The sequence below is a fragment of the Flavobacteriales bacterium genome (assembly GCA_025210805.1).
In the GTDB taxonomy this organism is placed as follows: Bacteria; Bacteroidota; Bacteroidia; order Flavobacteriales; family CAJXXR01; genus JAOAQX01.
In genome coordinates this window covers 1-57,671 of sequence record JAOAQX010000012.1, presented here as the reverse complement: position 1 = coordinate 57,671, position 57,671 = coordinate 1, and the positions used below count along the sequence as shown (strand labels likewise).

Here is a 57,671-nt window from a genome sequence, read left to right as displayed (position 1 = left end):
CGTGATAAACCAATGTGTTATGGTCAACTTTTGACATTCCTTTTAAGAGTGTGATGGCTTTTAATTCGCTCTCCAAATATTCTCCTTGATGATAAAAGTATAGGTTATTTCTAACTATCGATCCATCCAAAGAAATGGTTAGATACTTGGCATTAGATTTTTCTTCTTGAGCGATATGGGTATGTTCTACAATAGAGACTTCTGATTGATCTTGAATTTTCACCCATTCTAGGTGTGCTTCTTTTTCTACCTTTACCTCAGATAAGCTATGATGTAAATATCTTTTACCTGCTATATTAAAGTAACGTTCGGTAATCTTCAATTCGGCTCGATTACCCAATTTAGTAATAAATCTTAGAGAAGAAGCTCCTTCCTCATGGGTAAAATAGTGATGGATTTCTACTCTGTTTTCTATAATTTCTTTATCAGAAAGTTCTATTAGGTATAATTGTTCGTTTTGTGAACGATGGTAATTAACTACTCCATCATTTTTGGGAGCAATAAAGTCTATATCTCCTAAATCATTTTCACTTGTCCAAGGGCTGATATTACTAAAAGTATCCGATAAATCTACTCGGTAAATTCCGTCTATAAATACGAGCCTTACAGCTTTCTCACAAATGGTATCCTCAAGAGAAATATCCGTCAATGAAGCCGTGTTTCTATCCCATTTTTGCTCAAAAATTTTTGCAATATCTGTATAGCGATAATTCTCATCTTTCCTTGTGGGAAATCCTGTTTTATCAAACTCTTTTTTCCATGCTTTTCGGTAGTCAGACCAATGGTCGTTTGCCGATGTATTTTCTTTTGTTGAAAATGTATCCATCTTAATTCCCATTATTTGATCCAGTCGTATCCTTTTTCTTCTAATTCAAGAGCCAATTCCTTTCCTCCTGATTTCACTATCTTACCATCTGCCAAGACATGTACAAAATCTGGCACGATATAATCCAATAGTCTTTGGTAATGGGTAATTAATAAAACGGCATTATTTTCGTTTTTCATTTTATTCACACCATTTGCCACAATCCTAAGTGCATCAATGTCTAGTCCTGAATCTGTCTCATCAAGTATCGATAATTTAGGTTTGAGCATTGCCATTTGGAAAATCTCATTTCTCTTTTTTTCACCACCCGAGAATCCTTCATTCATAGAACGAGACAAGAACTTTGGATCCATTTCCAAAAGTTTTTGATTTTCTCTCATTTCTTTAAGCAATTCCTTTGCCGACATTGGCTCTAAGCCTTGCCCTTTTCTTGTTTCATTTATCGATGTTTTGATAAAATTTGAAACACTTACTCCTGGTATTTCAACAGGGTATTGAAAAGACATAAACACTCCGGCATGGGCTCTTTCTGTAGGATCAAGTTCCAAAAGGTCTTCTTCATCAAAATTGATCGTTCCTTCTGTTACTTCATACTCTTCTCTTCCTGCGATAACGGATGAAAGCGTGGATTTCCCAGCTCCGTTGGGTCCCATTATGGCATGAACTTCACCTGGTTTTATTTCGAGATTAATTCCTTTTAGGATTTCAGTCTCTTCTATCTTGGCGTGTAAATTATTAATGACTAACATGGTTCTTTCTTTTCTGTGTTTTTGATGATTGTATTATCATCGATAATTATCCTACTGATCCTTCTAATGAAATGCTCAGTAATTTTCTTGCCTCTACGGCAAATTCCATTGGTAACTGATCTAGGACTTCTTTACAATATCCGTTGACAATAAGTCCAATTGCTTCATCCTCTCCAATTCCTCTTTGGTTACAATAAAACACTTGCTCCTCTCCAATTTTTGAAGTTGTGGCTTCGTGTTCTATCATGGCTGTTTTATTATCTACTTCTATGTATGGAAAAGTGTGTGAACCACATTTATCTCCCATCAAAAGTGAATCACATTCTGAAAAATTTCTGGCATTTTCCGCTGATTTAGCTATTTTAACTAATCCTCGGTAACTGGCATTTGAATGTCCTGCCGAAATTCCTTTAGAAATAATTGTTGATTTGGTGTTTTTCCCTACGTGAATCATCTTGGTACCCGTGTCGGCTTGTTGATGATTATTGGTTACCGCAACAGAGAAAAACTCTCCTATGGCATTATCACCTCTTAGAATACACGATGGATATTTCCATGTAACAGCAGAACCTGTTTCTACTTGTGTCCAAGATATCTTGGAGTTTTTATAACAAATTCCTCTTTTGGTTACAAAATTAAATACGCCTCCTTTTCCTTTTTCGTCACCAGGATACCAGTTTTGAACAGTAGAATATTTGATTTCAGCATCGTCCAAGGCAATTAATTCTACAACAGCTGCATGAAGTTGATTCTCGTCTCTTTGTGGTGCTGTACATCCTTCAAGATATGAAACATAAGCTCCTTCATCACAAACTAGAAGTGTTCTTTCAAACTGTCCTGTTCCTGCTTGGTTGATTCTAAAATAGGTGGATAGTTCCATTGGGCATCTCACCCCTTTTGGTATATAACAAAAAGATCCGTCTGTAAATACTGCCGAATTTAAGGCGGCATAATAGTTATCGGCTGGCGGAACTACGGTTCCTAAATACTTACGAACCAATTCTGGGTGTTCATGTATTGCTTCAGAAATAGAACAAAAAATAATCCCTAATTCTCCTAGTTTTTCCTTAAAAGAAGTTCCTACGGAAACAGAATCTACTACAATATCAACAGCCACTCCTGAAAGTCTTTTTTGTTCTTCTAGTGAGATTCCAAGTTTTTCAAAAGTTTCCAAAAGCTTTGGATCTACTTCATCCAAACTTTCTAGTTCTTTTTTCTGTTTTGGGGCAGAATAATAGGAAATATCTTGAAGATTCGGCTTTTCATACTCTACGTTTGCCCATTGTTTTTCTTCCATTTTTTGGAAGATTTTAAATGATTTCAATCTCCAATCCAGCAACCATTGTGGTTCATTTTTCTTTTCAGAAATCAAACGAATAACCTCTTCATTCAATCCTTTGGGAATCGTATCCGATTCTATATCTGTATAAAAACCATATTTGTATTCAGAAGTGGTTACCTCGTGAAGTAATTTGTCTTCTTCAGACATATTTTGGTTTTGCGTATTTTCTTCGTTCATGCTAATTTTTCTAAGGTGGTTTTCGGACTTTTTTTATCTAATTAAAGCGAAAAACTCTCACCACATCCACAAGTGCGGGATGCATTTGGGTTTTCGAAAACAAATCCTTTTCCATTCAATCCTCCTGAATAGTTTAATGAGGTACCTGCAAGATAGAGTACCGATTTTTTATCAACAACTATTTTGATACCTTCTACTTCTATCAAATGGTCATTCTCTTTTTTTTCTCTATCAAAATCAAGCTGATAAGATAATCCTGAGCAACCGCCTGTAGTGACACCTACACGAACAAAATGCTCTTGAAGATTCATATCATCCTCTTGCATCAAATTAATTAGCCTACTTTTAGCTTTTTCGGTTATGGTTATCATAGTTTCTTTTGGCTGGTGTTCAATCTGCAAATTTAACAAATAATGCTGTGAAATATGATATAAATCATAAAATAAATTTAGAGAATTTACAGTTGTCAAACATAGGTGATTTATAGCGATAATGACTAGTGATTTATTCTTTTTTGTAAGTTGCACCTCATTATAAATCTCAAACCAAAATTGAGATTAAAATTTACACAATTAAAGTGATAAGATCTAAAGAGAAATTGGTTAAAGAAACGGTTTAAAAAAGTCGTTCTCGATACAATTTTTGACTCCATTACATTCCACCAAAAATCACTCGAATTGTCAAAAACAAACTTTCCAAACACTTTAAAAACAAAAAAGAGCCTCAAAATTGAGGCTCTTTTAGCGTACAAAAATATCTCAGTAATAAAACTACTGAATTACAAATCTCAATGCTTTTACCGAAAGACTGTTTCCTATAAAGAACACCCCTTTTGGTAGTCCTTCGGTGGTGATTTCTACTTCGTTGATTCCTTTTTCGTGAGCAAAATCTAAGGTTTTGTGCTCACGACCTAAGGCATCGGTGATTTGGAATGTTGTTATTCCTGTTTCTTTGGTTCTTAGCAATGCTTCAAAAGTTTCACCTGATTTTAAAACGGTGTTTCCTAAAGTCACAAGTTCATTATCAAACTCGGTGTATGCTACTTCCAACTGCTGTTGTGGTCCCATTAGTTTTGGAATATTTCCATTTCCTGCTTCCACGTTGAGTTTATAGTCTTCTACTTCTCCGTAATAGAAATTATAACAAGGTAGGGTATAGTTTGCCCAAGAGGCGATGACTCGCACACCATAACATCCAGGCAAAGTAGAAACTGGTATTTGAATATTACCCGTAACTCCGTTATAACTCTTTCCATAGAAAGCCAGTTCCCCTGCATCTCCGTATGTTCCGTCTTGGTTCCAATCGATATATACTTGGTAAGCCGTTAGGAAATAATTGGCATAATATCCACTTTCTTGGATTTCCAATGGTAAGCTTTGCCCTACCGAACCTGTAATATGCTTAGTAGCATCTTCTTTATAATTATGAAAACCTAGATAATCTTGGCTACTGGCATTGGAGCTAGACCCTAAATCCACTTGGCTGATATATTCATAGAAAGATGAGTATGAAGATGAATTACAAAATATTACAGAATCTGGGCAGGTAAAACTTGGTGTCGTTGCCGAACCGTTTCTCCATAGTTCTGCTACTGAACCGTCATTAGAATACCCAGTAATTAACACATCCTGGTCATTATCCCCATCGATATCGGCAAAAGAGACTGAACCTATATAAACACCTGTAAAAGGCGTGTCGTCTACTTTTGCGAATAAACCATTTCCATCATTGGTATAAAGCTCATTTACTTGTCCTCCATTGCCATAACCCGTTATCAAAACATCTTGATCATTATCACCATCGATATCGGCAAAAGAAACTGAGCTAAAATTAACACCCGTAAAAGTGGTGCTGTCTGATTTGGTGAATTCTCCAAAACCATTATTTTCATAAAGCTCACTTATTGGCCCTCCATTACTATAACCCGTTATCAGTACATCTTGGTCATTATCTCCATCAATATCGGCAAAAGAGACTGAACCACCACTAACATCCGTAAAAGGAGTGCTTTCAGACTTGGTAAATACCCCATTTCCATTATTGGTATAAAGCTCACTTATGAGCCCTGCTTGACTATACCCCGTTATCAGTACATCTGGGTCATCATCTCCATCGATATCGGCAAAAGAGACTGAACCCGAACTGACACCCGTAAAAGGTGTATTGTTTACTTTTGTAAATACTCCATTTCCATCATTGGTATAAAGCTCACTTATTCCTTGATTATTACTATTATATCCCGTAATCAACACATCTTGGTCATTATCACCATCAATATCGGTAAAAGAAACTGAACCAATATACACATCTGTAAAAGTGGTACTATCAGACTTGGTAAATACTCCATTTCCATCATTGGTATAAAACTCACTTATTCCTTGATTATTACTATTATATCCCGTAATCAACACATCTTGATCGTAATCACCATCGATATCCGCAAAAGAGACTGAACCCGAACTGACACCCGTAAAAGGTGTATTGTTTACTTTTGCAAATACTCCATTCCCATCATTGGTATAAAGCTCACTTATTCGTTCTCCATTACTAGAACCAGTTATCAAAACATCTTGATCATTATCTCCATCGATATCAGCAAAAGAGACTGAACTACCATTAACACCTGTAAAAGATTTATTGCTTACCTTGACAAATACCCCATTACCACCATTGGTATAAAGCTCACTTATTCGTCCTATAATACTCCAACCCGTTATCAAAATATCTTGATCATTATCACCATCGATATCGGCAAAAGAAACTGAGCTTTGTGTAACGACTGTAAAAGGCGTATTGCTTACTTTGGAAAATTCTCCACTACCATTGTTGCTATAAAGCTCGCTAATTCGCTCAGCATTACTATAATCCAGCCTACCCGTTATCAGCACATCTTGATCATTATCTCCATCGATATCCGCAAAGGAGATTGAACCATTAAAAACACCTGTAAAAGGCGTATTGTTAACCTTTGTAAATACACCATTACCATCATTGGTATAGAGCTCACTTATTACTCCTCCAGCACTAATACCCGCTATCAGAACATCTTGGTCGTTATCCCCATCAATATCTGCGAAGGAGACTGAACTATTACCCACACCTGCAAATGGTGTATTGTTTACCTTAGTAAATACTCCATTTCCATCATTGGTATAAAGCTCACTTATTCGTCCTACATTACTATAACCCGTTATCAGAACATCGGGATCATTATCACCATCGATATCTACAAATGAGACTGAACCAACATTCACACTTATAAAAGGTGTATTATTTACCTTAGTAAAAACTCCATTTCCATCATTGGTATAAAGCTCACTTATTCGTACATTGCTGTTATTAGAACCTGTTATCAGCACATCTTGGTCATTATCGCCATCGATATCCGTAAAAGACACTGAACTATGATAAACACCTGTAAAAGACGTATTGTTTACCTTAGTAAATACTCCACTTCCATCATTGGTATAAAGTTCACTTATTGGTTGATTATTACTATTATTACCCGTTATCAGAACATCTTGGTCATTATCGCCATCAATATCTGCAAAAGAGACGGAACTATGGCGAACACCCGTAAAAGGCGTATTACTTACCTTAGTAAATACTCCATTTCCATCATTGCTATAAAGCTCACTTATTTGTCCTATATTACTCCAACCTGTTATCAGAACATCTTGGTCATTATCGCCATCGATATCGGTAAAATTGGTTGTTCCATACCTCACATCCGTAAAATTCTCGAATGCTGTTTGTCCAGGTGGTAATACTCTTGTAAATTCTGGTGTTTGTGCTATGGAAAAACCACCGATAAATAAACCTACTAATAGGCTAATTGTTTTTCTTTTCATTTTGTTTAGAGTTTATTTTTTTGTACTTCGACAATAATATTACAAATCATTCGTTTTATTACAAAAAAATGTTACGAAAGGTCGAAATGATGTTACGAAATGTACGACCATAAAAAAAGAGCCTCAAAATTGAGGCTCTTTTAGCGTACAAAAATATCTCAGTAATGAAACTACTGAACTACAAATCTCAATGCTTTTACCGAAAGGCTGTTTCCTATAAAGAACACCCCTTTTGGTAGTCCTTCGGTAGTGATTTCTATTTCGTTGATTCCTTTTTCGTGGGCAAAATCTAGGGTTTTGTATACACGACCTAAGGCATCGGTGATTTGGAATGTTGTCGTTCCTGATTCCATCGTTCTTAAGAATACTTCAAATGATTCACCTACTTTCAAAAGAGTGCTTCCTCTGGCTACTATTTCATTATCGTAATTTGTGTACTGGATTGTAAGTGGTTCTTGTGGCTTCATTTTAGGGAGAACGCCATTGCTACTTCTTACATTCAATTTATAATCTTCTACTTCTCCAAAATAGAAAATACTACAAGGCGAAACATAGTTTGCCCACGAGTCTATTACTCTAACCGCATAGCATCCTGGCTGAGTCGTTGTTGGTATTTGAAAACTTCCGCTTACTGCCGTATTATTCTTGGCTTGAAACATAAGTTCTCCAGAGTCTCCAAAAGTTCCATCTTGGTTCCAATCAACATAAATTTGATAAGCAGTAAGGAAATTATTTGCAAATACACCTGATTCGTCTATAGACAAATTAAGGACTGCTCCAGGAGTACTTTCTATTTGTTTTTGCTCATCTTCTTTATAATCATGATAACCTTGCATATCTTGAGTGGTAACATTTGTCATAGTACCTAATTTGAATTCTGATAAATACTCGTAATAAGTGGACATACTGGTTCCATTACAATAACTCACATTTTCTGGACAAACGAAAGGAGGTGTTAATGTCAAATTAAGAGTTACGATACTGTCACAACCATTTGAAGAAGTAAGCGTGTCTTTAAACCCTGTAACAGATTCTGTAAAAAGCGTTCCATTCCATAAGAAATCATCCGCAACTTTATTCAAGGTTTCGGTATCGTATTTAATAGGTAAAATGGTAACTACGGTACTATCTGTATTTGGACAACTCCCTCCTGAGGTATAATACACTTTATGTGTTCCTGGACTTTGATTATTACCTAAATATCCTGAAGTCCCATTAATACCTGAAAGCGTAGGCGATGAAAAACTTCCTCCAGCAACACCCGAAACTACTGGTGTTCCTATCTCCTCACCTTGACAATATTCAGCATTAGTATAAGAAAAAGAAGCATTCTCTTTTGCTGGCTGATTCAGTATAATTGTATCTCTATAAGTCTTGCTTCCTTCATCAGAGGCCAAAACAGTATATTGTCCTGCTTTTAAATTCTCTCCACTTAGCAATGTGTCTATTCCTGAGATATATTTTAGGGTAACCGCACCTACTTGCCCACTCACATTGAGTGTATCTATAGATCCGTTAGAAGCCCCAAAACATGTAGGATTGTTATCCACCAATGTCATTTCAAGACATTTTTGCCCTCCATCTGCAATTTGCCAACCTCTTGCAATTAAAGAATCTCTTTCTTCGCTGGCATGACAAAAAGTTCCTTGAATATTATAAGGCACAGCACTAGGAAGAGAATCCCTTTGAGAATAAAGGTTTTTTAATAATTTATCATAATTATCTCCTGTAATGGCAGTATTGTTTATAAACCCATCTAAATTTATTATCTGGTTAGATGAATTGAAGTTCCAATTCTCCAAGCTCTGATTAAAAGATGTGGCATTATTTAGCAAATTTGCAACCGCAATAACTCCTGCTAAATCCCAATCATTAATATTCCCATTAAAAGAACTTGCCCCCCAAAACATTCCATCCATGTATTTAGCATTTGAAAGATCCCAACTGTTCAGTGATTGATTAAAATCTGTACAGTTTTCGAACATATAGATGAAAAACTGAGCATTCCTTACATCCCAAGAATCAAGTGGCTGATTAAAAGAGCTCGCTCCAGAAAACATAAAACCTAAACCATTAGCATTACTTACATCCCAGTTATTGAGTGGTTTATTAAAAGAATTTGCACCAGCAAATGCTTCATAGAAGTCAGTTACATTACTCACATCCCAATCATTTAATGGTTGATTAAAAGATGTGGCATACCTAAAAATTCCACTCATTTTGGTCACATTAGATACGTTCCAGTTATTCAGATCTTTATTAAAATTAGTTGCTCCTCCAAAAGTACCGTACATACTTGTAACACTATCTACTTTCCAATTGCCAATATCTTGATTAAATTTTGTAGCTCCTTGAAACAAGAAATCCATATTTTTCACTCTCGATACATCCCAAGAATCTAAGGGCTGATTAAAATCTGAAGCACTTCTAAAAATACCTGTCATACTGGTTATCTTTGAAGTATTCCAAGAGTTTAAGGGTTTATTAAATTTCTTGGCTCCTTCAAACATTTTCTCCATATTGGTTACATTGGAGACATCCCAAGAATTTAAGTCCTGATTATAGGCTTCTGTATAGGCAAAGAGCTTAGACATATTCTCTACATTGGATACATCCCAAGAAGATATATCTGAATTCATTTTACGTGCACTTTCAAACATCCCAGATAAGTCCTTTACCTTAGAAAGATCTGGAGCATCTGTTGCAAGAACTTGAAGATTACTACATCCATTAAAAGCACTTTTCATTGTTTCCCATTGGTTGCTTCCCCATTGATCTACACTTACCAATGCTTCTTTATCCTGCCAGGGTAGTGAATCGTTGTCAAACAAACTGAAAGCCCCTCTTACCTTAATCGTATAAACCCCGTTTGTATTAGGATATGTGTGGGTAACTGGTGACTTTATTCCAAATTCATCAAAAAGACCATCTCCATCCCAGTCAATATCATAGCCACTGGAGTCTGTATGAGCAATAAGAGGAAGCTTAATGTCATTATTATCCATCTCTGACTTACTTAAATCCCAAGTGGTTACAAAATAAACAGTTGTATCAGGACACTCTTGTCCATAGTCATTAATATTCCAATTGAGCTGAGAAATCAAGCTATCTTTTTCACCTGCTCCGTAACAATATTTTCCATGTACATTGATCTTTACCCCAGTAGGCAGTGAAGCCCTTTGCTCAAAAAGACCCATTAATAATTTGTCATAATAATCCTTCGATATTGAAGTATAAGTAACAAAATGTTCTAAATCATGACTATCATTTATGGCATCAAAACGCCAGGTTCCAATGTTCTGGTTAAAAGCATTGGCTGACAGAAACATAAACCACATATTTTCGACCTTGGATACATTCCATTTGTCCAAAGGCTGGTTAAAGGATGTGGCATCTCTAAACATTGTAGACATATTGGTAACGCTATCAACTCTCCAACTATTTAAAGGTTGATTAAAAACTGTGGCATTATAGAACATTCCATTCATGTTCTTTACTCTTGAGACATCCCAACCACCAATAGGTTGATTAAACCTTTTGGCATGTCCAAACATACTTTGAGTATTTTCAACTTTGGATAAATTCCAACTACTGATATCTTGATTAAAAGAATCTGTTTGATAAAAAACCCCTGTCATATCCGTTACATTTCCAACATTCCAATTATTCAAATCTTGATTGAATTTTTTGGCACTAGAAAACATATACTCTAAACTTGTTACGTTCTTTACATCAAAATGACTGATTGGTTGATTGAAATCTAATGCTCCCTGAAACATTCTTTTCATACTAGTAGCACTTTGCGTATTCCAACCCAATAGCGATTGGTTAAATTTACTAGCACTTCTAAACATCTCTCTAAAATCAGTTACCTCTGAAACATTCCAACTATTTATTGGCTGATTAAATTTTTTCGCATCACTAAACATAAATGCCATATTCTCCACTTTTGAAGTTTTAAAGTGGTTTATTGGTTTATTAAACGGGGTATTACAAAACATTAATGACATATTCTTAGCAGAGGCGGTGTTCCAATTTGATAAAGATTGATCAAACTTAGTACGGTAAAAGCATCCATCAAACCGCTCAACCTTAGAAACATCCCAATTGTTTACTGGTGAATTAAATCCCGAAGCTTCATAAAAAGCACTTTCTAAACTGGTCAATTCAGAAAAATCTGGTGTATCGGTAGCGGTAATTTTCAAATTATGACACTTAGCAAAAGAAAATCTGAAACTTTTCCACTTATTATTTCCCCATTGAGCAATCTCCACTAATTCATTACGATCAACCAGATTCCCAGAAAAGAGATATCCAAAATAACGGATTTTTCCTTTTACTGCAACAGTTATGGTATCCATTGAAATAAAACTATGATTTACACCACTATGAGTACTTACTGTTTGATCAAATACCCCATCGTTATCCCAATCTATCTCAATGGATTTGTTAGTTTCTGGGTAAAAAGGAAAATTTATCGTTTGGTTTTGGCTTGTAGGCACCCACTTGGTGATAAAATAATCTGACACATTTGAAACAGGTTGCTGAGCCCTTGTTGTTTGACTTGCAAGTAAGAGCAAACCAAGAAAAACAAATAGTTTTTTCATTTTATTTTTTTTTGCAATGAGTTTTTATCATGCAAAAAGAAAGAAAAAATATAGATAAAACGGTATTTTGGGTGAAAAATAGGGAATTTTCCCTATATCAAAAGTTTATTTCAAAACACCCCATTTATAAGCTTTAGAGATTAAATCTCCTATATTAGAAACTTGCATTTTTTTAAAGATATTTTGCTTGTGATTATCTATTGTTTTGTAGCTCCGCATCATTTTTATCGCCATCATTTTAGAGGATTTCCCGTCTGCTAGATATTCAATAATTTTAATTTCTGTTTTGGTAAGTTTTAACAGCTCTGGAATGACCTCCTGCTCTTCCTTAGCTTCTGCTAAATCTTTTTTCAGTATTGCCGAATACAACGTTTCTATAGGAGCATTTTTAGAAATCATGGCTTCTACTCCTATTTTTTTGAGTGTTTGTTCAACAATAGTATCCGTTAGACTAGAATAGGCAATGATTCTCAACTTTGGATACTTTTCAAGGGTATCTTTATAAAGGTCCAAAAAATTGACCTCTGGCAGCACTATATCCATCACTAAGACCTCTGGTTTGTATTTTTGGATATATGCATCTAACTTTTGTGGATTTGATAAAGTAAATACAATCTCAAAACGAGATTCAAAATAATGATTCAACCCATTTAACACTACCTGGTGATCATCCAAAAAACCAACTTTTAACATACTTCAAATTTTACTAAAACACCTTTACTAAATGAATCATCAATCCATATTTTGGCACCATGTTTATCCAGCAACCTCGATAAAATATTTAGACCAATTCCATATCCTCCATTGCTAGTAACTTTATCCAAATCAATGGCACGGCTTAAATCAAAAATTTTCTTTGAAATTTCTGGTGAAATACTCTCTCCTGTACTCTTTACCGAAATAATTGATCTCCCCTCTTTTGATTCTTCTGTTAGAACGTTAATAGTGGAATTTTTCTCCGCATAATTTATAGCGTTTAGAATCAAATTCTTAAGTACTAAAAAAATCAACATTCTATGTCCTACTGGAATTTCTGTTGTTTTCTGTGTATAGAGAATTTTTTGTCTATTCTCAACTAATGATTCTTTATAAAGCTGCTCGATTTGTTCGATTATTTTAGAAATTTCCAACTGTTCTAAAATAACTTCTTGGTTGATTTCGCTATAAGACCAAAGCAATAAATCGTCAATAAAACTCTTAGCTTGAGAGATTTTTATTGATAATTCCTTTTTATACTGTGCAATTTCCTGCTTACCTATCCAGTTTTCATCTAGTAGAAAAATCATTGATTCTAAAGACATCATTGGACTTTTGAGGTCATGAGAAATAATGGTGAATATTTTTTTGTTGAGTGTATCAGATTCCTCTAATGCTTTGTTTTTTATGGATAATTTATTTTTCAATTTTATCACTCTAGCTATCAGTATCATAAAAACAAATAATACCAAAACAGAAACGGCTATGATCCAAGATTTAAACTTATTTTCAACCAATAATTTGGCATTTTCCTTTTCCTTTTTATGAACTTGAAAAACTTTTTCTAGTTTTTTCTCTAAAGCAATCTTTTTAGTATCAAATATTTGATAGGTATAGTCTATTTCTCTCCGCAAGGATTGCACTTGCAAAATATCATTGCCAATAGCTTGATAAATATTGGATAATTTTTGATAGATAGTGAGTTGATAAATAGGAATTTTTAAAGTATTGGATATAGAAAGTGCTTTACAAAGATTATGCTCCGCCTTTTGCCACTTTTCCATAGCCGTTAATGGTGTTGTACTGTTGATGAGCAATTGGGTCTCGATATCAATAAAATTATTTAAAAGAGCCTGTTCAATAGCTTTTGCAAAAATGTTAATAGATTTTGAGTGATTATTATTCACCTGCGACTCTAAAGTAGCGATCAGATTCCAAGAATTTAGTTCCATTTCCAAAAAGGCTCCATCAGATTCCTCAATTGATTTATACAAATATTGAAATGCTTTTTCTGTTTTTTCTACATCACAAAATGCCCATTGGTAATAAACAGCTCCTATTCTATTGTGAAAATGAACTTGATTTCTACGATTATCAATAAATTTTTGCGACTGTTTAAGATATTTTAAAGCCTTAGGAAAGTCTTCTTTTGTACGATGGATTTCACCCAAAACATTTAAAAAAAAATATGCATCAGATGGCTCTATATCTGTTCTTTCCAATTCTTTAAAAACCACCTCCATGGCTTTATCAAATTTTCCTGCTTGATAAAAAACGTTTACTTTATCTTTTTCATTCGCCCAGAGAATATTCGATGCTAAAAAAAAGAGTACTATATAGACATTATGTAACAATACTACATATTATTGAATAGGAAACAAGAAATGTAAGATCTTAAAATGTGCGATTTTCATTCTCGAAACTTAAAGATTACTCTTACAAATGTAACAATAAACATTATTAAATAGAACATCTACTGTAATTGTTAATGTACATCCTGTTTTATTGCTATAAAAAAGTGAAAATTGCATAAAAAAAGCCCATCCTTAAAAAGAATGGGCTTCAATATTTCGGTTTACGAAATCTTAAATGTTATTTAAGCTTTTGCTTTACTTCTACTTGCTCATACACTTCAATTTCATCTCCAACGATGATATCGTTATAGTTTTCGATATTCAATCCACATTCGAATCCTTTAGTTACTTCTTTTACATCGTCTTTAAAACGCTTTAGAGAACCAAGTTTTCCATCGTATTTCACGATTCCATCACGGATGAGTCTTACGCTACTATTACGTGTGATTTTACCTGTCATTACATAACAACCTGCGATCGTTCCAACTTTAGAAATCTTGAACGTTTCACGGATAACTATTTGACCAATAATTTCCTCTTTAAATTTCGGTGCAAGCATTCCTTCCATCGCTTCCTTAATCTCATTGATTGCATCATAGATGATTGAGTAAGTACGGATTTCTACATCCTCGTTTTCAGCGATCTTACGTGCCGATCCAGAAGGTCTTACTTGGAATCCTACGATAATTGCATTAGATGCTGATGCTAACAATACGTCAGAGTCTGAGATTTGTCCTACTGCTTTATGAATAATATTCACTTGGATAGATTCTGTTGAAAGTTTTTGTAAAGAGTCTGCCAATGCTTCGATAGAACCATCCACGTCTCCTTTTACAATTAAGTTCAACTCTTGGAAATCTCCAATTGCCATACGCTGAGCAAGAACTTCTAGTGTTACGTGCTTCTGTGTTCTGATGGCTTGTTCACGTTGTAATTGTGTACGTTTTGTAGCAATAGATTTTGCTTCTTTTTCGTCTGACATTACATGGAAATCATCACCTGCTTGTGGTGCTCCGTTTAATCCTAAGATACTCACAGGTACAGATGGTCCAGCGGTTTTCACAAGCTGACCTCTTTCGTCTTGCATTGCTTTTACTTTTCCATAATACTGTCCTGAAAGGATAAAGTCTCCTATTGAAAGTGTTCCGTTTTGTACTAATATATTCGTAATATAACCTTTTCCTTTATCAAGAGAAGCTTCTATAATAGCTCCTTTGGCTTTACGCTTAGGATTTGCTTTTAGTTCTAAGAGTTCTGATTCTAGAAGTACTTTTTCTAATAAATCTGATACACCAAGACCTGTTTTAGCTGATACCTCTTGAGACTGGAATTTTCCTCCCCAATCTTCAACTAAGAGATTCATTCCTGCTAATTCTTCTTTAATTTTATCAGGATTAGCGTCTGGAAGATCCACTTTGTTGATTGCAAAAATCATTGGTACTTCGGCAGCCTGTGCGTGAGCAATGGCTTCCTTAGTTTGAGGCATGATTCTGTCTGTAGCAGAGATTACAATTATTACTACATCGGTTACTTTGGCTCCACGTGCTCTCATGGCAGTAAAGGCTTCGTGACCTGGTGTATCAATAAAGGTAATCATTTTACCAGACTCTAGCTCTACGTGATAAGAACCAATATGTTGTGTTATTCCTCCTGCTTCACCCGCAATTACATTTGCCTCACGGATATGATCCAGAAGTGATGTTTTACCGTGATCTACGTGCCCCATTACGGTTACTATTGGTGCTCTTTCTAGTAAATCATCTTCGTTATCTACTTCTTCTTCGATGGCTTCTTGCACATCTGCAGATACAAATTCTACGGTAAATCCAAATTCTTCAGCAACTATTTGGAGTGTTTCTCCATCAAGTCTTTGGTTCATAGTTACCATAAGACCCAGCATCATACAAGAAGAAATTACTTCGGTAATGCTTACATCCATCATGGTTGCTAATTCGTTTACTGTAACGAATTCTGTAACCTTGATAACTTTACTTTGTGCAGCAAGTTCTTGTTGTGCTATTTCTTCTTTCTCACGTCTTTCATCACGCTTAGAACGACGATATTTAGCTCCTTTATTCTTGCTCTTATTGGTCAATCGGCTTAACGTATCCGAAATTCTCTTTTGGATTTCTGCATCTGTAGGCTCTTCAGCTTTTGCTGCAGGCTTTTTTCCTTTTCGATTGTTATTGTTTCGGTTTTGGTTATTATTACGACCTCCACCTTGGGTATTTCTGTTGTTTCTCTGGTTACGATTGTTCGGGTTCGCATTATTCTTCTGGTTGTTTTCTCCAGGTTTACTAATACGTTTACGCTTTTTCTTCTTGTTTTTATCGTCTGTTTTACCAGCTGATGAAGCAACTTTTTTCTTGGGTTTATTAAATTGACTTAGGTCAATTTTTTGTCCCGTCATCTTAGGACCAGAAAGTGTTGCCGCCTTGGCTTTGATTAATTCTGGCTCAGGGGCTTTTTCTGGGGTTTTAGCTTCTGGCTTTTCCTCAGTCTTAGGGGCTTCTTTTTTGGCAGTTTTTAGCTTAGATTGGAGCTGTTTTTTAATCAACTCTTCATCCTTTGAGCTTACTCCATTCTTTTTGTTGCTTGCATTGATTTCATCAATTGTTCCAACAGTTTTGAGACCCTGAAGTTTATTTCCTCTTGCTTTAATAAGCTCCACATCCTTTTTCACCTTAGCTGGCTTAGTGGTTTTCTTAGGAGCTTCTTTTTGCTCAGGTTTTACCTCTTCCTTTTTAGGGGCTTCTTTTTTAGCCACAGGCTCCTCCTTTTTAGGGGCAGTTTTCTTAGGCTTTTTAGGCTCAAGATCTACTTTTCCTACTTGCTTAGGCCCTTGAAGTTTTTTAGAATTACTCACCATTTCTTGCTCCTTTGGAGTTTCCTTGGTTGGCTCTTCTTTCTTTTCTTCCACTTTTGGCTCTTCCTTCTTCTCTACTACTGGTGCAGGTTTTTCTTCTACTTTAGGAGCAGGAGTTTCGGGAGTTTTTTCCTCCTTTTTTGGAGTTTCTTCAGCTGCTGGAGTTTCTGTTTTAGGAGCGGGTTCTTTCGCAACGGGTTCTTCCTTTGCTTTTTCCGATGCTTTTCTAGCATTCTTCAGAACTTCTTTCTCTTCCTTTATTTTATTAGAAACTGCCACAGATTTCTTTTTCTGGGCGAGGTCAGACTGGAATTTTTCCACGAGGATATTGTATTGCTCATCCGATATTTTTGTAGTCGGACGTGCAACAATCTCATGACCGTTTGAAGCCAGTGTTTCCGCAAGTCTGTCGATACTTACGTTAAATTCTCTTGCAGCTTTACTTAATCTGGTACTCATTAACCTTTTTTTCTTTTTCCTTTAAATTTAGAGGTATTCGCTCTGAAAATGCTTTGTGATCGGGTTTGTCAAATATACTTATTCAAATTCAGAACGTAGTATATTTTGCACCTCTATGATGGTTTCTTCCTCAAGATCTGTTCGATTTACCAAGAATTCTACTGATAATTCCAGTACACTCTTGGCAGTATCGCACCCGATTTCTTTGAATTGGTCGATAATCCATCCGTCAATCTCATCGCTAAATTCAGATAGTAATACATCTTCATCCTCGATATCTCTATAAACATCTATCTCAAAACCTGTAATGGCTGCGGCAAGTTTGATATTGCTACCACTTTTACCGATTGCCAATGATACTTGGTCTGGTTTAAGATAAATATCTACCTTTTGGTCTTCCATATTGATATTCATGGAAGTTATTTTTGCTGGGCTCAAAGCTCGTTTGATGAACAACTCTTTGTTAATAGAGTAGTTAATTACATCAATATTCTCGTTCCCAAGTTCTCTTACTATTCCGTGGATTCTAGATCCTTTCATTCCTACACAAGCTCCTACTGGGTCGATTCTTTCGTCATAAGATTCTACGGCAATTTTTGCTTTTTCTCCAGGAATTCTTTGTACTGCTTTTATGGTAATCAGTCCATCTAAGATTTCTGGAATTTCTAGTTCGAATAATTTTTCTAAGAATACACTTGATGTTCTCGAAAGAATAATTCTCGGTTTTGTTCCTGCAATCTTTACTTCTTTTACAATCGCTCGTACGGTTTCTCCTTTTCGGAAATAATCTGAACGAATTTGCTCTTCTTTTGGAAGGATTAATTCGTTGTGATCATCATCATAAATAATGATTTCTCTTCTACGGATATGGTGAACCTCTCCTGTAATGATTTCTCCTACCATATCTTTATATTGCTTAAAGAGGTTTGAGTTATCATGTTCTTGGATACGAGAAATTAGGTTTTGACGCATTGCCATAATTCCTCTTCTTCCAAAAGATTCAATTTTTACTTCTTCTGATACTTCTTCATCAATCTCAAAATCAGGCTCTATCCTAATCGCTTCGCTATAAGGAATTTCTGTATTTGGATCTTCCACCGCTCCGTCTTCTACTACTATACGGTTTCTCCATATCTCAAGGTCTCCTTTCTGAGGATTTACAATAATATCAAAGTTATCACTAGATCCATACTTTTTGATCAGCATAGAACGAAACACCTCTTCGAGGATACTCATGAGTGTTACTCGGTCAATATTTTTGTCATCTTTAAACTCTGAAAAAGAATCTATTAAAGAAGTTTTATCCATAATTTAGATTATTTGAAAGATAATACTACGTTTGCTTTATCTATATCTTCTAGAGAGATTTCTTTGGTCATCTCTACGGTTTGTTTTCCTTTTCCTATTTCTTTAGGAATTCTCGCTTTCCATTTAAGAACTATTTGATGTTCCTCCACGGCTACTAAATTCCCTTCCACAGGTTTGTTCTCGGTTTTGAGTTGTACTTTCAGTTTTCGGTTTAGGTTTTTTCTAAATTGTCTTTCTGATCGCAATGGGTAATCAATTCCTGGTGAAGAAACTAAAATAGAAATATCCCATTCGTTTTCCTCTGCATGGTTTTCTATCTTACGACTGAGTTGTTTACACTCTCCTATGGTGATTCCTTTATCAGAATCCATAAGGACTTCTATGGCATTGCTCGGACTCATTCTGAGCTCTACCAAAAACAGGTGTGGGAATAATTCCACATAGGCTTCTATAAGATTTTCTATCTGCTCTTTCTTCACGTTTGATTGCCTTATAAAAAGAGGGGACTTGCCTGTCCCCTCTTCTTGCTCATTACCAATTTTCGCTACAAAATTAGTGATTTTTATTTGGTTTCGATGATTTTCCTTAAAAAAACATTGAAAATTATACGCTTATATTTTTTCTATCTGGATTACTTCATTGGGAAATTTATCCAGTTTAAGAAAATAGGTTCCAGATGTCAAGTTCCCTAATTCGATCTGCGTTTCCATTTCATTGACTCTTCCATTTAGTCTTTGATTTCCAAAAATATCTATCAAAGTGTAATTTGTTTTTGTGAGTGCTTCAATGAATTTGAGATGAACAACACTACTTGTCACTTTAGGAAAGACTTCAAATTCTTTGATTTTATCCCCTCCATAAAGTTTTCGTTGATAACGGAGTTTTCCTTGACTATAAATTTCAAAAGTATAAGTAGTTTCTTTCTTTAAATCAATTTCAAAATCTACCGCATCCCAATCTTCATTTTCATTTGGTGTAAACGCTTCCATCAGTTGTTCTCCATCATCTGGAGAATGACTAATTAATCGGTAAATCACAGTGTGGTCGTTATTAGTTAAGGACTGAAAACTCAAATGTAGCTTTTCGCCCTCTTTTAGTAAGAGTACATCCTGTATGATAAAATCCATACGATCTAAGTATTGTACAAAACCTGAACCTTCGGAAGCTCCCAAAACTGGATTCTTTTCATTGAGTACAAAAGAAGGCGCTTCACCTGCTTCGAACTCTAAAAGTAGATGTCCTTTCTTATCAAGCTTTCCCGCTTGAAGCATTTTTCCTCCACTAGGTTTACTATAGCATCTTACGGTGGAATTAGGATGCGTACCATATACTTCTAAAAATGCTCGATCTTCTACTTGAAAACTTGCTGTCTGAAAATAATTGGTCTGAGGAATATACGCTTTTTCCTTGGCGAAATCTAATTCACTCTGAGCCAACATTGGCGTTCCAGTTAAAATAAATAGTGTGACTAATATTTTTTTCATAGTTATTTCTTTTTTGATGTGATTATAACTTGCTGACTTGCCTGAATATTTTGAGAGTTTTTTACTACTACAAAATAGGATCCAGCATTTAAAGTAGATAAGTCCAGCTGTAAGTCGTTACCTTGAAACCGCTTTCTTATCAACTCCTCCCCTAAACTATTAAACACCGATACATCATAGCTATCTTCTTCCATAAATGACAGATATAGCAATCCCTCCGTAGGATTGGGATAGATACTCAAGTTGATGTTATTTTCTAAAATTGGTACACTTAAAGGGATTTTTTTGAGTTTGGCGAAAAACATTTTAGCACCTAAAGAAAAACTGGTCTCAATATCTCCAAAAACACAAGGATTGGAGCCCACAGAACCAAAAACAATAATATTCCCCATACTATCTAAATGTATATTACCTCCAGCGTCTTTTCCGGATCCTCCCTCAGATTTACTCCAGCGGTAGTTACCCAAGGAATCGTAAGATATAACTAAAATCTCTGAGCCGTTGTTATAATCAATATGCACAATTGTATCTTTTCCGTCCAGTATTTGGTGATAATGATATCCTGTAAAATATACATTAGCATCTTCATCACTCTCTATTCCACTTAGACCTTCATAACCACTACTCTTTGACATCCTAGCCCACCTTTTATCTCCATTTGGCTTATATACAACTATAACAAAATTCTCTTTACCTAAACCTGATAAGTAACTATAATTGTTCCCATCATAGAGTGTTACACTTCTATCATTTCCATTATAGAATGTCTTATATAATGTAATGATATCTCCATTCTTCGCTATTTTCGCATTAGTTAAAGATAATAAATCTAATGAAGGTGAAATAGTTGCCATAATTTTTCGTTCCCAGATAAGAGAGCCATCTGCACCAATTTTTTTTATGGTTCTCCAACCCCACCTCGAAACTGTTTCAAAGACATAAACATTCCCTAAACCATCTGTTAACAATCTTTCAATAGAAATTGCAGGAATTCGCCATAACAGACTATCATTTCCTTTAGAATATTTTTGAAGAAAAGAATTATAATGATAAGTTGTTAGTGAATCGTCTTTAAATTTCAAATAACATGTATCTGGAATATTAAAGCCAGCATAAGGCGTAGAGATATTTAATCCATACCAATCGAAATGATCATCTCCAACTGTTTCAAAGCTAAAATTAGCTGATCCTTCTGCCCAGATTGTATTCAACAAATTTCCACTTTTATCATATTGCAACTCCACTTTCTTCCAACAATACGCATCATCAAAACAATTTGTTTTATAAAGTTGATTATTTACATACATTGAATCACGAATGGTAATGAATACTTTTAGAAGACCTTGATCATACCAAATACTTGCTGTAGGTCTAGAAGTATTTGTTTTGTAAGGAATAGAATTGGCAATTTTTTTTGTCCAAATCAAATTAAATTCTGAATCATATTTCCGAATAAAAATATTATTCTTTTGATAATCGCCATCAGTCCAGGAATTTAAATCTCCAGCATAACTCGCATTATCACTCGTATAGAAATTACCATCTTCATCCATTGCAGAATAGGATTGAGAAAATGTTTTTTGAGCAATTTCAATAATTTCCACTTTTTCCCAATCATAAGATTGAGAAAAAGCGAAAAATGGAAGCGTGAGTAAAAGAGCAAAACAAAATATTTTTTTTTGTACTTTCATAGCTTGTTCCCTAATTATATGTTATTATAACTTGCTGACTTGCCCGAATATTTTGAGTATTTTTTACTACTACAAAATAGGATCCAGTACTTAAAGTAGATAAATCCAGCTGTGAGTCATTACCTTGAACCCTCTTTTGTATCAACTCCTCCCCTAAACTATTAAATACCGATACATCATAGCTATCTTCTTCCATAAATGACAGATATAGCAATCCCTCCGTAGGATTGGGATAGATACTCAAGTTGATGTTATTCTCTAAAATTGGTACACTTAAAGGGATTTTTTTGAGTTTGGCAAACACTGTCTTTGTTCCTCCCGAATGTTCTGTTTCAATATTCCCGAAAATACAAGGATTTGACCGAACTCCTCCAACTAAAATCATTGCCCCATCTGAATGACGGAATAAATTACTTGCTTTATCAAAACCCGTTCCGCCTTCAGACTTATGCCATAGATAATTACCTAAGGAATCGTAAGAAATCAATAATATTTCACTGCCGTTCTCATAATCAATATTTACAATAGTGTCTTCATCCTCTAAAATCTCATGATAATGGTAGCCTGCAAAAAACGTATTTCCATTTTCATCACTTTCTATAGCTGATAACCCTTCATAGCCTTCACTTTGCGACATTTTAGCCCATTTGAAAGAACCATCAGACTTATAAACAACGATTATATAATTCTCATCACCTATCCCTGTTAAAGTCCTGTAATTAAATCCATCAAAGAGTATTACGCGATAACCATTACCTCCGGGAATACCTGAGCCATTTGGATTACGAAATCTATACGTACTTACAATATCTCCACTTTTGGAGATATGAGATGCTGTGTAATTCACAAGGTTTTGTAATTGAACAGGATGATCTTCTGCTCTAATTTTCTGTATCCAAAGTGTATTACCATTTTTATCTACTTTCCGTAAATTTTGCCAACCCCAAGCAGATTCAACTTCATAAAGATAACTATTTCCATCTTTATCCATCACTATTTCATTTATCCAAGAAGTGGAATACCTCCATAATAAACTGTCATTTAAACTGTTATATTTCATGAGGTAATTTATTGCTTTCGGAGTCCATAAAGTATCTCCCTTAAAAACAACAAAACTAGAATCTTCGGGTTGGTTAAAGCTAGACAGTGGTGTTTTTACTCTCACGGAAAGTAAGGATGTTGAGTCTGAATGATTAGAAACAACATCATAGTTCGCAGGTCCTTTTGCTCTTAAAATTTCATTAGAAAATCCCTCTAAATCGAATTCAATTTCAAAACTTTTATTGCAATATTCATCATAATCACAAATCACACTATGCAATACACCTTGAATGACAATTGAGTCTTTGGATTGTATTTTCAAATAAACTCGACCATTTTGAACCTTCAATGTTGTGAGAAAAACTTCTGTATCTTTATATTCTAAAGAATGAGCAATTTCTTTCTCCCAAATGAGGTTAAACTCGGCATCATACTTTTTTAGATAAATATTGTTTCTAAAGTAACCTCCATACTTTTGAGTTAAAAGATTTCCTTGACGAAAAAAATTGTTTACCACATAAATATTTCCGTCATCATCTGAATCTGAATCCCAATAATTCGCTTCAGTTTGCGGTGAAGCTAACAAGCTTACTTTTTCCCAATCATAAGATTGAGAAAAAGCGAAAAATGGAAATAACAGTATATAAATAAAATAATACTTGTATTTTATATTCCTCATAATAAGAGCGTTTAGTGTCCACTTTGTGGAAGTGGAACATGTTTTATTGCTTCTGCCACTTGTAATACAGAAATTGGACTACAAGGATCACTTGCAGACAGCGTACTGAAAGAACATTGTGTACAAATTGCTAATCTACAAAGATGCTTCATACGCCTATCTAAATCATTAAAACCAGGTCGGTCATAGTGATATTGAGGAAATATACGTTGGTCACTTCCTCCCCATATTGGATTATCACGGTAATGGACATAATTCGTGTGGAAATTTTCCTCAGTATTATATTCATTTGATGGGTCGTTTACATAAAAAAGCCCATTAGTTGATTTATCATCTATACTTATTGGTAATAAATTTCCATTCTCATCCTCTGAGTTCTCTTTATCATTTTGATAGTAAAATTCTTTATCATCATCATATCTTCGTTCTAATGGATAATTACTCCCTCTATAATTTCTTCCAGTTAAAAAAGGAGCAACTACTGGTATTTTTTTATTAGAGCTATAGAAATCCGCAGGATAAGTTGGTACTGTTTCTACACTATTTTGAACAGCAGTAAAGTGATCAGGATCGTGTGTCTCTCCTCTATGGGTGTTTACAATAACACCAAATTGATTACCCCCTTCCTCTCTAGTATCTGTATGCCCAGGCCCATCAACTACACTTGGAGTTGGTCCCCAATAAATAGCTGGCTCACCATATCCACGTGGTTTAATCATTGTAAAAGTTGTTTTGGTTTCTGCACCATGACAGCCAATACATGAATTGAGAGACAGCTGCCTCCTTACTCTCTTAGTAGAAAGAGAAGACGCTCCGTTATAGTTATCATTATCGTATATATTGTTAGGAAAATCATGAGCCCAATAATTTATCCCATAATAAGTTCCTAGTTCTTGCTTCATTTCTCCTTCAAGAGGTAATAAATGACTAGGTAAACTATGGTTACCAAATTTTACAGAAGTCAAATGGGAAGTATTTCCGTTCAATCCGTAAATCCAATCCACAATTACCTTAGAAGAATGATCTTCAGAAAAAGTTCCTAAAAAGCCTTCTTCAGATGGTTTTATCACACTGTTTCTAGGAAAATTAACATAGTTTTTACTATATCCTTGAGCAATAGCATGTGGATGTTGATCATATTGCAGAGGCATATTCGTTAATTTTGTTTTTACCAAATAACCATTATTATTTAGTTCAAACTGTCTTAACTTCCACTTATGGTGACCCCAAAAATTTAGAACAAAATCACCTAATAACCTATCATTTGTACGCACTTGAGAAATAGCACTTCCATTTGTTCTATTAGGCATCACATTTCTAGCCGTCACTTGATCAGTAATGCTTTGTAATTCTTCCAAATACTTTTGTAGTCCATTCTGGACATCAGTGGGATCCCATGTATAACTTGATAAATTTTTCCAATCGATTGCGAAATCTTTTATTGCGCATCTATTTGCAAAAGGGTTTTTATATTCCAAAATAACATTTAGACCTCTCCAATCTTCAGCCTGAAACACATCATTATTCCAGTTATTATCTTCTTGATAAGGCGGTTTACCTTTATTTGAGCTGATGTTCATACTACTGTTGAAACTCGCTTTAAAGGGTTGATGATCTAGAGTCTGCACTAATGAAAAGATAAATCGAGTTTCCCCTGCATTAGATACTGGACTGTTCGAATAGCCCATATTTTCTCGCAAATCTAATCTATTAACAATTGCCGTAAGCTTAAAGGGTGCATTGGCTAATAATGCATTAATATCATCTTTGGTTATAAAACTATCCCATTGAGCCTCCCAAGCACCAGAAGCATTAGTAATATGATAATTTTTAAAAATATTAGCCTTTTTTATCCAAGGCCCAACTATATGAGCATAAGTGGCATTCGTTAATGTTGACGAATTATTAAGAGAACCAATACTTTTTATCCAACTTTTAATACACTCTCTTACTTTAGTAATTTCAGCTGGTGTAGGATTGGCTTCATCAGCAAAACCTCCTGCAATATTTTTCATCATCTGCCCAAATGTCCATGCACCTTGTGGAGCACCTGTACCTGTTACCACATTATAGGTTCTTGCAGGATCTTCAACAACTTTTAACTCTGTAATCAGAAGGGATTTTTCTTTAGCAATGTCTGTTCCGTCTTGACAAGCTGTTAGCACATCCAAAAGAGAAGAGTGTAAACTTACTTTCTGGAACATGTTAAATCCACGAAAATCAAAACGAGGAAGTCTTTCATTGGTCAACATCTCACCAGAATGCCCTGTGTATTTAATAATATGCCCTTGATTATTCACAAAACTTACTCGTTCCGTAATTTGATCAATAAAAGAAGAAGGACTCTGTGGCAATACAACAGAATAAATTCCGTCTGCTTCCCTTTTGTCTGGCTTAACTCCATCATCTTTTAACTGAACCAATTCACTTCCATCATTTCCATATAATTGTATCATTTGCGGAAGTGGATTATCATGCTCGAAGGCTACAGAAAGAACTATGGAGTGCTCTCCCCCCCCCTACAACTTCGGGAGGTGTTTTAATTTTTTGCACCCAAAATTCAGTGGGAATTGGAGGGTGTTGCTTGTAATACTCTTGGTTCTCAGCGACCAAGTTTTCATCAGAACTTTGAAGAAAAAAGAGTGTTGCAGATATAGCCACAACTCCTCCAAATGCTTTAAAAAACTTTCTCATATTATAGTTATTTATTGTTAAATATGAGTTAAAGCTATGAAATAAATATCACATATCCAAAAAAAACAAAAGACAATCACCTTGTTACCTAATACTTACACGCGCTACCCTACTAAAGTTCTCTGTTTGCATTAGCACAAAATAAACACCTGTTTTTGGGGCTTGCCAAGTGATATTTTCTGTATCAAGATGATTTTTAGCAAATACTTTTCTTCCTGCTCCATCAAAAATAGTGAGTTGTTCAAGAGTGAGTTCTTTAGATAAAATTCTAAGTTCTTTTTTGTGGGTAAGTACTGCGATATTATTGAGTTTTTCGTTTTCTTCTACACTAAAACCTATAGGAAGCATTTTGATATCAGCTTGGGTAATCTGTCCGTTTGTTAAGGTTACAGAAACAGTTTTATCGGTATAACCTGGTGAAATGACTTTTACGGAGTAAGTACCCGAAATAGCGTGACCTGTTTTTAGTTTCCCTTGTAAGTTTGCCGCTTCCATGGTATTGTTAAACAAAACTTGTGCTCCGCTTAAATCATTACCCGAAAGAGAATCGGTGACATGAATATGAAGATATCCAGCTTGTTTATAATCTACCTCAAAAAGGTGAAGTCCTGTTTCCATGTCTGATACAATAGCTTTTCCTGAAGGAAAGTATGGATAAGTTCCCCAAGCTCCGTTAAATCCATTTCCTTCAAAATCTGGAGAGGTATCATAATGCCCAACATCTATCATATTGTCTGGGTGAGTAACATCTAGGATTTGCAATCCATCACGATAGTATGAGTTCACTAAAAAATTATTGATATAATGTACATTATGTGGAATTGTAGAATCGCTATAAAAAGACTGAATTCTATCTAACTCTACCATATTTGCAGGATCCGAAACATCATAAGAAGTGACATAAGAACCTGAAGTTTCATCGGTGGTAAAAACATAGTGATTGTCATCTGAAAACCAGCAGTTGTGAGTAAAAGAATTTGGTGTAGTAATATTCCCTAGCTCTACAGGATTTGATTTATCGCTTACATCTACCGCAACAAGAAGACCATCGTTTATCGCTCCACCAAACATGGTGTCTCCTCTGGTAACACAGTCGTGCAAATAATAATCGTTATAATTCCCGAGCATTTGCACATTTGCACCGCCTGTAACATCCAACATCAAAGCTCCTCCTATTCCTATATTCGCTCCCGTGAGATAAGCAACTCCATTTTCATCTATATAAATATTGTGTGCTCTATGTAATTGTCCTCCTTGGGTATAATTCGTTTTGGTTACCACATTATTATCCACTTGTGATAAATCTAAAATAACTAAACCTTCAGGATTTCCTCCATTCCAGTTATCATGAGTAATGTAAGCATAATGACCGAAAGTCTTAATATCTCTCCACACGCTCATTGGTCCTGGAAATCTTTTTACTTCTGTGAGTGAATTATCGTCATTGATTCTCACAACCGAAATCCCATTTCGAAGCCCTACCAAAGCATATTCTCTACCACTTGGTGAAGCGTAACCCCAGATATCGTTTAGTTTTTGACCAAAAGGTAAATCATCATAATCCATATTTGCCAAATGTGTCACATTTAATGCCTGACTAAAAGCTCCAATATTCATACAGAGAATAAGGAATAAAGATAGAAATAGTTTCATAAAAAAAATCAAAAATTTTGTGATAATAAATATAACTTCACAAAAGTGCTATTTATTAACTGATTAAGCCAAATTTACAGAAAAAATGGATGTTTGTGAGTTTTCAATGAGCTTTAGTCGGAGTTTTATCACGAACCTTAATACATTTATTAAAAACCTATTCGTTTCTAAAAATACGGGTGTTTCAAACAATAATTCTCAAACGAAATCCCAATCTACTTGATATCTCTTACCTTTGTTCAAAAGATATAAGAAAATGGAACTTACTTTTCCCGATATAAAAACAATGCACAAAAATGAGGTTTTGGCATTGCTCAATTCTATGTGTGGCAATACACTCATGGAAACTCTTTCTATCAAATTCTCTAATATGACTGCCACCACGCTTTCTGCTACAATGCCCGTAGATACTAAGGTTCTTCAACCAATGGGTATTTTACACGGAGGAGCTTCGGCTGCCTTAATTGAAACGGTGGGATCAGCTGCCTCTTTTCTTTTTATAGATCCAAATAAGCAAATAGCGAAAGGACTAGAAATATCTGCTAACCATCTTCATAGCGAAAAATCAGGAATTCTTACCGCCACTGCCAAGCCCATCCATATTGGAAGAACTACTCACATTTTTGAAGTGGAAATCTATAACCAAGATGGAAGAAAAATTACCTATGGTAAAATGACTAATATCATCATGGATATTCCAAAAAATAATGCCTGAAATAAACCGAAATATCCATTCTAAATCTTTTGCTCTTTGGCGAATGCCCAATGAAAGTAAAGTTTTTAAGATTTGTCAAGAATCCTCGGGAAATTATCGTTTTGTAATGGCACCTTTTGAAAAAAAGGAGCAAAAAAGACTGGTAATTTCTGCAAATATCATTGAAGAAGTTTCGGATAATGAGATAAATTCTTGGTTAAATGCTGAGAGAAGATTTCATAAAAAGGAGGAACAAAAAGAGGTTTATTCACAAGATTTTGAAAAATTTTTAACGGAGCTACAGTCTTCCTCTCCTGTTCAAAAATTGGTTTTAGCTAGAAGTATCCAAATAAAAACCACTGCCAAAGCAGAACATATTTTTGCAAAACTTCAGCAAAAATTTCCCGATGCCTTTGTGTACCTATTTTTTGATGGAACTGAATATTGGCTAGCAGCTACTCCTGAGATTCTTTTAAGTAAAAAAGATTCTAAACTAAAAACCATGGCGCTTGCTGGGACTTCATTTGAAGAAAAAAAAGAACAGATTCACTGGACTTCAAAAGAGTTTCGAGAGCATCAATTGGTGGTGGATTATATTACACAAAAACTTCAAGAGGTGAAGCTCAAGCCGAGCTTTCAAAAAGAACCTCAAACAGTGAAAGCAGGTTTTGTGTGGCATTTAAAAACGCCTATTGAATGTGACATTCCCGATGCTTTTGATTTAAACAAACTCACTCAAAAACTTCATCCCACTCCTGCGGTTTGTGGAACTCCCATGAAAGAAGCGTATGATTTTATCCTAGAAAAAGAACAACTAAACAGAAGGTTTTACACAGGCTATGTGGGAATAGAACAGGAGAATGAAGCACATTATTTTGTAAATCTCCGTTGTATGATGCTTAAAAACGAAACTGCCGAGGTATTTGTGGGTGGCGGATTACTTTCTGATTCTGATTTTGAAAAAGAATGGGAAGAAACCATCTCGAAATCCAAAACAATTATTTCTTGTCTTTAATACTGATTACACCACTATAAATGGCATAAAATGCATACTCAAACATTTATTCTAGATTTTTCTACCAATATTGATCTCTACTCTTTAAACATTCCAAAAGAGTTTATTGATTTTATTTTACAATGGCAAAATAATGAGGAGAATATGCTTTTTAAGACATCGGGAACTACGGGGAAATCCAAGGAAATCTTGGCTCCGAAAAAACATTTAAAAACCAGTGTCTTAATGACACAAGAATATTTTGGTTATCAAAAAGGTGATTCGGCTTTGTTACCACTTTCTCTTGATTTTGTGGCAGGAAAAATGATGCTTATTCGGGCAATGGTTTCGGGTCTCAAACTGACCGTTTGTCCGCCCAATGATCTTTCTATTCTTGAAAAAGAATCTTTTGATTTCGCTCCCCTTGTTCCGCTTCAAGTAGAAAAATATTTTGATTTTATCCACAAGATAAAACAACTACTAATAGGTGGTGGAAGTATTCATCAAAGTTTAGAAAAAAAGCTAAAAAACCTCAACAACCGTTGTTTTCATAGCTTTGGAATGACGGAAACCTATTCTCATTTTGCCATAAGAGATCTACAAAAAACAGATGTTTATCAAACGCTAAATGGTGTAGAAATTTCTAAAACTCCCGACAACAAAATGTGTATCTCTGTTCCTAAAATGGAAATCAGGAATTTAATCACCAATGATCATATTGAACTCAAAAATGAAGGTTTTATTTGGCTTGGTAGATCGGATTTTATGATTAAAACAGGTGGTGTACTCATTCATCCAGAGTATATTGAAAACCTTATCAAAACTCAAGGCATTCTTAAAGATGAATTTATAATCACGGCACTTCCTGATGCCATATTGGAAAACAAAATAGTGATTCTCATAGAATCTGAACCCAAAGATCTTTCACGATCTATTTTTAATTTTCTCCCAAAATATCATCATCCAAAAGAACTCTGGTTTTGCAATAAACTCCCTAGAACCAAAGCCTCAGGGAAGATACAGAGAAACCTTATTGATTGGAACATTTGTTCTCAAAAGAATTGGAAATAATCCTTATTTTTATCTTGAAAAACCCATATAAATGAGTCATATTCTGCAACCATCTTATACACCATGTATAGAAGACTTAGTACACTTACCCAAAGGAAGCCCTATCAACCTCGTTCTTAGCGGAGGCGGAGTAAAGGGTGTTGCTCATTTAGCCGCATTAAAAAAAATAGAAGAATTGGGCCTCAAAATTGAATCTATTTCAGGTTCTAGTGCAGGGGCTTTGGTAGGGGCAATGTATGCTTCGGGAACTTCTGTGGATGATATCTTTGATTTTTTTGCCAATAGTCAACTTTTCCGATGGAGCTGGCTAGAGACTACAAAACCTGGTCTTTTTGAACCGCATAGGTATTTAGAAACCTTGCAAGATTATATCAAACCCACCTTTGAAGAATTAGAGATTCCTTTGTATGTATCGATCACCAATTTAGAAACAGGGTTGGCAGAATATAGAAATGAAGGAGAATTGAGAGAAATTGTTCTCGCCTCTTGTGCTTTCCCTGGTGTTTTTGTTCCCATTTCTATAGAAAACACACTCTATGCCGATGGTGGAATTATGGACAATTTCCCCATTTTCCCCTTTTACCAAAGTAAAGGATATATCATTGGCTCTTATGTGGAAAAGCCCAAAGAGATTACCGCAAAAGAGCTAAAAAACCCCATTAGACTTGCAAGGCGTTCTTTGAGCTTAAACAGTCATTCCGCTGAGTTACCTAAATTTCACCATACACAGTTTACTTTTATGCATAATGTAGGGCGTTTTCATGTTTTTGATTTTAAACATATCCATGAAATTTTACAAATTGCTATGGAAGATATCAAACAAATGAGTCATCATTAGTAAACTCGCTAAATTTTAGATACAAAAAAAGCACCTCCTTTTCAGGAGATGCTCAATGATTGGTTATTCACCTTAGTCTATGGTGCTTGTTCAAAAAAAATAAACTAGTTCAACCAAAAATTATTTACGGCATTGGACTTGTTTGCTGGTGTAAACACCTTATAAATATCACTACCCACAGAATTATTTTTCAATAAGTTATAGTATGTATTAGTACCCGCCAAATAAATTTTCCCACTTGTAGTGATAATTCCTGTCGTATAATCCAATGTTTTAAGAGTACTAATTGATTCACCATTCAAGTTGGCTAAAGAGACTTCTTTAAAGGTTGAAAAAACAGTGTTATATATCGGAGCATTTAGTCCCATTGAGTATTGGATATCAAAACCTTTTGTAAACAATTTATTATCGGCGGTTAAAATAAACAAACGAGAAGCTGTAGAACCCGAGTTTGCTAGATAGATTTGTGCAATATTAGTAGAGGTTAAATCAAGATCTCCATCAATCTTTAATTTTTCAAAATGGGTAATATTACCTGATGTTGTAACTTCTCCAATTAGTGAATTATATGTTTGTCCCGCAATAAAAACAGTACCATCGGTCAGAAAAATAGCTGTATTGAAAAGTGTCGCTACTATTTGAGCTACTTGATAATTTTGAGGGAGTCTTTTATTTGTTACCGAATTAATATCACCTACCACTTTTGTAAATCTTCTAACATCTGCAGAAGAACCTATTCCGAGTGCTCCGTGCTTTTTATAACCTGTTACCCATAATTTTTTATTCTGATCAATAAAAAATGCTCTTTCCGTTGTGGCATATATATATTTAGGAATGGGTACTACTCCATTGTTTTGATTTGTATAAAAAGTCCCCGATAAATCTAAATAGGTAAAAGTAGAAAGATTTGAAGTGGAATTATTTCCTAATTGTCCTCTAATACCATACCCTGTTCGATAAATTTTATTATTATCCGTGAGCAAATAAGATATATAGTGACCTGCACTTATTTGAACCACTTTTTCATTGGCAGGTATATCCGTAATTTTAAATGGAGTTGGGTTAGCAAGTGCACTAGTTTGACCCCCTAATTGCCCGTAACTACCTCCTCCAAAACCATATACATTTCCTTGATCATCTAAAGCAATAGTATGATGATAACCACTCGAGGTTCTTATGATTTTTGGTTGATTCCCTGTGCTATTATTTGGGAATGTTATTTTAGTAAAATCGCCTGTATTCCCAGGTGTTCGCCCCAAAGATCCGTGAAAACTCCAACCAGCCGTAAACACCTCTCCTTTTACGTTCGTATAAACAGATGTCCATCCGGTGGTAGATGAAGGACTAGAACATTCACAATCTTTTACCGTGATGTTTATTTTATTCTGTTTGTCAACTCCTCCTTCTTTATAGGTTAAATAGATTTCTGCACCTAAAGCATCAGCAACACTTTTTCCTAATGCAGTTGTGTTTAGATTTTGTTTATAAGTTACTGTAGCCGTAGTTTTAGACGTATTACCACTCGCCGTAAGGCTTGTTAAAGCAGGCTGTGTAATACTATGGATTACCGTCCCCTCAGTATTGTAAGCAACTAAAGCAAGATCGGTAACAGCAATAGTTGTACTAATGTTAACCGTTTGCTCGTATGTAGCTTGTTGAGAAAAATCAGACTTTGAATTTGTTCTTAAAGCCAAAGATCCACATCCATTATCAAAATCATTACTTTCAGCAATATCAAAACAAGTTCGTGTATTTACCGTAAGATTCCCAGTTGGGTTTGTTGGTGGCGTAATGACGACACCTGCACCTGTTCCAGAATTCCCAGATCCTCCTCCTACACAAAGATTACTCCAATCTGCAGCATTATTACCGCCTCCAGTTCCGTTGTATGTTTCTATACATTTACTGGTGGAATTGTAAATAAGAAGTCCTAAAGCTGGATTCGTTATGGCGTTTCGTTCTATTTCAGTCATTCTAGGTGGCAAAAAACCACGATTTGTACTGGATACTTCTAGAATAGATGAATTATTCGGGGTAGTTGTTCCTATCCCCACTTGAGCATCACAAATAGATACTCCCGCTGTGACCATAAATATGGACAAAAGTGTTTTTTTAAGCATGCGATTAGAATTATTTCTTTTCAACAATTTGATATTATGACAATTGATGTTTCATCTGTCACAAACTCAATAGTTGAATTATTTGCGGCAAAAATAGGTACAATATTTATTATGTGTGTACATAATTTACTTTTTATAAAAAAAATGGTAAATAAAGCCATTTTTCTGTAAAATATGCTTTTTTTGTACTGCATTTCATTCTATTAGTGTAACATTCTTTTCTTAATGAAATAAGTGATTAACATATTTATCAACTCAAGAAGAAAAAGCTCTTTAAATAAAAAAAGTTTTCTCTATTAGATTTAAAATTAAAGCACTTTTAAACCAATTAGAAGCAAAACACAAGAAAAAAATAGCATGCATCCTCCATTATTTTTTCTTAATTTCATAGCCAAATTTGATGAAAGCTTTTTCCGTCAATTAAAATCTAAAGAAAGATGAAATTAAAAAACTACGCCCAAGGTCAATGGGTAGAAGGAACAGGTTCAGGACAAGAACTTTATAATGCGATTAACGGAGAAGTTGTTGCAGTAGCCGATAGTACAGGACTAGACTTTGCCGAAATGATGAAATATGCTCGTGAAGTTGGAGGAACGGTATTAAGAAAAATGACTTTCCAAGAAAGAGGGTTAATGCTAAAAAAACTCGCACTACACCTTGTGGCTCGTAAAGACGCTTTCTATGAAATGTCGGCAAAAACGGGAGCGACAACCATTGACTCATGGATTGATATTGAAGGAGGAATTGGGAATCTTTTTGCTTATGCAAGCTTGAGAAAACAATTCCCTAATCAGCCCTTTTATGTAGATGGGGAACATGCGCCGCTATCTCGTGGAGGAAGCTTTATCGGTCATCATATTTGCACTCCAAAACAAGGTGTTGCCATTCATATAAATGCTTTCAATTTTCCGATCTGGGGAATGCTAGAAAAAATTGCCGTAAACCTTTTGGCAGGTGTGCCGGCTATTGTAAAGCCAGCTACAGTGAGTAGTTACCTTACAGAAATGATGGTTAGAGAAATCATTGATTCTAAAATATTACCCGAAGGTACTTTACAATTGATTTGTGGTTCGGCACGTGGAATTTTGGACCATGTAACACTACAAGACATTGTAACATTTACAGGTTCTGCCGAAACAGGTAAGATGCTGAAATCTCACCCAAAAATCTCTGAAGAATCTGTTCCTTTTAATATGGAAGCCGATTCTTTGAATGCGTGTATTTTGGGAGAAGATGCCGTACCTGGAACCGCAGAATTTGATATTTTCATTAAAGAAGTTGCCAGAGAAATGACCGTTAAATGTGGTCAGAAATGTACCGCAATACGTAGAATTATTGTTCCTGCAAATTTAGTGGACGATGTTCAAAAAGCACTTTCTACTCGCCTAGCAAAAACGATCATTGGAGATCCATCTGTGGAGGGCGTACGAATGGGAGCTTTAGCAGGACAAGATCAAAGAAAAGAAGTACTTGAGAAAGCTCAAATATTGGCTCAAAGCCAAACTTTAGTTTACGGTTCTTTTGATGAAATAGAAGTACAGGGAGCAAGTTACCAAAAAGGATCTTTTGTTTCACCTTTATTATTTATAAACGAAAATCCTTTCCAAAATACTGATGTTCACAATGTAGAAGCCTTTGGACCAGTATCGACAATAATTCCTTATAAAAACCTCGACGAAGCCATTGAATTATCTCAACTCGGAAAAGGATCATTAGTATGTTCAATCGTAACCAATGATGATAAAATTGCGAGTGATTTTGTCATGGGAGCTGCTGCTTTCCACGGGAGAATTTTAATCCTCAATGCCGATTGTGCCAAGGAAAGTACGGGGCATGGTTCACCAATGCCTCTTCTTACACACGGAGGACCTGGTAGAGCAGGTGGTGGAGAAGAAATGGGTGGAAAAAGAGGTGTAATGCATTATATGCAAAGAACTGCCATTCAAGGCTCACCTACGATGCTTACAGAAATCACCGGTGTATTCCAACCTGGTTCTGAATATAAAGAAACAGAAATTCATCCTTTTAGAAAGCATTTTGAAGACTTAGTAGTGGGTGAAACGGTATTTACACACAAGCATTCTGTAACAGAAACCGATATTACCAATTTTGCCAATGTAAGCGGAGACAATTTCTATGCACACATGGATGCTACGTCTCTTGAAGGAACCATTTTTGAACAAAGAGTAGCTCATGGGTATTTTGTACTCTCAAAAGCAGCTGGTTTATTTGTTGATCCCAAGAAAGGTCCTGTTTTATTAAACTACGGTTTAGAAGAAGCAAGATTCACGAAGCCTGTATATCCAGGAATGACAATTGGAGTAAAATTTACTGTTAAAGAAAAAGTAGAACAAGAAAAACGCTCTGAAGATGATATCGCCAAAGGAATTGTAAAATTCTATGTAGATGTTTATGACGAAACGGGAGAAACTGTTGCTGTAGCGACAATTCTAACGATGGTTAAGAAAAGAAATCAAGAGTAGATTTTTTTTAAATAAAATGAAAAAACCCCATCAAAAATTACTTTTTGATGGGGTTTTTTATTCTTAACGATATCATTGCAGTAAAAGAACTAGCTATTACCGCTATACAGATTTCTGGCTATTGGTTTTATTTTCTTTCAAGAACAATTTTCTGTGCAGCATCTACTTGTGATCCAGAAAGAGTCATCGTTAGCTCATCATCTTCAATACTGATTGCGTACACTATCGCTTCACCATTAATAGTTAGTGTCAATTTTTCAGAATCATCATCTACTGACCAGTTTCCAGATTCTGAATCGCTTTCGCATTCATCGTCCCCAAAGTCATCATCATAGAAAACTGATTGAAAAGCTCCATTGTCATTAAATGTGAAATTCGTTTTTTTCATACATTCATTGGCATTAATAGTCAACTCATCCACTGCAATTGATTTTAAAAACCAAGTATCTACAATATCATCACTGATATCTTTAGAACATGACACGAGTGTTAGAATAATAACGAATGTGGAAAATAATAGTTTTTTCATAATATGTGTGTTTTTTTAAAAAAATGAAAATTAATTTGAGCTAAGATAATCATTACTTTCTGAATAAGAGCATTTAAGAATTCTAATTCCTTTTAAACTTAAACTCACCAATATTCCCAAAAAGTTCACCATTTATAGTAAGAACATCATTTTCTATAAAAATATAGAAATCCGTTGCTTCTTGATTAATGGTAGTGGAAAGCTTTTTATCTTCGGCATCTAGTATCCAAGAAGTATTTTGTTTTTGTTCCACACAATTTTCTGGACTTAGAGGTATGAAAAGAGCTATATCTAGATTTCCGTTATCAGAAAATGTCCAATTTGTTTGTGAAATACAAGCATCAGCTTCTACAGCCACAGAGTTTGACTCTACAGAAATTAAATTCCATTTTCCTACTATTTCTTCTTGTAAGTCTGGTTTAGAACAAGAGCTCAGTATAAAAAATAGTGTAATTATTGGGAATAAGAAATACTTCATGAGTAAGATATTTTGATTTATGGGTATAAAAATAGCCAATCATCTTTATTTATGATTGGCTAAATACGTTAAAGAGAATTAAAAAGGAGTCAACAACTATTTTTTCCAAATTTTATAATCTGCCTCTTGCATTTTATAATCTTCGGGCAATTCTCTTAGGGGCTCACATTCTTTTAGGCTGTCTCTGCAATCCTGTGGGAGTTTTTGATAGAGTTTCGTTCCTTCTGTTTTCCAAGCCAACATTTCATCAGAAACATCTTTAACAATTTTGGCTGGGTTTCCTACCACTATTTTTCTTTCAGGAATCTCTTTTTTAGCAGGAACAAAACAGAGTGCACCTATAATACAACCCATTCCTACTTTTACTTGATCCATCACTACGGCATTCATTCCCACAAGACAATTTTCTCCAATATCTCCACCGTGAATAATCGCTCCATGTCCTATATGGGCTCCTTTTCTAAGGTAAGTAGTTTCTCCAGGAAAAAGGTGAATCGTACAATTTTCTTGTACATTACAGCCGTCCTCGATAATTATTCTTCCCCAATCTCCACGAATGACCGCTCCAGGACCGATATAAACATCTTTTCCAATAATCACATTTCCTGTAACATTGGCTTGAGGGTGAATAAAGGCACTTTCGTGAATGATGGGTTTGTATCCGTTAAATTCGTAAATCATTATACTCTCTCTATAATGGTTGCATATCCTTGTCCTACTCCTATACACATCGTACAAAGTGCATATTTTTTGTTTTGTTTTTCTAATTCTATCGCAGCAGTTTGAAGAATTCTTGTTCCTGAAACACCTAATGGATGCCCTAAAGCAATTGCTCCACCATTTGGGTTAATTCTGGGATCATCATCTGCTAATCCAAATTCTCTAATACATGCTAAAGACTGTGCAGCAAAGGCTTCATTAAGCTCAATGATATCCATATCTTCTAGACTTAATCCTGCTTTTTCTAAAGCTTTAAGAGAGGCTTTTACAGGACCTATTCCCATAATTCTTGGTTCAACTCCCACTACTGCCGAGGCGATGATTTTAGCTTTTGGTTTTAGTCCATATTTTTCTACAGCTTCTTCTGAAGCTAACAGCATGGCTGCTGCACCGTCATTTAAACCAGAGGCATTTCCGGCAGTAACCGTTCCTCCCTCTTTTTTGAATGCAGGTCTTAGTTTTGCCAATATTTCTGTTGTGGTTGTTGGTCTAATAAACTCATCTTGATCAAAAATAATTGGATCTTTTTTTCTTTGTGGAATTTCTACAGGTACAATTTCTTCTGCCAATCGCCCATTTTCTCTAGCTTTCGTAGCTTTCATCTGAGTTTTGTATGCAAAAAGATCTTGATCTTCACGAGATAAATTATACATTTCTGCCAAGTTTTCAGCAGTTACCCCCATTCCGTCAGAACCATACATATTGTGTAATTTAGGATTGGTAAAACGCCATCCAAAACTAGAATCATGCATTTGAGCATCACGCCCAAAAGGTTTTGAAACCTTAGAAATCACCCAAGGACCACGAGTCATATTCTCCATTCCACCGGCAATCACCATTTCGGCATCATCCATGGCAATCATTCTATGACCATTGATAACAGAAGCCATTCCCGAAGAGCAAAGTCTATTAATGGTCTCACCAGGAACAGAAATTGGTAAGCCAGCCATAAGAGCGGACATACGTGCTACATTGCGGTTATCTTCTCCTGCTTGGTTCGCACAACCCATAATTACATCTCCTATTTTTTCGGTATCGATACTTGGGTTTCTTTTGATAAGCTCTTTGATTACCAAAGCTCCCAAATCATCGACTCTCACCTTTGAAAGTGTTCCTCCAAAATTTCCAATTGGTGTTCTTATGGCATCTATGATATAAGTGGTTTTCATGTCTTTGTTTCTTAGATTTTTTATTGCAGAGCAATTTACGAGATTTTTTTTAGGAATTGAGTCGTTAAGAAATATCATATGATACCATAAATGGTGTTAATTTATCCATAAGTTTTAGTTTCTTTTGGAGTGCTATCGTAGTGGAACATCCCCCTTTCTCCCTTCAAATAGCTTGTCCCGACATTTCGGGAGGGCTTTTGCATTTGGGAAAATTAAGAACGTAAGCCGTATAATACCATTTACGGTATTACTTCTAAACAAAAAAACCTCCAAGGAAAAATTCTTGGAGGTTTTTTTTGGGTTTTCTAAATGAATAATTACTAAAGCATTTCTACAATGAGTCCTTCCTCTGTTTTTTCTACTTTAGTGATATTATTTTTATTTAAGGATTTGATAGACTTATCCCATTTTTTATTTGAAAGTCCACTTTGAGTCTTTAATTCTGGAAGAGACATTTTTTGTTCTTTCTTTAAGATCTCTACGATCACTTTTTCTTCATCAGAGAGTGGAATTTGTACTCGCTCTGGTTTCATTTGCGGAAAGAAAAGTACTTCTTGAATAGAAGGATTATTTGTCAAAAACATAATCAAACGATCCATACCAATTCCTAATCCTGATGTAGGAGGCATTCCGTACTCCAAAGCTCTCACAAAGTCTTGATCAATAAACATGGCTTCATCATCTCCCTTTTCAGAAAGTTTTAACTGATCTTCAAAACGCTCTAATTGATCAATTGGGTCATTAAGTTCAGAATAGGCATTGGCTATTTCTTTTCCACAAACCATCAACTCAAAACGCTCTGTTAATTCTGGGTTCTCACGATGTTTTTTTGTCAATGGAGACATCGATTTTGGATAATCTGTAATAAAGGTTGGTTGGATATAATTCCCTTCACATTTTTCACCAAAGATCTCATCAATAAGCTTTCCTTTACCCATTGTTTCATTCACCTCAAGCCCCATTTCTTTTGCCGCAGCTCTTAGTTCATCTTCCGATTTTCCATGGATATCAAAACCAGTAAAGTCTATAATTGCTTGACGCATTGTGACTCTTTTATACGGTGCTTTAAAATCGATTTCATAGTCACCAAAGGTAGCTTTTGTTGTTCCATTTACGGCAACAGCACAATGCTCTAAAAGTTTTTCTGTAAACTCCATCATCCAGTTGTAGTCTTTGTAGGCTACATAGATTTCCATAGCGGTAAACTCTGGATTATGTGTTCTATCCATTCCTTCGTTTCGGAAATTCTTTGAAAACTCATAAACTCCATCAAAACCACCTACAATCAATCTCTTAAGATACAACTCATTGGCTATTCTCATATACAATGGGATATCCAAAGAATTATGATGCGTAACAAAAGGACGGGCAGCTGCTCCACCTGGAATGGGTTGCAAAATAGGGGTTTCTACCTCTAGATATCCAGCATCGTTGAAGAAATTTCTCATCGCTTGGAAAAGTTTCGTACGCTTTACAAAAACTTCTTTAAAATGTGGATTTACCACTAAATCTACATAACGACGACGGTATCTCAATTCGGGATCTGTAAAAGCATCATGTACTTTTCCGTCTTTATCGGTCTTTACTACCGGTAGTGGACGTAATGTTTTACTTAGTAGAGTAATCTCGGAAACCCAAATGGTAGTAGCGCCTTTTCCTGTAACGAAAGTGTGCCCTTTTACACCTATAAAATCACCTCTATCTAAAAGTTTTGTAACAAATTTTGTATAGTAATCTTTATTTTCATCTGGACAGATCGTATCTCTATTGAAATACAGTTGAATAATCCCTTTGGAGTCTTGAAGATCCACAAAACCTGCTTTTCCTTGAAGCCTATCAGACATTAAACGCCCTGCAAGGCATACCTCTTGAAAATTGTTTTTTTCTTCCGAAAAATTCTCAAGGATATCCACAGAAAAAGTATTGACAGGATATTCTGCCGCAGGATAAGGCTCTATACCCATATCCAAAATCTTTTGGAGCTTCTCTCTCCTTTCTCTTTCTTGATCTGAAAATACTCTCATCACTATTATTTAATTACGAAATCCCACAAAGATAAAAAATCACTTTTGCTTTCTCTAACGATTGTTTTGGAATTTTTAGACTTTAGTGCGTTTTAGACAAAAAAAGCACCATCCTAAAAGGAAGATGCTTTTTTTTGATGGATTTCGTTTCGATTTAAAGTCATATCTGTACCTTTACTTATGGCAAGACATCATTCACTATTTGATTACCTATTGCCTCAAGTTCAGCAACTGTAGCTACTGGACCTTGATCGATATCATTTTGTCCTAAAACCATCATAAAACCATACACCTCAAGCACGTCTCCAGCATTTGGCCAACTAAGTATTGCAGAGTAATCATCCGCAGCTGGAGATTGATTTCCAATTGTTAGACCTAAATCAGTATTATGAGCTCCAAATGTAATTGTTGATGATTCAGCTATACGAACAAAAAATAAATGAGTTACAAATGCATCGTTCCCTGCTGCACTAGTATTTGCAGATTGATAATACATGTGGTATTTACCATTTGCTGAAACGTTATCTCCATAAATAGACGATGTACTATGACCGTCAATACCTGAGTCTGAGACAAATTTTATAGAAGTATTATTTTCGGTTTGAGCGTAAAAACTAAATATTTTTCTATTGGTTGAGAAATTTGTAAAATACTGTTTACCGTTCAATAGAGGATGTGTTGAAAGCACTCCCCCTGTTGATCCGACATTGGTCGAATAGGGCAGTATATTAGCAGAAGCAATATCATTCACATTCGGTTGGTCAATAAAAATCCATCCTCCATAATCGTATGCATCTTGAAGCCAATTTTCAAAACAGTTAGTAAGGTTCGCCCCCACTCTATCAAGTGGAGAGACTTTAGGTTCGTCAACGGTAGAAGTTAAAAACCTAGAACCAGCTATAGCGTTCATTTTTACAGTTAAGGAATCAAATACAGCTGCTGGTGCTGGTGGTGTATACGTACATGGATGATGCCAATCATGTGTTCCATTCCCTTTATTCCATTCTAAACAATTAGAAGTTAGATTATAAATCATTAAACCAGCTGCTGGATTCGTAATTGCATCCCTTTGTGCCTCGGTCAATCTTGGAGGTAAAAACCCTTGAGTAGAGCTTTCTACGTCTAAAATGGATGATGCGTGGGGAGTTAATGTTCCTATACCCACCTGAGCATAAGACACTGTTGTAGCCATTAAAATGACTAAAATACTTTTTCTAATCATGCGTTCAATTATATTTTTTTTGAGTAATTACATCAATGAAGTTTATCTTCTTTACAACATTGATAATATTTCAAAAATATTTAATTCACATAATCAACCCGTATTAAAATAATAGAAGCGTATTTTTTTGGTAACAAATGCGTCGAATCTGTGAAGTTTGAAGTTCTAGCTATAAAAACATAAGGATCAATGTAATTAAGGCAGTACATTTTCAACAATATTATTAGCAATAGTTTCTAATTCTGATACAGTTGTATTTGGTCCAGCTTGAGTGTCATTCTGACCTAAAACCATCATAAAACCATACACTTCATTCACCTCTCCAGAGTTTTGCCATTTTAATATAGCTGAATAATCATCAGAAGCCGGAGTTTGGTTACCTATGGATGCTCCTAAGTCTGTATTATAAGTCTCGAATGTAATAGTTGATGACTCTTCACTTCTAACAAAAAACATATGTGTAAGAAACGCATCTCCTATATTTGCATTTCTGCTTGCTGATTGATAATACATATGATACTTTCCATTTGTTGAGACACTATTACCCTGAACAGAAGGACCAGAATCAGTATCGATACCAGAATCTGATATAATTTTTATGGAAGTATTGTTTTCTACTTGAGCGTAAAAACTAAACAGTTTCCTGTTCGTTGAAAAATTGGTGAAATATTGTTTCCCACTTAATAGTGGATGCGTAGAAATGCTTCCACCTGTTGATGCCACATTGGTCATATAAGGCAGTAAATTTGCTGAAGCAATATTATTTAGATTTGGTTGATCAATAAAAATCCAACCTCCATAATCTAAGGCATCAGAAACCCAATCTACAAAACAATTTGAAATACCCGTTCCCACTCTTCCTGCAGGTGCCGATACTTCTGGTTCATCAGCATCAGAAGTTAAAAGTCTAGAACTCGTTATAGAATTCATTTTTATTGATATAGAATCAAAAACAGTGTTTATTGCAGGCAAAGAATAACCACATGGAAAGTACCAATCATGAGTCCCATTCAATCCATTATTCCATTCAACACACTTGGAAGTTGTATTATAAATCATAAGACCGGTTGCTGGATTACTTATAGCATCTCTTTGCGCTTTAGATAATCTTGGTGGTAAAAACCCTCTTGTGATACTTTCCAATTCTAAAATAGCGGAGTTACTTGGAGATATTGTTCCGATTCCCACTTGTGAAAATCCTTCAATAGACATTAATAAAAATGTACAGATTAGTATTCTTTTCATCATGAATAAAGTTATTTGGTGATTGATACGAATTGATATGTAAGATTGATATTTTGTTATGTTTTGGAGAACTTATAAAAGAAACCCATTTACAAACGGATAATCCTCAAAAATTAATAGATAATTACATGCTGCAATTTTATAAACTACTCTTTATGAGGTTGTTACAACAAAACACTACAGAGAGACACGTTTGGGGCTTATCAAAAAAAAAAAAAATCTGTTGTAATAAATTACAAAATAAAACAGGTGCTATATGAATGTCTTATAATCATAAAAAACTCATCTACAACAGACTTTTCATGAATAAAATTTATTTTAAGAGAAATTTATGAGTGACTATAAAAATTAGTTACAAATTTTCACCGAACTAATTGCCCATGCAAAACCTAAGGTTGTATTTTCTAAAGGGTGAGGAACTGGGGTTAATCTTTCTCCAGAATCGTTTGCAGATTCCATTTCATCAATCATCCCATTTACACCAACTGACTTATTAAGAATAAAATCTCCTTGTGTCGGATTTGTTAATGAGTAACCATTTTCTCGAACATCTGGACAACCATCTCCGTCAGAATCAGCATCTTTCCAGTTTGGAATTCCATCTCCATCTATATCTTCTTTATAAAAAACTTGCATATTCATTTTTCTTTGAGTAGTCGTAGTAAATACATTCTTAGCAACAGAAGCTCTTACAAGATCAGGAGGGTTTGTAAAATTACCTGCATTAGCTGTAATCATTGAACTCAAAAATGTACTGAATGATCCATTTACGGGCTGAAGACGAACAAATTCTGAGTCTGTTGATTTTAGAGTCGCATAAACTTTCGCTACACTATCTACCTGTAAAACAATCCTTAACCTTGGCAACTGATTCACATTTTCGATATTTGGATTCACAATATAATTTGGCGTAGTTGTATTGTTGTTTATAGGATTACCATCTGTTGTAAGGTAGTCCCCCGTGAATCCATTTCCAAGTCCAGTAATTGGTCTATTTTGAGTTTCAAGATAATTTCTTCCACCAACTAAAACATTATGAACTGTTCCAGTTGATCCACTTTGAAAATCAACATTGATCGCCTGTACAAACGAAAAATAATTCACTACTACTCGATCAAATGGTATGTTATTAATATAACAAGCATAAGGCGCAGTACTTATATAATCATTAGGAAAAAATGGAAATTGTTGAACAATGAAGTTATTATTTACTTTCTCCCAAAAATCAGTAAGTCCATCATTATCATCATCAATATCAACGGAATCTACAACCCCATCATTATCCCAATCCAAACTAGGACATTCTGGTGTATTCACCCATTTGACATCACTAAAAAATGTAAGACTCCCATCTCCACAACAATTTGTACAATAAACGATTAATCCCTCCTCAGGATTAGCGATTGTGGACCTTTCCAAAGCTGTCATTCTTGGAGGTAAAAAACCTCTATCGGTGGCTTTCACTTCTAGTATCGAAGACTCATGAGGAGTAACCGTACCAATACCCACCTGCGCTGATGCGGATATAAAAAAGGCTAATGAAACAATTATAAAATTCCGTAACATGCGATTCTCTTAGTTTTTAGCATTTATAATTAATTAAACCCTATTTTCAACGACATAACACACTGAAAAACCGTCACTTGGATTCATTATCGCTTCAAAATTAGTAATTAAAAAATTAATAATTCACTAGATGTTAAGACCTCGTTTAAAATTGATAAGTTTGCTCTATAAAATGTTATTTATTGATTCATAAATGACTAAACTTGTCAAATTATTAAATCACTATTCGTGCTTTTCAATAGTAACTAGAAAACCATATTTTTCTTCTATTTTATATTTAGCACCAAGCAATGAAATTATTTTCGAAATCATTTGATTTCCAAATCTTTCTTCTTTATTTAGATTTTTTATTTTAAAATTACCATTATCTTTATAACTATACCTCCATTGTTTAATATCCTTCTCTGTAAACTTTATTATTATTAATTTCTCATTCGTATTCTCAAAACCATGCTTTATAGAATTCATGAAGAATTCTACAGTTAGTATACCAATATATTTAAGTATTTCAGGAGGTAAAGCACTTTTCTTATCAACTAAAATTTGAATACTGACATCCTCCCCATCAAAACCTTTAAGATGTTTTATCAACATTGATAAATAATTTTTGACAGAAATTTCATTTTGATTTTCATTTTTATAGAGTAACTCATGAATATCTGCCATAGTATTCATTTTATGCTGAAATGATTTTAAATCGAATTCTTTATCCTCTAAAAACTCTATTGTTGCTAAATCACTAACCAATTGAATATTATTCATGATTCTATGATTGGACTCCGCAAGAAATAATTCAGACTCTTCTTTTACTTTTAACAGTTTATTCTCAAAATCCAGCACTTTTTTTTCCAAATGTTTTTTCCTCAAAATCCATATTAAAAAACTAAATAGCAATAATGTAAAAATAATAACAAGTGTCTGTGATAACACCTTATTTTTATCCTTTATACTATGTAAATTATTTTTTTGTTTCTTTTTTTCTTCTTTATGAATTTTATTATAAAAATTATGTACTCGAATATTAGTACTTAAGTTATCAAAGTGTTGATAATTAGTGTTTTCTGATAAATTTTGAATAACAGCTTTTGTATTCCCTAATTTCAAATTGTTAAAAACTTTTAACCCATTTACTTTGGCTTTGATATCTGGCAAGTATGGATTTCTACCGATGTTCTTTCCGAGGCTATCCAATATATTATTCGATTCTTTATATTTTTTAATATCAGAAAATAATTTAGCCTTTCTATATATAAGTTCTGGTTTAAAATGACCTGCCTTTTTAAACCAATTTATATATCTTGTTAGATCTTCTATTTGCTTTTCCTTAGACACATCTATCCCCAGAAGATCAAGAAGATTATTCTCATATACATAAAGTAGATAATTTAATCTATCAAAATTGGGATCAATCTTTAAAGAATCCTCGATACATTTTTGTAACAAAATTATTGAACGTTCAAATTGAACTTCAGCCATCTCATATTGTTCCAAACTTTTATACGACAATCCAATATTGTTATGCATACTCGATTTGTGAATCAAACATTTATCTAGTTTCATTTGCTCCTCATATACCTCGATAGCTTTTTCAAACTGATATGTTTCATAATAAATAGAGGATTTAAATGCTAATCTTTCTCTTTCTATGAGGTAAACAGTTTTATCATTCAAAAATCGTAAAATATTTAAAAGTCTAAACCTTTGATTATTAGACTTATAATACACCAATGCGGCTTCTATAATCAACCGAGTAACAACTGACTTTTTTTCACTTGATTCTTTAATCAAATTACCTATCCTACCCTCAATATTCTCAATATCACCAACGCTATAATGTATTTCTACTAACGTTTTTAAATAATTATTATAGATTTTCGTAAAGTTGTTTGAATCATGTTGAATTATCCTAGCCATTTTTTTTCTAATGGATGACTCATTTTGGCGTTTTTTATCTTTATTTAATTCCCCAATTAAGACATAATAGTCTGACTCTACAAATTGCTCCAGATCTACATATTTAGCATAAGATAATGTAGATAAAAACATTAACTGGAAATAAAATAATAACTGTACAAAATTCAAAAAACGAAATATCATTTTAAGCAGGGTTTCAAGTCATAAAAAAGACATTGACAATAATACCTAATGTTTTAAAAATAACTCTCTTAAAGATTTCTGATGAGACATTGAGATCGGTATTTTTATTTCTCCTATAAATAACTCATTTTTACCAATGCTTACTACATTGCTAAAGTTAACTAAGTATCTATTATGAGTTTTCAAAAAAAAGTGTCCCTTAATTTGTTCCTCAAAATAAGTTAGCTTTCTACGTACAACTATAGTCGCAAAGTTATTAGAGTAAATATTCACATAATTCCCCTCACTCTTGAAGTAGAGAATTTGACTTATTGGGATTCGATATGCTTTACCCCCATCTTCTAATGACAAAAATTCTTTTTCTTTAATTCCTGAAAATTGATTTCTCTCTTCATTTTGTTCTCTATCACGTAAAGCCAAGCGAATATTTACCAAAAGAGTAGAGTCATCATAAGGCTTTCTTATATAGCAATCGTACTCAAATGAATCTATTTCAGAAAATGTTTTTAAGTCACTCCATGCTGTTAAAAAAATTATTTTTCTACTAGCATCAATTTCTTTGATTTTTTTAACTGTATCAATACCTGAAAGTTCTCCCTTTAGTTTAATATCGACAATTGCCAAATCAAAAAAGATTTGATTTATATCTTTTAAAACATGTTCTCCAGAATGATAAACAGGCAGCACATGAAAGTGCTGAGATTCCAACAATATTTTTAACTTTAAAGCTAATATTGGGTCATCTTCAATAATTAGAATGGTGCGATTTTTCATATAATTCATTCTCAAATGCGTTTTATACAAGAAATGAAAATAATTTTATTTTTCACTTAAGTTTAGTATGTTATCCGTTTGAAGAATTACAAAATTAATTATTCTCAGAAAGAAAACATCACGTTTAAACTACTTTTAAAAAACGAACCCTCTGAGCCTCTTTTTTCAATCAGAACACCATGATACCTTATCAATCCGTAATAAACAAATAACTTACATCGCTTCAAAATAATCAAAGGCTTATATCTATCTTAAAAACTTCGTTCGTCTTGAACATAAGATAAGTAATATACCTTGATTTATGTTTTTATTGAAAAAAACTAATTATATAACAAAAATAAGGAAATTGTAATTCGAACTATTGAGCCTTGCATTACAAAAACAAAAATATGTTAAGTTTTGCGTGTTTTTTGTGAAGTTCACTCCTCTATTTAGTAACTATTAAGCCCGTCTTCTACCAACTTTTAGTACTCGTTGAAATCATCTGAATATAAGGAGGTTCATTCTGACTATAAGCACTCTCTTGGTTCGTACAATTTGGCGAATTTTGCGACGTGCAATATCCCATAAATGATGTTTGTCCACCTCCTGCTGCTCCAATAATATCTTGTGGATTTGAAGCATTGGCAGAGATAGTAGAAACATTTTCTAATATAAGAATTGGATTTGCAGGTATACTCAAAGTAGGTCTTTTTAACACATAGTAATATTGACTAAAACTATTGATTGCAATGTTCGGAAAAGTCTCACCATAATAATTTCTACCATTGAATTGTCCTTGATGAGGCGCAACAGAATTCCCCCAAGCCATTCTATAATGCATTATATTTCCGTTTGATGCTTTAGATTTATGGGTAAATGCTACTATATAATCATTACCATTTGGATAACTTGGAAAACTTACACTTGAATAACTATGTAAATATAATGCATTCTGACCAGGAACCTGCGGAGCAACTCCTTTTCCATGCACTGGAGTTCCACTCATAAATCCATCTGTTCTTCCCGTCTTTGAGGCATTTTGCAAATTATTAGCAACCGCTTGGTATGTTGCATTAGAAACACTACACCATTCATTCACGTTTTTAGAGTCATAACAAGCTAAATCCGCAGCATTTCCCCCCGCGACAATTGCTATTCTAATTTGGTCTTCAATAATGTTGACATCTAGATTACAGGTGTGACCTTGGAAATCAACGGCAAAAGTGGCTATTCCAGTAGTTGGAGATGTCCCTGATAAATTAAAAATCAAATTACCATTTCCACTATTAAGGGTTCCGGCTTGCAACTCAAGTTGATACCCAGTTATTCCTGTAGATTGAATTACAGATCCAGCAGTATATACAGATCCATCACCATTTTCATACGGAATTTGAAGAGTTCCTGTGTGATTTGTATTTATCACAGGATTACCACTTGGCAGAAGTATGGAATCACATCGTAGAGCAGATATTGCATTACTTACACTACTTCCACAGGTGCTTTTCCACACAGTTCCATTGAATACTTCGATACATTTTTTGTCTAAGTTGTAAATCAATAAACCCTCAGCAATATTTCCATTATTGATCGCGTCTCTTTGCATTTCGGTTAATCGAGGTAACAAGAATCCCTTTGCTGTTGCCTTCACATCCAAAATCGCCGATTCATCTGGAGAAACTGTTCCTATACCCACTTGAGCAATTGTAAGATTGAACAATAGTGAAAAAATTATTAAAAAATGAATTTGGTGCATAGTTGTTAATTATCGTTTATAAAATCACAAAAACACCTCGCTGATATTAAGGTGAATTCCGCATCAAAAGTAATATTTTACAACGTTGATTATGTTGTAAAAAATAAATTCTGATTCGAATGTGAAGTTTTCTAAGCAATTTGTGAAGATTATATTCTTTAAAGATAAAACGCTCTCAATTTGCGAGCGTTTTAAACCATGTGAAGTTCTAATGATGCAAATTTTATTCAAAAATTGAAAAAAAATTAGAACCCAACAGCTTAGAAATCTATAAAGATCCTAACTAGTCTCTTTTCATCAATTTTAATTGCCTCATTTCAATATAGCTTTTTGGGTGATTAGGTAGTAAGGCTGCATCGTTCCACACTTCCACTCGCCAGTATCTAGCATTCACTGGTGTTTGCAATGAATAAGTAAAAGCTGATGTATACCTTCTTAAAGAGTCCGTCGTTGTCCCCACAGTAGCATACCATACAGAATCTAACAGGTACCCCTCTACCGCTGTTTTTGTAATCACATTAGACCAGCCAGCATCAGAGTAATCTGGAGGAGTACCTGATGTGGAAGAATGGCTCTTGATTTCTAAATGTGTAAAACTTCCGTCTGATGGCGTATTAAATGCTGAAATAAAATCGACCGTTTTCGTGCTTTGCAAATCAATAACAAAACCTCCCGAACCATTATTATTGACCCCATCGTTATTCCAGGTGATCGCAGAATTAACATTAAATTTTGTAGAAAAACAAGGAAAATCCTGATCTGCCAAAGAATAAAGTACACCTTGTGGAGTCCAATTAGCATCTGGAGCACTAGACAATACACTTTGTGTACCCTTAATATCACTCTCACCTGATGGCCACACTGTTGATTGGGAAACACTTATCATCTGAACCACTCTTGCTCCATCCGTCCATTCTGCATGATTTGTAAAGGTATAACTCCCTAACTCACCTTCACAGCTCAATTGACCAATTGGTCCAACAGGTGGTGTAGGTGGTGCAAGTGCAACGCAGAAATTTTTCCAATCAGATGCATTGTTTCCATTAGCAACTCCTGTATACACTTCTAAGCATTTACTAGTAAAGTTATATACTATTAACCCTTCTGCAGGGTCAACTATTGCATCTCGTTCTGCCTCGCTAAGTCTTGGAGGTAAGAACCCTTTTTCTATACTGTTCAGTTCGAGCGCTGCAGAATTATCCGGACTAACTGTTCCTATCCCGACTTGAGCACATAAAGACATAGAAGCAGATAAATAAATCACGAAAAGGTGCTTTTTCATACTTATTTGTTTTTGGTTTGAATTATTTGTTTTATAATAAATACAGACCCTAGCGACCTATCACCGGTATCTTTTACCAAAAGTATGTCATAAGATTTCTTCGGTGTTTTTTAAAAAACGGAAAACACAATTAATGTTAAGTTTGTCATGAATTTAGGGAAGTTTTGAGTTTTTCTAAAAAAACACGAATGGAGAAACCTAAAATTTTAAATCCTTCCATTAAACTGTCGCTCAATGGGATTCTTCTCTCTTCCCTAAAAACGATATTTTATGTATCATTTCTCAATCAACATTAAAAAAAGCCGTTTTACATTTGTAAAAAATTAGGCAAATGAAACACACTCAAGAATCTTTATATAAAGGAATTTTATTATCACTCCTTATTACATTACTTGCCTTTGCTCTTAAACCTGTACTTGGATTAAGCGTAGTGTTGTTAGCTTTAATCTTGGGTGTTTTTGCAGGAAATATGATAAGAGTTCCCGAAAGCTATAATTCTGGTATCAAAAAATCTAGTAAAATATTTTTGGAGCTCGCAATTGTTTTTATCGCATTTAGCATTGATTATAATAAACTCTTAGACTTAGGATGGAAAACCATTTTTATTATAACAAGTACAATGGCACTCGTATTAATCATGACTGTTTGGTTGGCAAAAAAAATGAAATACACTTCGGGGTCCAGTCATTTGATTGGTTTTGGGACTGCAATATGTGGTTCTTCTGCTATTGCAGCCTTATCTTCAGTGGTTCCTCATAAAAAAGAAGATTTAGGAATTTCCCTAGCTGTGGTTAATTTTTATGGTCTTTTAGGAATGATTATCCTCCCTTTTATTCTTCTGTATTTTTATAATGAATATCAAAGTGGTATTTTCTTGGGTGCTTCTCTGCATTCTGTAGGAAATGTGGCAGGTGCAGGTTTTGGGATGAATAAACATATTGGAGAACTAGCAATTACGGTAAACTTGGTAGAGTCGCATTATTAACGCCCGCATTGTTAATTTTTCAGTTATTTATTAAGAATAAGACTCCTCAAAAAAAGCAATCTGCATTTAAAATACCTTGGTATTTAATTGTATTCATTCTTATTTCCATCCTCACGTCTTTGATTGATCTACCTCTATCTTTTACAAAGCTTGCTAGCAACATCAGTTCTTTTCTTTTGGCAATAGCTATGGCAGCCATTGGTCTAAAGATCCATTTCAAAACTTTGATTACCTCGGGTAAAAAAGGTCTTGTTTTCGGTGGTATTATTTTTCTTACTCAACTTTTGGCAATCCTTTTACTTTTAAAACTTTTATAATACAACAAAAGCCCTCAAAAAATTGAGAGCTTTTGTCTTGTCTTAAAATTAATTTACTTTAATACATATCAATAAATTGATTTATATCTATAAGTAAATGAACATCATAAAGATATTAGTTCGTTTCATCCACATAAGGCATTTTACAACTAAATGAAATCGAAACATTGTTTCCACCAGAAGTAAATGTTCCAAAAGCATTTGCTTTTAAGTATCCATTGTCTCCTGTAAACTCTGTAATTGTCACAGGAATAGAAATCCCTGCCTGAGTAGTTTCATTAATCCCTGATACATTTTTAATGACCAATGTACTTACATTATAAGTCCCTAAACCATTAAAGTTTGGAAGTAAGAAATAGGCTCCTTGGCTAGAATTAGAAAGTCCTGCAGCTGTTTTACTTGATTTCAGGTATATTCCACCTTGATAAGAAGCTTTTTTATTCGCTATAACATGGTTATACACCGCTGTATCTCCGTTAATAATTATCTGGATACTATCTTGTGGCACTGGGTTAGGATTGGTAATAGCACAAGGATTGTTATTGGCATCCAAGGCAAAATCCGTACGGTAGTTCCATGGTGCAGAATACGTGTTGGAAACAGTTGCATTTCCTACTTTCACCTTAGTTTTAATGGTGTTATACCAGTTGCTTGAAGTTGCGTACCCCATTGCATAGAAACCATTTTTTGTCTTTATCTTAAAACGATTCCAATTTCTGTAAGTCAACTGTACCGTTTTATTATTCATGAGTTGTCCATCACAATCCGTTACAATACCATAAGATTTTACAAAATTGGTAGTCGGTGTATTTACTTGTTTTTCACCAATATTCAATTGTTTTATCCATGTTTGTTCTGTAAGTTTGAATTTTTTCAAGACTTCAGCTGTTGCAGATCTATTTGGCTTATTCACCACCTCTACATAATATTTATTGGTAAATTCTCTTGGTACTTTAATTTTGAATTTTCCTTGAGAATTTGTTTTCGCTTTAGCAATAATTCTACCATTTGGAGAATCTAGTCTTATTCTTACATAAGCTCCTTGCATAGGAATGCTTTGTGGTAAAATAATTCCACCATCACACACATCTCCTATACCATCTCCATCAGCATCTTCTTGACCTGGGTTTGGTTTATTGATACAGTTATCTTCATCATCTGGTATTCCGTCATTATCTTTATCTTCATCATCTGGTTCTCCGATATCAGGTCCATCTCCTTTACAGGTATCAATGGGTGCACAATTACATGGTATAACAATGATTCCGATTACCCAACATGGTTTCTTCCAATCATCCCAATTAAGTTTTGTAAAATGGGGAACGTTTACTTCATAGAAATTTCCTTTTCTTTTTGAAGATTCTTGGTATTCTTTCCAGTAACCTTCTTCTTCACCAAAGTACCAAAACTTTACATCATTGGGTGCCGAGGCAGTCATAGAAGCAGGAATAGGGTGTTTGATATGAGCTGTTTTTCCATCAGCAATATTTAATTTTTCTCCAGATGGAGACTCCAGCTCGATGTATAGCATCCCATAAGAATAAAGCGATCCATCTGTTCCATCTGTAGTAACTCCAACGAGGTCTCCTGGCATTTGCTCCAAATGATCTTCACTTTCAACATCAATTGCCTTTGCAAAAACATCTACGGCTCCTGAATAAGCATTATTTGATGCTTCGCTCTTAATGCTATTTTCACCAAATGTGATGACATCCCCAGAAGTCATAGTAATTACTCCCCCAGCAGCGGCATCAAAAGTCCCTACCTTTTTCTTTTTAGTCATAGAAATTGCAAGATCAACACCTGCTTCAGAAGCTCCAAAGGCTCGCGAACCATCAAAATAACCCGTTTTTTTCACCTTTACCACTCCATGGTTTTTAGAAACCATAGCATCTTCAAATGAAAAAAGCCCTTTTGAATCTGTTTGAACACTTGCCGTTCCTAAGCTTACCGTGGCACCAGATAAAGCCATTCCTTCTTCGTCGGTGACCACTCCACCAATAGCGGAGACTTTTATTTTCTCCGTATTAAAAATAGACAATTCTGCTTCTGTAACAGAATCGTTTGTTTTGGTGTTTAAAACATCCTTTGTACAAGATGCCGTAAACAAACCAATAACAGCCGCAGCTGTCCAAATTCTAGATAAATTTTTCATAGTCTGTTGTTTAAAAATTTGATGAGAGTTTTACAAGGATATTGCCAAAAGGGAAAAAACTCCTTTCAAGCAATTTCAACGGAATTGTGCTTTGTTATAAAGAACGAATAAAGAACCGTTGGTATCTCATAAAGAGCTTTCTCCTTATTATCAAGTTAATTAACTAACAAACTATCTATTGAGAAAAATATTTTTCAAAAAATAAATATACTATTATATCAATATTTTATTATATGTTTGTTTTAAAGATTCAAAAAATCATCTTTGAAAAAAAATGAAAAAAAAATAAAGTGATTTTCAAAATACGATTTCGAAAACCACTTTAAAAAAGTTTGTGATTAAACTTTTATCTATTTCACAGCAATTTTTGTTTTGTAAATTCCTTTTTCACTTTCAATTTCTAAAAAGTAAATACCCTTATTCCAGCTCTTTTTATCTAACCATGAAGTTTCTAATGTTTTATTAATCTCCGCTCCAAGACTATTATATACTGTAATTCTTTTCACAGTTATTCCTTTTAAATATATACGCTGATCATCTTGCCAAATTTCTACTGAGTTATTGTTTTCTAAAACCTCAAGCATATCATCTGTAACCTCAAGACACTCGCTAGTATCCTTACAAGAACCTATAGAAACGATCAATGCATAATTCCCTGGACTTGATGGCTGATAACCCATAGACGTTGCACCTGATATTTCCATTTTTGTATCACAATTATACCATTGGTGTTCCACAAAGGCTATTTGTGCATCTAAAGTTTTGGTGTTTGGATTCCAAACCATAGTAGAAACAGGGTTGTATTTTATGAGTGTCAAATTGTGAATTTTACAATCTACAGTATCTGAATACGTACCTCCCTGACTCAATATTGTTCCAAAAAAATCATAAGTCTCATCATTACAAAGATCTGCGGAATAATTTGTATCTGTCAAATTATTGACTAATAAATGTTGAGTAGAGATTATAGAGTCACATCCTAAATATGAATGCAAGGTATCATTATAAAAACCTGTACTCGAAGTGTATTCTCCAAATATTTCTACAGAATCACCCTCACAAATATGAAAAGCGGGCAATGTATCAAGCATTAAACTCGGACAAAGTTCTGTAAATGATAAAGACCCCGATCCTCTATTTGTTCCATGCTGTGCTAAAGTACTTCCATTTCCAATAGCATAAGCGATAGACAACGTACCTGTAGATATGCTAAAAGCGTAATCTTGAGCATCTGAAGTCGTCATTTTTCTACTAAACTTAAATGTCTTAGTACTTCCAACAGTTGATGAGGTGATATTTTTTAAGTTTTGATTTGTATGGATGGCTGGAGCTCCATTTCCGTTCATTTGATATTCGGCTGGATTTCCTCCCCCATTGTTACAAACAATGGCATAACCAGACATGACGGTAGTATTAAAACCCATTGCGAACCAGATATTACTAGGCCCTGATATTTCAAAAAAGACCGAATCCTTTATACTGTTTATTTCAACTTTGGCGGTCATGGTATTTCCTGTTCCAAATGTTCCTGTAGCATATTTGATTTGAGCATTAGAAACAAAAGAAAAAGATAACATAAAAAGAAAAAGATATATATTTCTCATAATCAATGATTTTTGTGTCAATTTACAATAAAAAAATTAAATATGAAAACAAATAAAAATTATCGTTATTGTTTAATAAAGTTCTATTAATGATAATTTGCACAAGATGATTCGAATAAAAATAGTGTAATAATTCTGATATTTTACGGTAAATTTGCCCTCCTAAATTCTATTGATTATGACAATGATAGCCAAAAAAGTAGCTTTTCATACAATGGGTTGTAAACTCAATTTTTCTGAAACTTCCACTATTTCTAGAAAATGTGTGGACGAAGGTTATGAAAAAGTCCCTTTTCAAGAAAAAGCAGATATCTATGTCATTAATACTTGCTCTGTAACGGAAAATGCCGACAAAGAATGCAATAGAATGATCAGGAAGAAAAAGGAAGCTCAACCTGATTCTTTAGTTGTTATTATTGGTTGTTATGCGCAACTAAAACCTAAAGAAATTGCTCAAATAGATGGAGTGGATTTAGTTTTGGGTGCTACAGAGAAATTCAAACTTCCTTTTTACCTCAACTCTTTAGTAAAAGACGAAGTCTTAGATTCTGTATATTCTTGCGATGTAGAAGAGGCTAATCAGTTTGAGTCTGCCTATTCTATTGGAGATAGAACAAGGGCTTTTCTCAAAGTACAGGATGGGTGTGATTATAAATGCACCTATTGTACCATTCCACAAGCTAGGGGAATTTCTCGTTCCGATGATATGGAGAGTATCATTCAAAAAGCTCAAGAAATTGCCCAACAGGATATCAAAGAAATTGTACTTACAGGTGTAAATATTGGGGATTACGGAAAAGGGGAATTTGGAAACAAAAGGCATGAACATACTTTTTTGGATCTCATTACTTATCTAGATGAAGTTGCAGGAATAGAAAGAATCAGAATTTCATCTATAGAACCCAACTTACTTAAAAATGAGGCCATTGATTTGGTTTCAAAATCAAGAACTTTTGTTCCCCATTTTCATATTCCACTTCAGTCTGGATCCAATGAAATTTTGGGAGCTATGAGAAGAAGGTATCGCAAAGAGCTGTATCTAGAGCGAGTGAAACGAATAAAAAGCACTATGCCTCACGCCTGTATTGGTGTTGATGTAATCGTTGGATTCCCAGGTGAAACTGAGGAAATATTCCTCGAAACTTATGACTTCTTATCTTCTTTAGATATTTCTTACCTCCATGTGTTTTCTTATTCTCAAAGAGCCAATACAATTGCTGATCAAATGGAAAACCAGATTCCCAAAGCAACCAAAAGTAAACGCTCAAAGATGCTCAGGATTCTTTCTGCCAAAAAACGGCATTCTTTTTATGAATCTCAATTAGGAACAGTGGTTCCTGTTCTTTTTGAACAAGAGAATAAAAATGGATTTATCACGGGATTCTCTAACAATTATGTAAAAGTAAAAGTAGATTATGATCCAGGGTTAAGAAACCAGATCGTTTCGGTTCTTCTTAAAGAAATTGATGAAAATGATGGAACGGTTATTGGAGTTCTCCAGTAATACCATTTACATTGTTAGTTTACCCATATTAGTTTCTTTTTCGAAGTAACTCGTTGTGGAACATCTTCCTTTCCCTCCCGAAAAATCGGGACAAGCTATTCAAAGAGGGCTTATACCAGTGAGTCAATGAACATCATAAATGGTATCATATTATACCTTACTGAACCACCATTTTTTTACTCATTCTCCTTTCGGATTTATTTAAGATTTGAACGGAGTAAATCCCTTTTTTCAAAGTAGAAATATCAATTTGCTGTTGCGTATTTGAGTGTAAAACCACCCTTCCTAATGCATCAATAATTTGTATA

40 protein-coding genes (1 of these 40 running past the window's edge) are annotated in these 57,671 nt (G+C 34.5%); 7 read left to right on the top strand and 33 right to left on the bottom strand.

Annotated elements, in window-relative coordinates; translation table 11 throughout:
• The 17 genes from sufD to N4A45_06205 form a co-directional block, all read right to left on the bottom strand.
• On the bottom strand, nucleotides 1-826 hold the 5' portion of the coding sequence (gene sufD, locus N4A45_06285; GenBank protein ID MCT4664825.1) for a Fe-S cluster assembly protein SufD. The gene continues 404 nt to the left of window position 1, outside the view; 826 of the gene's 1,230 nt are visible here — the first part of the coding sequence; it begins with the start codon at nucleotides 824-826; the stop codon falls past the left edge of the window.
• 11 nt (nucleotides 827-837) lie between these two features.
• Nucleotides 838-1,575: a Fe-S cluster assembly ATPase SufC gene (sufC, locus tag N4A45_06280; protein MCT4664824.1), complete on the bottom strand. Its 738-nt coding sequence runs from the start codon at nucleotides 1,573-1,575 to the stop codon at nucleotides 838-840.
• Between the two features lie 46 nt (nucleotides 1,576-1,621).
• Complete coding sequence (sufB, locus tag N4A45_06275; GenBank protein ID MCT4664823.1) at nucleotides 1,622-3,064, bottom strand: Fe-S cluster assembly protein SufB; 1,443 nt, start codon at nucleotides 3,062-3,064, stop codon at nucleotides 1,622-1,624.
• A gap of 71 nt (nucleotides 3,065-3,135) precedes the next feature.
• On the bottom strand, nucleotides 3,136-3,465 hold the full coding sequence (locus N4A45_06270; protein MCT4664822.1) for an iron-sulfur cluster assembly accessory protein: 330 nt from the start codon (nucleotides 3,463-3,465) through the stop codon (nucleotides 3,136-3,138).
• Between the two features lie 399 nt (nucleotides 3,466-3,864).
• Nucleotides 3,865-6,945 (bottom strand): VCBS repeat-containing protein, encoded by a 3,081-nt coding sequence (locus N4A45_06265; GenBank protein ID MCT4664821.1) that lies wholly within the window; start codon nucleotides 6,943-6,945, stop codon nucleotides 3,865-3,867.
• Between the two features lie 170 nt (nucleotides 6,946-7,115).
• Nucleotides 7,116-11,552: a BspA family leucine-rich repeat surface protein gene (locus N4A45_06260; GenBank protein MCT4664820.1), complete on the bottom strand. Its 4,437-nt coding sequence runs from the start codon at nucleotides 11,550-11,552 to the stop codon at nucleotides 7,116-7,118.
• A 105-nt stretch (nucleotides 11,553-11,657) separates the two neighbouring features.
• The gene (locus N4A45_06255; protein MCT4664819.1) at nucleotides 11,658-12,227 is read right to left on the bottom strand and encodes a response regulator transcription factor; all 570 of its coding nucleotides are present in this window, start codon (nucleotides 12,225-12,227) and stop codon (nucleotides 11,658-11,660) included.
• 11 nt (nucleotides 12,228-12,238) lie between these two features.
• Nucleotides 12,239-13,882, bottom strand: coding sequence for a HAMP domain-containing histidine kinase (locus N4A45_06250; GenBank protein ID MCT4664818.1), 1,644 nt, complete (start codon nucleotides 13,880-13,882; stop codon nucleotides 12,239-12,241).
• Nucleotides 13,883-14,120: 238 nt separating this feature from the next.
• Nucleotides 14,121-17,207: a translation initiation factor IF-2 gene (gene infB / locus N4A45_06245; GenBank protein MCT4664817.1), complete on the bottom strand. Its 3,087-nt coding sequence runs from the start codon at nucleotides 17,205-17,207 to the stop codon at nucleotides 14,121-14,123.
• A 78-nt stretch (nucleotides 17,208-17,285) separates the two neighbouring features.
• Entirely contained in the window at nucleotides 17,286-18,515 is a 1,230-nt protein-coding gene (nusA, locus tag N4A45_06240) for a transcription termination factor NusA (GenBank protein MCT4664816.1), read from the bottom strand.
• A gap of 8 nt (nucleotides 18,516-18,523) precedes the next feature.
• Complete coding sequence (gene rimP, locus N4A45_06235) at nucleotides 18,524-18,994, bottom strand: ribosome assembly cofactor RimP (protein ID MCT4664815.1); 471 nt, start codon at nucleotides 18,992-18,994, stop codon at nucleotides 18,524-18,526.
• Between the two features lie 132 nt (nucleotides 18,995-19,126).
• Nucleotides 19,127-19,999, bottom strand: coding sequence for a T9SS type A sorting domain-containing protein (locus N4A45_06230; GenBank protein ID MCT4664814.1), 873 nt, complete (start codon nucleotides 19,997-19,999; stop codon nucleotides 19,127-19,129).
• A 2-nt stretch (nucleotides 20,000-20,001) separates the two neighbouring features.
• Nucleotides 20,002-21,690 (bottom strand): T9SS type A sorting domain-containing protein, encoded by a 1,689-nt coding sequence (locus N4A45_06225; protein MCT4664813.1) that lies wholly within the window; start codon nucleotides 21,688-21,690, stop codon nucleotides 20,002-20,004.
• A gap of 10 nt (nucleotides 21,691-21,700) precedes the next feature.
• Nucleotides 21,701-23,410, bottom strand: a complete 1,710-nt coding sequence (locus tag N4A45_06220) for a T9SS type A sorting domain-containing protein (protein ID MCT4664812.1) — start codon at nucleotides 23,408-23,410, stop codon at nucleotides 21,701-21,703.
• A gap of 11 nt (nucleotides 23,411-23,421) precedes the next feature.
• Nucleotides 23,422-25,866, bottom strand: a complete 2,445-nt coding sequence (locus N4A45_06215; GenBank protein ID MCT4664811.1) for a hypothetical protein — start codon at nucleotides 25,864-25,866, stop codon at nucleotides 23,422-23,424.
• 16 nt (nucleotides 25,867-25,882) lie between these two features.
• Complete coding sequence (locus N4A45_06210) at nucleotides 25,883-26,104, bottom strand: hypothetical protein (GenBank protein ID MCT4664810.1); 222 nt, start codon at nucleotides 26,102-26,104, stop codon at nucleotides 25,883-25,885.
• A gap of 84 nt (nucleotides 26,105-26,188) precedes the next feature.
• Nucleotides 26,189-27,757 carry a choice-of-anchor B family protein gene (locus N4A45_06205; protein ID MCT4664809.1) on the bottom strand — a complete coding sequence of 523 codons (1,569 nt, stop codon included), beginning with the start codon at nucleotides 27,755-27,757 and terminating at the stop codon, nucleotides 26,189-26,191.
• Between the two features lie 256 nt (nucleotides 27,758-28,013).
• Here N4A45_06205 and N4A45_06200 point away from each other — a divergent pair, with 256 nt between their 5' ends.
• From N4A45_06200 to N4A45_06185, 4 genes are read left to right on the top strand one after another with little or no spacing between them, the layout of a single operon-like run.
• Nucleotides 28,014-28,472, top strand: a complete 459-nt coding sequence (locus N4A45_06200; protein ID MCT4664808.1) for a hotdog fold thioesterase — start codon at nucleotides 28,014-28,016, stop codon at nucleotides 28,470-28,472.
• Entirely contained in the window at nucleotides 28,465-29,466 is a 1,002-nt protein-coding gene (locus N4A45_06195; protein ID MCT4664807.1) for an isochorismate synthase, read from the top strand. Before N4A45_06200 ends, N4A45_06195 begins: the two co-directional genes overlap by 8 nt.
• A gap of 30 nt (nucleotides 29,467-29,496) precedes the next feature.
• Nucleotides 29,497-30,516, top strand: coding sequence for an AMP-binding protein (locus N4A45_06190; protein MCT4664806.1), 1,020 nt, complete (start codon nucleotides 29,497-29,499; stop codon nucleotides 30,514-30,516).
• Nucleotides 30,517-30,547: 31 nt separating this feature from the next.
• Nucleotides 30,548-31,354: a patatin-like phospholipase family protein gene (locus N4A45_06185; protein MCT4664805.1), complete on the top strand. Its 807-nt coding sequence runs from the start codon at nucleotides 30,548-30,550 to the stop codon at nucleotides 31,352-31,354.
• Between the two features lie 104 nt (nucleotides 31,355-31,458).
• Here the strand turns inward: N4A45_06185 and N4A45_06180 are convergent, their stop codons facing one another.
• Nucleotides 31,459-33,474, bottom strand: coding sequence for a hypothetical protein (locus tag N4A45_06180; GenBank protein ID MCT4664804.1), 2,016 nt, complete (start codon nucleotides 33,472-33,474; stop codon nucleotides 31,459-31,461).
• Nucleotides 33,475-33,911: 437 nt separating this feature from the next.
• Between N4A45_06180 and paaZ the strand changes: the two genes are divergently transcribed.
• Nucleotides 33,912-35,957, top strand: coding sequence for a phenylacetic acid degradation bifunctional protein PaaZ (paaZ, locus tag N4A45_06175; protein MCT4664803.1), 2,046 nt, complete (start codon nucleotides 33,912-33,914; stop codon nucleotides 35,955-35,957).
• A 127-nt stretch (nucleotides 35,958-36,084) separates the two neighbouring features.
• Here the strand turns inward: paaZ and N4A45_06170 are convergent, their stop codons facing one another.
• The 12 genes from N4A45_06170 to N4A45_06115 form a co-directional block, all read right to left on the bottom strand.
• Complete coding sequence (locus N4A45_06170) at nucleotides 36,085-36,486, bottom strand: lipocalin family protein (protein MCT4664802.1); 402 nt, start codon at nucleotides 36,484-36,486, stop codon at nucleotides 36,085-36,087.
• An 82-nt stretch (nucleotides 36,487-36,568) separates the two neighbouring features.
• Entirely contained in the window at nucleotides 36,569-36,964 is a 396-nt protein-coding gene (locus N4A45_06165) for a hypothetical protein (protein ID MCT4664801.1), read from the bottom strand.
• A gap of 96 nt (nucleotides 36,965-37,060) precedes the next feature.
• Nucleotides 37,061-37,645, bottom strand: a complete 585-nt coding sequence (locus N4A45_06160; GenBank protein ID MCT4664800.1) for a transferase hexapeptide repeat family protein — start codon at nucleotides 37,643-37,645, stop codon at nucleotides 37,061-37,063.
• Entirely contained in the window at nucleotides 37,645-38,853 is a 1,209-nt protein-coding gene (pcaF, locus tag N4A45_06155) for a 3-oxoadipyl-CoA thiolase (GenBank protein MCT4664799.1), read from the bottom strand. Before pcaF ends, N4A45_06160 begins: the two co-directional genes overlap by 1 nt.
• 320 nt (nucleotides 38,854-39,173) lie before the next feature.
• A complete protein-coding gene (lysS, locus tag N4A45_06150; protein ID MCT4664798.1) occupies nucleotides 39,174-40,877 on the bottom strand; it encodes a lysine--tRNA ligase in 1,704 nt (567 codons plus the stop codon).
• 178 nt (nucleotides 40,878-41,055) lie between these two features.
• Nucleotides 41,056-42,099 carry a hypothetical protein gene (locus N4A45_06145; GenBank protein MCT4664797.1) on the bottom strand — a complete coding sequence of 348 codons (1,044 nt, stop codon included), beginning with the start codon at nucleotides 42,097-42,099 and terminating at the stop codon, nucleotides 41,056-41,058.
• Nucleotides 42,100-42,294: 195 nt separating this feature from the next.
• Nucleotides 42,295-43,347 (bottom strand): hypothetical protein, encoded by a 1,053-nt coding sequence (locus N4A45_06140; GenBank protein ID MCT4664796.1) that lies wholly within the window; start codon nucleotides 43,345-43,347, stop codon nucleotides 42,295-42,297.
• Nucleotides 43,348-43,692: 345 nt separating this feature from the next.
• Entirely contained in the window at nucleotides 43,693-44,910 is a 1,218-nt protein-coding gene (locus N4A45_06135; protein MCT4664795.1) for a hypothetical protein, read from the bottom strand.
• A gap of 222 nt (nucleotides 44,911-45,132) precedes the next feature.
• Nucleotides 45,133-46,992 carry a hypothetical protein gene (locus tag N4A45_06130; GenBank protein MCT4664794.1) on the bottom strand — a complete coding sequence of 620 codons (1,860 nt, stop codon included), beginning with the start codon at nucleotides 46,990-46,992 and terminating at the stop codon, nucleotides 45,133-45,135.
• Nucleotides 46,993-47,052: 60 nt separating this feature from the next.
• On the bottom strand, nucleotides 47,053-47,790 hold the full coding sequence (locus N4A45_06125) for a LytTR family DNA-binding domain-containing protein (protein MCT4664793.1): 738 nt from the start codon (nucleotides 47,788-47,790) through the stop codon (nucleotides 47,053-47,055).
• 445 nt (nucleotides 47,791-48,235) lie between these two features.
• Nucleotides 48,236-49,480, bottom strand: coding sequence for a hypothetical protein (locus N4A45_06120; GenBank protein MCT4664792.1), 1,245 nt, complete (start codon nucleotides 49,478-49,480; stop codon nucleotides 48,236-48,238).
• A gap of 319 nt (nucleotides 49,481-49,799) precedes the next feature.
• Nucleotides 49,800-50,798, bottom strand: coding sequence for a hypothetical protein (locus N4A45_06115; GenBank protein MCT4664791.1), 999 nt, complete (start codon nucleotides 50,796-50,798; stop codon nucleotides 49,800-49,802).
• Between the two features lie 331 nt (nucleotides 50,799-51,129).
• Here N4A45_06115 and N4A45_06110 point away from each other — a divergent pair, with 331 nt between their 5' ends.
• Nucleotides 51,130-51,783, top strand: a complete 654-nt coding sequence (locus N4A45_06110; GenBank protein MCT4664790.1) for a putative sulfate exporter family transporter — start codon at nucleotides 51,130-51,132, stop codon at nucleotides 51,781-51,783.
• 46 nt (nucleotides 51,784-51,829) lie between these two features.
• Here the strand turns inward: N4A45_06110 and N4A45_06105 are convergent, their stop codons facing one another.
• The 3 genes from N4A45_06105 to N4A45_06095 form a co-directional block, all read right to left on the bottom strand.
• Nucleotides 51,830-52,003: a hypothetical protein gene (locus N4A45_06105; protein ID MCT4664789.1), complete on the bottom strand. Its 174-nt coding sequence runs from the start codon at nucleotides 52,001-52,003 to the stop codon at nucleotides 51,830-51,832.
• Nucleotides 52,004-52,215: 212 nt separating this feature from the next.
• Complete coding sequence (locus tag N4A45_06100) at nucleotides 52,216-54,255, bottom strand: hypothetical protein (protein ID MCT4664788.1); 2,040 nt, start codon at nucleotides 54,253-54,255, stop codon at nucleotides 52,216-52,218.
• A 350-nt stretch (nucleotides 54,256-54,605) separates the two neighbouring features.
• Entirely contained in the window at nucleotides 54,606-55,859 is a 1,254-nt protein-coding gene (locus N4A45_06095) for a T9SS type A sorting domain-containing protein (GenBank protein ID MCT4664787.1), read from the bottom strand.
• Nucleotides 55,860-56,043: 184 nt separating this feature from the next.
• Here N4A45_06095 and mtaB point away from each other — a divergent pair, with 184 nt between their 5' ends.
• Entirely contained in the window at nucleotides 56,044-57,363 is a 1,320-nt protein-coding gene (gene mtaB / locus N4A45_06090; protein MCT4664786.1) for a tRNA (N(6)-L-threonylcarbamoyladenosine(37)-C(2))-methylthiotransferase MtaB, read from the top strand.
• Nucleotides 57,364-57,671: the final 308 nt, after the last annotated feature.

Excerpts from the sequence above, each read along its gene's own strand:
- sufC (MCT4664824.1), bottom strand. The coding sequence starts at position 1,575 with ATGTTAGTCATTAATAATTTACACGCCAAGATAGAAGAGACTGAAATC.
- sufB (MCT4664823.1), bottom strand. The coding sequence starts at position 3,064 with ATGTCTGAAGAAGACAAATTACTTCACGAGGTAACCACTTCTGAATAC.
- N4A45_06270 (MCT4664822.1), bottom strand. The coding sequence starts at position 3,465 with ATGATAACCATAACCGAAAAAGCTAAAAGTAGGCTAATTAATTTGATG.
- N4A45_06265 (MCT4664821.1), bottom strand. The coding sequence starts at position 6,945 with ATGAAAAGAAAAACAATTAGCCTATTAGTAGGTTTATTTATCGGTGGT.
- N4A45_06260 (MCT4664820.1), bottom strand. The coding sequence starts at position 11,552 with ATGAAAAAACTATTTGTTTTTCTTGGTTTGCTCTTACTTGCAAGTCAA.
- infB (MCT4664817.1), bottom strand. The coding sequence starts at position 17,207 with ATGAGTACCAGATTAAGTAAAGCTGCAAGAGAATTTAACGTAAGTATC.
- nusA (MCT4664816.1), bottom strand. The coding sequence starts at position 18,515 with ATGGATAAAACTTCTTTAATAGATTCTTTTTCAGAGTTTAAAGATGAC.
- N4A45_06230 (MCT4664814.1), bottom strand. The coding sequence starts at position 19,999 with ATGAAAAAAATATTAGTCACACTATTTATTTTAACTGGAACGCCAATG.
- N4A45_06225 (MCT4664813.1), bottom strand. The coding sequence starts at position 21,690 with ATGAAAGTACAAAAAAAAATATTTTGTTTTGCTCTTTTACTCACGCTT.
- N4A45_06220 (MCT4664812.1), bottom strand. The coding sequence starts at position 23,410 with ATGAGGAATATAAAATACAAGTATTATTTTATTTATATACTGTTATTT.
- N4A45_06215 (MCT4664811.1), bottom strand. The coding sequence starts at position 25,866 with ATGATACAATTATATGGAAATGATGGAAGTGAATTGGTTCAGTTAAAA.
- N4A45_06210 (MCT4664810.1), bottom strand. The coding sequence starts at position 26,104 with ATGAGAAAGTTTTTTAAAGCATTTGGAGGAGTTGTGGCTATATCTGCA.
- N4A45_06205 (MCT4664809.1), bottom strand. The coding sequence starts at position 27,757 with ATGAAACTATTTCTATCTTTATTCCTTATTCTCTGTATGAATATTGGA.
- N4A45_06200 (MCT4664808.1), top strand. The coding sequence starts at position 28,014 with ATGGAACTTACTTTTCCCGATATAAAAACAATGCACAAAAATGAGGTT.
- N4A45_06195 (MCT4664807.1), top strand. The coding sequence starts at position 28,465 with ATGCCTGAAATAAACCGAAATATCCATTCTAAATCTTTTGCTCTTTGG.
- N4A45_06190 (MCT4664806.1), top strand. The coding sequence starts at position 29,497 with ATGCATACTCAAACATTTATTCTAGATTTTTCTACCAATATTGATCTC.
- N4A45_06185 (MCT4664805.1), top strand. The coding sequence starts at position 30,548 with ATGAGTCATATTCTGCAACCATCTTATACACCATGTATAGAAGACTTA.
- N4A45_06180 (MCT4664804.1), bottom strand. The coding sequence starts at position 33,474 with ATGCTTAAAAAAACACTTTTGTCCATATTTATGGTCACAGCGGGAGTA.
- paaZ (MCT4664803.1), top strand. The coding sequence starts at position 33,912 with ATGAAATTAAAAAACTACGCCCAAGGTCAATGGGTAGAAGGAACAGGT.
- N4A45_06170 (MCT4664802.1), bottom strand. The coding sequence starts at position 36,486 with ATGAAAAAACTATTATTTTCCACATTCGTTATTATTCTAACACTCGTG.
- N4A45_06165 (MCT4664801.1), bottom strand. The coding sequence starts at position 36,964 with ATGAAGTATTTCTTATTCCCAATAATTACACTATTTTTTATACTGAGC.
- N4A45_06160 (MCT4664800.1), bottom strand. The coding sequence starts at position 37,645 with ATGATTTACGAATTTAACGGATACAAACCCATCATTCACGAAAGTGCC.
- pcaF (MCT4664799.1), bottom strand. The coding sequence starts at position 38,853 with ATGAAAACCACTTATATCATAGATGCCATAAGAACACCAATTGGAAAT.
- lysS (MCT4664798.1), bottom strand. The coding sequence starts at position 40,877 with ATGAGAGTATTTTCAGATCAAGAAAGAGAAAGGAGAGAGAAGCTCCAA.
- N4A45_06145 (MCT4664797.1), bottom strand. The coding sequence starts at position 42,099 with ATGATTAGAAAAAGTATTTTAGTCATTTTAATGGCTACAACAGTGTCT.
- N4A45_06140 (MCT4664796.1), bottom strand. The coding sequence starts at position 43,347 with ATGATGAAAAGAATACTAATCTGTACATTTTTATTAATGTCTATTGAA.
- N4A45_06135 (MCT4664795.1), bottom strand. The coding sequence starts at position 44,910 with ATGTTACGGAATTTTATAATTGTTTCATTAGCCTTTTTTATATCCGCA.
- N4A45_06125 (MCT4664793.1), bottom strand. The coding sequence starts at position 47,790 with ATGAATTATATGAAAAATCGCACCATTCTAATTATTGAAGATGACCCA.
- N4A45_06115 (MCT4664791.1), bottom strand. The coding sequence starts at position 50,798 with ATGAAAAAGCACCTTTTCGTGATTTATTTATCTGCTTCTATGTCTTTA.
- N4A45_06110 (MCT4664790.1), top strand. The coding sequence starts at position 51,130 with ATGAAACACACTCAAGAATCTTTATATAAAGGAATTTTATTATCACTC.
- N4A45_06100 (MCT4664788.1), bottom strand. The coding sequence starts at position 54,255 with ATGAAAAATTTATCTAGAATTTGGACAGCTGCGGCTGTTATTGGTTTG.
- N4A45_06095 (MCT4664787.1), bottom strand. The coding sequence starts at position 55,859 with ATGAGAAATATATATCTTTTTCTTTTTATGTTATCTTTTTCTTTTGTT.
- mtaB (MCT4664786.1), top strand. The coding sequence starts at position 56,044 with ATGATAGCCAAAAAAGTAGCTTTTCATACAATGGGTTGTAAACTCAAT.